This window comes from Variovorax sp. PDC80, assembly GCF_900115375.1.
In the GTDB taxonomy this organism is placed as follows: domain Bacteria; phylum Pseudomonadota; class Gammaproteobacteria; order Burkholderiales; family Burkholderiaceae_C; genus Variovorax.
Window position 1 is genome coordinate 339,364 of sequence record NZ_FOWG01000006.1, and the last position, 57,245, is coordinate 396,608.

The following is a 57,245-nucleotide window of genomic DNA, read 5'->3' on the forward strand; positions in this document are numbered from 1 at the left end:
GTGTCCAGGCCCTGCGCATCGACGGGCACCGGCAGCAGCGCGGCCCCCGTGGCCTCGAAGCAGCGCCGCGCCATCAGGTAGCCGGGGTTCTCGAACACGAAGGCATCGGCCGGATCGAGCAGCAGCCGCGCGCACAGGTCGATGCCCTGCTGCGAGCCCTGCACCACGACGATCTGCCCGGCATCGCAGACCAGCCCGCGCGCGCGCCGCAGATAGCCCTGCAGCGCGCGTCTCAAGCCTTCGTCGCCTTCGGGCGGCGCGTAGCTCAGGCTGCGCTGCTGGCGCAGCAGCTCGGCCTGGTAGGCGCGCCGCCAGACCAGCGCGGGGAAGTCGCGCGAGGCGACCGCGCCATAGAGGAAGTCGATGCGCGCCGGCTCGCTCGGTGCGGCCGCTGGCGGCGCCATCGCGGCGATGCGGCGGCCGTAGGCCGACAGCGTGGGCGCGGGCCGGGCGCGGCCACGGGGCGACGCGGGGCGCGCCACCGCCGCGGCCGGCGGGCTCGCGATGCGCGCGGCACGGCCCGCGGACGTGAGCAGGTAGCCCTCGGCCGCGAGCTGCTCGTAGACCGCGGTCACCGTGGTGCGCGAGACGCCGAGCTCGGCCGCCAGGGCCCGGGTCGACGGGGCGGGCGCGCCGGTGGGCAGGGTGCCGTCGGCGATCTGGTCGCGCAGCAGCGCGTAGATGCGGCGGCCCGCGCCCTGGCCCGAAGGAAGCGACAACTGGTCCATGCAAAAAGGCTCAAACTGGTTCTTCGCATTGTGCCGGTGCGAGGCGACATTCAGGCACCCCCACGCTTCTCACCCCACGCCCGATGTACATCCCCGCGCACTTTGCCGTCACCGATCCCGCCGCGCTGCAGCGCGTCATCCGCGAGCATCCGCTCGGCATGCTGGTCACGCACGGCCCCGCGGGGCTGGACGCCGATCACCTGCCCTTCGAGTTCGATCCCGAGGTCGGCACGCACGGCCTGCTCTCGGCCCACGTCGCGCGCGCCAACGACGTCTGGCAGCGCTGCCCGAGCGGCACCGAGGTCATGGTGGTCTTCCGCGCCGCGCAGGCCTACATCTCGCCGAGCTGGTATCCGAGCAAGCACGAGCAGCACCGCCAGGTGCCGACCTGGAACTACGAGGTGGTGCATGCGCACGGCACGATCACCGTGCGCGACGACGAGCGCTTCGTGCGCGGCATCGTCGCGCGCCTCACGCGCCGCCACGAGGCGGCCGAGCCCCGGCCCTGGAAGATGGGCGACTCGGCGCCCGAATTCATCGACGGGCTGCTGGGCCACATCGTCGGCATCGAGATCGCGCTCACCTCGCTGGTCGGCAAGTCGAAGCTGAGCCAGAACAAGGAAACGCGCGACCGCGCGGGCGCGTCCGAGGCGCTGGCCGCGCGCGGCCATGCCGAGATCGCCGAGCGCATGCGTCCGATCGACTGATCGGACGGTCGCGCGCCGCTATGCGGCGGCGCTCACCGCGGCCCGGCGCTGCCCATGCCGGGGCCGTTGCAGCCCCAGGTGCTCGCGCAAGGTGCTTCCCTCGTACTCGGTGCGCACCAGGCCGCGCCGGCGCAGTTCGGGCAGCACCAGCTCGATGAAGTCCTGCAGGCCGCCCGGGAACCAGGGCGACATGATGTTGAAGCCGTCGGCGCCGCCTTCCTCGAACCACTGCTGCAGCTGGTCGGCGATGCGCTGCGGCGTGCCCACCACCTGCTGGTGGCCACGCGCGCCCGCGATGCGCAGGTAGAGGTCGCGGATGCTGAGGTTCTCGCGCCGCGCGAGGTCGAGCAGCAGGCGCTGCCGGCTCTTGGGGCCGTTGGTCTCGGGCAGCTCGGGCACGGGGCCGTCGACCGGCAGGCCCGAGAAGTCGAAGCCGCCGATCACGTTCGACAGCAGCGAGACGCCGACCACCGGGTGCACCAGGTCCTGCAGCAGCGCGAACTTCTCCTCGGCCTCCTCCTGCGTGCGGCCGACCACCGGGAAGATGCCCGGCATGATCTTGATCGACTCGGGCTCGCGGTCGTAGGCCTGGGCGCGGTCCTTGATGTCGCGGTAGAAGCTCTTCGCCTCGTCGAAGGTCTGGTGCGCGACGAAGATCACCTCGGCCGTGCGCGCCGCGAGGTCGCGGCCGGCCTCCGAGGCACCGGCCTGCACCACCACCGGCCGGCCCTGCGGCGAACGCGAGACGTTGAGCGGCCCGCGCACCGAGAAGTGCTTGCCCTTGTGGTGCAGCACGTGCAGCTTGTCCGCGTGGAAGTACTGGCCGCTGTCCTTGTCGCGCACGAAGCTGTCGTCCTCCCAGCTGTCCCACAGGCCGGTCACCACGTCGTGGAACTCGGCCGCGCGCTCGTAGCGCAGCGCATGCTCGAAGTGCTCGTCGCGGTTGAAGTTCTGCGCCTCGCCGGTGCCGCTCGAGGTCACGAGGTTCCAGCCCGAGCGCCCGCCGCTGATCTGGTCGAGCGAGGCGAACTTGCGCGCCACGTTGAAGGGCTCGTTGAAGCTGGTCGACACGGTGGCGATCAGGCCGATGCGTTCGGTGACCGCGGCCAGCGCCGACAGCAGGGTCAGCGGCTCGAAATGGTCGCTGCGCGCGGTGCGCGAGAGCGAGGCGAGTTCGCTGCTGCGCACGCCCACCGAGTCGGCCAGGAAGACGGCATCGAACTTCGCGGCCTCGGCCAGCTTCGCGAGCTCGACGTAGTGGCGGAAGTTGCTGCCCGCGTTGGCCTGGGCCTGCGGATGGCGCCAGGCGGCGATGTGGTGGCCGGTCTGCATGAGAAAGGCGCCCAGCTTGATCTGGCGGGAGGAAGTGGCCATGGGAACTCGTGGTCGGAGGGTGCGCGCAAAAGTGCGGCGGCAGGTTAAGTCGGTGCCCGCTCGCGCGGAAAGAAGGGATTCGCACTTCCTTAGGCGCGCACTGCATTTGGCAAAAGGCTGCGCGATCACGCAGCCTCGGTTTGCGCATATGCATGCGACTTTTTCTTCGCAGCCGGCTCACGCCCCGGCCGCCACAATTCCCGCTCCATGCCCGAGCCTTCGCACGCACCCTCCGCCCAACGACCGACGGTGCGCAAGCGCCTCGGCTTCTTCAGCCGGCTGCTCGACGACGCCCCCGCGGCCGAGCGCTATCGCCTGGTGGCCGCGCAGATCGCGCACGCCGAGGCCTTCGGCTTCGACTCGGACTGGGTCGCGCAGCACCACTTCCACGAACACGAGGGCGGGCTGCCGTCGCCCTTCGTCTTCCTGGCCCACGTGGCCGCGCGCACGCGTCGCATCCGCCTGGGCACCGGCATCGTGACCCTGCCGCTCGAGAACGCGCTGCGCGTGGCCGAGGACGCCATCGTGCTGGACCTGCTCGCGGGCGGCCGGCTCGAGCTCGGCGTGGGCACGGGCGGTACGCCCGAGGCCTTCGCCGCCTTCGGCCTCGATGCGGCCGAGCGTCCGGCCCTGTTCGCGCGGCAGCTCGCAGCCGTGCGCGCGGCCTGGGCCGGCCGGCCGCTCGCGGGCGGCGACACGCTGTACCCCGCGGGCGCGCAACTGCTGGGCCGGATCTGGCAGGCGACCTTCTCCGTGAGCGGTGGCACGCGCGCGGGCCAGGCCGGCGACGGCCTGATGCTCTCGCGCACCCAGCCGCGCACGCTGGAAGCACCCGATGCGACGCTGGCCGAGTTGCAGGACCCGATCGTCGATGCCTACCTGGCCGCGCTGCCTGCCGGCGCCACGCCACGCATCGTGGGATCGCGCAGCGTCTTCGTGGCCGACACGCGCGCCGAGGCGCTGCGCCTGGCCGAGATCGGCCTGCGCCGCTCGGCCGCGCGCTTCGCGGCCTCGGGCGGTGGTGGTCTCGCCGACCGCGCGGGTCCCGAGGCCCCGCTCGAACGACTGATCGCGGCCTACGACGTGCACGTGGGCACGCCCGAGGACGTGATCGCCTCGCTTGCGGCCGACAGCACGCTCGCGCGCGTCACCGACCTCGTGTGCCAGGTGCACTCGGTCGATCCGCCGCATGCGGCGATCCTGCGCTCGATCGAGCTCGTCGCCACCGAGGTCGCGCCGGCGCTAGGCTGGCAGCGCGACACGGCTGCCGCATCCACCGACATTCCTTCCCTCCAGACCTCATGACCGCCATCACCCCTCCCGTCGCCGACGTGATCGACCAGCTGGTCGGCATCGCGCCCGGCGATCCGCTCGACCGGCTGCGCGCGCAGCGCGAACAGGCGCGCCTCAACGCGCAGCAGAGTTATCTCGCGCTGTTCGCGCCGACGCCGCCCGTGCCCGAGGACTTCGACATCGCGGACCGCTTCGCCGTCGCGGCCTTCGTGACCGCGCTGCACGAACAGCCCGAGGTCGCTCGCTTCTATGCGCAGCACCTCGCCGCGCAGCGCGCCCGCGCGGGCCTGGCCGAGGCGATCGCGGACGAAGCGAAACGCGCCGCCGCCAAGGGCCCGTACGGCCGCTATCCCGCCGGCCCGCTGAGCGCCGAGGACACGGCCGGCCCCTCGTATGCGGTCGCTGATGCGAACCGCGAAGCGCTGGGCCCGCGCCTCTCGGCCGCGCTCGTGCATGCACAGTTGCTGGTGTTCCATCCGCGCGATGCCAGCCCCACCGCGCTGCAGGCCTTGCTCGATGCCGGCTGGTCGTCCACCGGCATCGTGACCCTGTCGCAGCTCGTGGCCTTCCTCGCGTTCCAGGTCCGCGTCGTCGCGGGCCTGCGCACGCTGGCGCGCCATCCCATCACTTCCGTCGACTGAACGCCATGGCCACCGAATCGACCCTGAGCTATCCGGACAACGCGCACCCCACGCGCTTCACGCAGGCGCAGCTCGAATGGCTGCCCTGGCTCGAGCCGCTGCCCGAAGCCGAACTGACCGAGCGCCACTTCGCGGGCCTGGTGGATGCCTCGCGCGCCAAGTCGCCGTACTTCAGGCTGCTCGCGCGCGATCCCGACATCCTCGGCGCGCGCACGCGCACCGACAAGGACATCTTCTACAACCCCGAGGCCGGCCTGCCGCGCGCCGAGCGCGAACTGGCCGCGGCCGCGGCCTCGCGCCACAACGGCTGCATCTACTGCGCCTCGGTGCATGCGCGCTTCGCCACGCATTTCTCGCAGCGTTCGGACGATGTGCAGCGGCTGCTCGACGAAGGCACGGCGGCTACGCTCGGCGAGCGCTGGGACGCGATCGTCGCGGCCTCGGTGGCGCTGTCGTCCACGCCTTCGAGCTTCGGCACGGAACACATCGAGGCATTGCGCGCGCAGGGCCTGGACGATCTCGCGATCGCCGACGTGATCCACGGCGCGGCCTTCTTCAACTGGGCGAACCGGTTGATGCTCTCGCTGGGCGAGCCGCAACAACCCTGAACGCCGACAGCTCGATCGTTCAGCCGTCGTCGTCGGGCGGCGCCTCCGCGCTCGCGCGCGCGATCGCCTCGCGCGCCATGCCGGGCGCGAAGGCATCGATGAAGGCATGGATGTAGCCGCGCAGGTGCCCGCCGCGGCGCACCGCGAGCTGGGTGCGGTTCTCGCCGAACAGATGGCCGGCTTCCAGCGCGCGCAGGCGCCGGTCGCGCACCGCGTCGTAGGCCAGGTCGGCGACGATGCCCACGCCCACACCCAGTTCCACGTAGGTCTTGATCACGTCCGCATCCATCGCGGCCAGCACGATGTCGGGCGAGAGGCCATGGCGCGCGAAGGCCTCGTCGATGCGCGAGCGGCCCGTGAGGCCGCTGTCGTAGGTGATGAGCGGATGGCGCGCGAGCTTCTCGATGGTGAGCGGCGCCTCGGTCAGCAGCGGATGGCCCGCGGGCGCCACCACCAGGTGCGTCCAGCAGCGACAGGAGATGGCCGCGAGCTGCGGATGGTTCTGCGGCAACTCGGTGGCGATGCCCACGTCGACCTCGCCGTCGAGCAGCATCTGCGCGATCTGGCGCGGCGTGCCCTGGTGCAGGTGCAGCCGCACGCCGGGAAAGCGCAGCCGGAACTCCTGCACCGCGGCCGGCAGCGCATAGCGCGCCTGCGAATGCGTGGCCGCGATCGACAGCAGGCCTTCCTCGCGCGCCAGGAAATCCTGGCCGGCCTGGCGCAGGTTCAGGCTGTCGTCGAGCACGCGCTCGATGATCGGCAGCAGGTGGTCGCCGGGCGAGGTGAGGCCCGTGAGCCGCTTGCCCGAGCGCTTGAACAGCAGGATGCCGAGCTCGTTCTCGAGGTCGCGGATCTGCCGGCTCACGCCGGACTGCGAGGCCTCGAGCACCACGGCGGCTTCGCTGAGGTTGAAGCCGCAGCGCACGGTCTCGCGCACGGATCGCAGTTGCTGGAAGTTCATGGCGACGGGAAGAGGCTTTGTCTCTGGCGGGGGCATGCGCCTTCCGGGCGCGCACTCGGTGGGAGTGCCCGCAGGCTATCGCGCGGGCGGGCCGTGCGGCAAAGAACAAAAACGGATCAGCGTATGCGGATTACGTGCTTCGCGAAGGCCGCGCTCTCTTGAAGAATGAGGGCTCTTGCCTTCGAGGGTGAGTGTCTCCTGGTCGCTACGGCGATGCAGTTTCAACGGGCCCCTCGGGGCCCGTTTTTTTTTCGCGGCATCCGCCGCGCCACTCCTGTCGATCACCTCATGAGCAACGCCCCCTCCACGCCCCTCGCACCGAACGACCCGCGCGACCGCTTCGCCCACGAGGCGCTGCGCCTGCTCGGCCCCGCGCCCGCCAACTGGGTGCCGCGCCACGATGGCATCGACCACGACGTGCTCGTCGTCGGCGGCGGCCAGAGCGGTGCCGCGCTCTCGTTCGCGCTGCGCCGCGCGGGCATCGCCGAAGTCAGCGTGATCGATGCCGCGCCCGACGCGCAGCGCGCCGGCGTGTGGCTCACGCGCGCGCGCATGCACAAGCTGCGCACGCTCAAGAACCTGGTCGGCCCCGAAGGCTCGGTGAGCGCGCTGGGCTTCCAGGCCTGGTACGAATCGCGCCACGGCCTCGAAGCCTATGCGGCGCTCGACCGCATCCCGCGCACCGACTGGGCGGCCTACCTCGACTGGTTTCGCCACATCACCGCCACCGGGGTGCGTTACGGCACGCGGCTGGTCGGCTTCGAGGCGGCCGGGCAGGGCGCGGTGCCGCACTTCCGCGTGCGGCTCGAGATCGACGGCCAGGAGCGCATCGAGACCGCGCGCAAGCTGGTCTTCGCCAACGGCGTGGCCGGCAGCGGCGCGCCCTTCGTGCCCGAACTGCTCGCGAACGCGGTGGCAAACGGCCTCGCAGCCCATACCGGCCATGCGATCGATTTCGCGGCGCTCGAAGGCAAGCGCGTGGCCGTGATCGGCGCGGCGGCCTCGGCCTTCGACGCGGCCGCGGTGGCGCTCGAGCATGGCGCGGCCGCCGTCCATCTGTTCGCGCGCCGCGACCATCTCGCGGCCACGCCGGTGGCGCGCGTGCGTGGCTATCCGGGCCTGTACGACAACTACTTCGCGCTGCCCGATGCCACGCGCTGGCACCATGCGGCGCGCTACCGGCGCCTGGGCACCACGCCGCCGCCCGACTCGGTGCAGCGCGTGCTGGCATTTCCCAACTTCCATCTGCACCTGGGCGCGCCGTGGCGCGGCGTCACGCAGAACGGCAACCAGCTCGTGGCCCATGTGCACGACGAGCATTTCCACTTCGACTTCGCGATCGCCGGCACCGGCTACAGCCACGAGTTGAGCGAGCGCCCCGAGCTGGCCGGCATCGCCGAGCTGGTGCTGCGCTGGCGCGACCGCTTCGAGGCGCCCGCGCACGAGCGCGACGACGAGCTCGCGGCCGCGCCCTACCTAGGCACGGGCCTCGAGCTGGTCGAGAAGACGGCGGGCACGGCGCCGTGGCTGCGCGACATCCACGTCTACAACCCGGGCGGCTTCGCGAGCACCGGCCTGCCGCTGGGCGACGTGCCCGGCATGCGCGGCTACGTGCCGGCCATCGTGCGCCGCATCAGCGAGGACCTGGTGCTGGCCGACCTGCCGCTGCACGAGGCACGCACGCGCGCCGAGGTGGCGCCGGACTTCGGGCCCGAGCTCTATGAGGGCGCGCTGTGGCAGGGGGAGGCGCGGCTGCAGGCGGCCTGAACGGATGACGGCGGGATCTCAGCGCAGCGAGATCCCCGCCGTCTGAATGGTCTTCGCATAACGGATGCGCTCCGCCGCCAGCGTGCGCCCCAGATCGGCCGGCGAGCCGCCGGTCACCTTGAAGCCCATGTCCTCGAGCTTGGCGCGCGTCTCGGGCGACGCGATCACGGCCTGGATGTCGCGGTTGATCTTCGCGACCACGGCCGGCGGCGTGCCGGCCGGCGCGAAATAGCCCTGCCAGCTCTCGACCGCGAAGCCCGGCAGCCCCGCCTCGGCCATGGTCGGCACCTCGGGCAGGGCGCCCGAGCGGTAGTCGGTGGTGACCGCGAGCGCGCGCAGCTTGCCGGCGCGCACATGGTCGGTCACGGCGGCCAGCGTGATCAGCGTGGCGTCGACATGGCCCGCGAGCACGTCGAGCGTGGCCGGACCGCCGCCCGAGTAGGGGATGTAGTTGAACTGCGCGCCGGTCTCCTGGCCGATCATCTCGTGCGCCACGTGGGCGATGCCGCCGTTGCCCGGCAGCCCCAGGCTGATCGAGTGCGGCCGTGCCTTGGCGCGCGCGAGGTAGGCGCGGAAGTCGCCGATGCCGGTCTTCGGATTGACCACCAGGATCTGCGGATTGACCACCGCCTTGATCACCGGCGTGAAGGCCTTCTGGCCGTCGTAGGGCAGGCGGTCGAACAGGATGCCGTTGAGCGTCAGGCCCTCGCCCTGCTGCAGCAGCGTGTAGCCGTCGGCCGGCGACTTGGCCACGCGCGCGGCGCCGATGGTGCCGCTGGCACCGCCGAGGTTCTCGACCACCACCGACTGGCCCCAGCGCTCGGTCAGGCGCTCGGCGATCAGGCGCGTGAGCTTGTCGGCGCTGCCGCCGGCGGCTACGGGCACCACGATGTGGACCGGCTTCGAGGGGAAACCGGCCGCCTCGTCGGTGGCCGCCTGGGCGGAAACGGCAAGAGCGGCGAGCAGGACGGGCGCGGCCAGCGTGGCGCGCAGCAGGGCGTGGCGCGCGCCGCGGGTCGGGAAGGGCAGGGAGGTCATTGGGTGTCTTGTTCGAGGATGCGCCGACCGTAGGCGCGGGCGCGCGCGTCCAACGAAGCAAACCGGATATGCGTAGAAGAAAAACTTCGTTCGGCCGGCCCGGCCCGCCGCATACCCTGCCCACACCGCGGCCCCGAGCCGTGCTTCCGCTTTCCCCGCCTTCCCCGCCTTCCCCTCGAAAGTCCCCCATGAGCCTCTCCGAACTCCCCGTCGAAACGGCGGGCAACGACCTCGCGAGCGAGCGCGCGCGCGCCATCGACGCCTTTCTCGCGCAGGCGCGCAGCCTGCTGGCCGCCGGCCCCGGCGAGGGCCATGCCCAGCTGCAGCCCGTGGCCGATGCGCTGATCGCCCTGGGCCGGCGCGCCGACCTGTTCCCGGCCGCCCATTTCCCCATCGATGCCGAGCGCCCCGCGCAGGTCTACCGGCTGGCCGAGGACGCCGATGGCGGCTTCGCGCTGTATCTCTCGGCGGGCCTGGCCGGCAAGGCCCAGCCGCCGCACGACCACACGACCTGGGCGATCATCGCGGGCGTCGAGGGCAACGAGCGCAACGTGCTCTACCGCCGCGAGAAGACCGCCGATCCCGCGCGCGACGACCTCGTGCAGACGCGCGTGGTCGACGTGGCCGCGGGCAGCGCGGTGGTGCTGACGCCGACCGACGTCCACACCATCGAGCTGGTCGACGGCCTCGACGGCCGGCACCTGCACTTCTACGGCCGCGCGCTCGAGCGGCTCGAGCATCGCGTGGTGTTCGAAGGAACGACCGGCGGCAGCTACCGCCAGTTCGGGCCGCCGCGCAACGTCCGCCATCCGGCGATCGCGCCGGCGGCGCTCAAGGCCGCGCTGTCCGACGGCGAGGAGATCGCGCTGCTCGACGTGCGCGAGACCGGCGTCTTCGTGCGCAGCCACATCCTGCTGGCCGCCTCGGCGCCGCTGTGGCGGCTGGAGCTCTTGATCGACCGCCTGGTGCCGCGCCGCGACACCCGCATTGTGCTGACCGACGCCGACGAGTCGCTGGCCCACCAGGCCGCGGGCAAGCTGGTGCGCCTGGGCTGGCGCAACGTGTCGGTGCTGGCCGGCGGCACCGCGGGCTGGGCCGCGGCGGGCTACGAACTCTTCAGCGGCAGCAACGTGCCGAGCAAGGCCTTCGGCGAGGTCATCGAGCACCGCAAGCACACGCCGTGGATCTCGGTCGACGAGCTGCACCAGCGCGTGGAACGCGGCGACGACATCGTGGTGGTCGACAGCCGCACGCCCGAGGAGTTCGCCGACTTCAGCCTGCCGTTCGCGCACAGCCTGCCGGGCGCCGAGCTGGTCTACCGCATCCATGAATTCGCGCCGCGTCCCGAGACGCTGGTGGTGGTGAACTGCGCCGGCCGCACGCGCAGCATCGTCGGCGCGCAGACGCTGATCGACGCGGGCATTCCGAACCCCGTGGTCTCGCTCAAGGACGGCACCATGGCCTGGCTGCTGGCCGGGCGCACGCTGTCGCACGGCCGCAGCGCGCCGTTGCCCGAGCCCGAGGCCGCGGGCCTCGAACAGGCACGCACGCGCGCCGAGGACGTGGCCCGGCGCGCCGGCGTGCGCCGCATCGACGCCGAGGGGCTGGCGCGGCTCGAGGCCGAGGCCGGCGAACGCTCGCTCTACCGCTTCGACGTGCGCACGCGCCAGGAGTACGAGGCCGGCCATCTCGAGGGCTGGCGCTGGGCGCCCGGCGGCCAGCTGGTGCAGGCCACCGACGAGTACGTGGGCGTGCGCCGCGCGCGCATCGTGCTGGCCGACTGGGACGGCGTGCGCGCGCTGACCACCGCGGCCTGGCTCGCGCAGCTCGGCGGGCACGAGGTCTTCGTGCATGCGCCGGCGCCGCTGCCTGTGCTGGTGCTCGGCCCCGAGCCCGTGAAGCTGCTGCCGCTGCATGCGCGCGCGCCGCGCATCGCCGTGCGAGAACTCGCATCGGCGCTGGACGCCGGCAGCGTCGCGGTGTTCGACATCGAGCGCCGCGCGGCCTACGAGCGCCGCCATGTCGCGGGCGCGCGCTTCGCGGTGCCCGACCGGCTCGAGGAATTCATCGCCGGCCTGCCCGCCGCGCAGCGCGTGGTTCTGGTCTCGTCCGACGGCGTGCTGGCCGGCGCGGTCGCGGCCGAACTCATCGCACGGCTGGCCCGCGACGGCAGCGCGCGCGAGGTGCTCGCGCTCGCGGGCGGCACCCAGGCCTGGGTCGCGGCCGGCCTGCCCACCGGCCAGGGCGGCGAGGGCGTGCTGACCGGCGACGACGACCACTGGTACAGCCCCTACGCGCATGCCGACCTGGCGGCGCGCAATGCCGGCTTCCAGCAGTACCTGGACTGGGAGATCGGCCTCGTGGCCCAGCTCGAGCGCGAAGGCGACGTGGGCATCCGGCTGGTCGCGCCCGCCACGGCCGACGCGGCGGTGGCGTCATGAACCTGCGAAGCGCCGGCCGAACCCTGGTGCGCACGGCCTGGCAGGCCGTGCCGACCGTGATCGGCGTCATCCTGCTGAACTTCGTGCTGATGCAGCTGATCCCGGGCGACGCCGCCGACGTGGTGGCGGCCGAATCGGGCTCGGCCACGGCCGAGAGCATGGCGCAGCTGCGCGCCCACTTCGGCCTCGACCTGCCGGTGCTGCAGCAGCTCGGCAGCTACCTCTACAACCTCTCGCACGGCAGCCTCGGCGTTTCGCCACGCTACAACATGCCGGTGGTGGCGCTGATCGGCGCGCGGCTGGGCAACACGCTGCTCTTGATGCTCACCGCGCTGGGCTTCGCGCTCGCCATCGGCATCGCGCTGGGCACCATCATGGCCACGCGCGTGGGCCGCTGGCAGGACCGCACGCTCTCGGTGCTGGCGCTGCTGCTGTATTCCACGCCGGGCTTCTGGCTCGGGCTGATGGCGATCGTGCTGTTCTCGGTGCACCTGGGCTGGCTGCCCACGGGCGGCAGCGAGACCATCGGCGCGGGCTACACCGGGCTGAAGCACGCGGTCGACGTGGCGCGCCACCTGGTGCTGCCCGCGCTCGCGCTCGCGGGCTTCTACATCGCCATCTTCTCGCGGCTCACGCGCGCGGCCATGCTCGAGGTGTCGCGCCAGGACTTCGTGCGCACCGCCGAGGCCAAGGGCCTGCATCCGTGGACCGTCACCATGCGCCACGTGCTGCGCAACGCGCTGATCCCGGTCACCACAGTAGCCGGCATGCACCTGGGCACCCTGCTCGGCGGCGCGGTGGTGGTCGAGACCGTCTTCAGCTGGCCCGGCCTCGGCCGGCTCGCCTTCGACTCGGTGGCCGGACGCGACTACACGGTGCTGCTCGGCGTGCTGCTGATGTCCTCGCTGCTGGTGATCGTGGCCAACATGCTGGTCGACCTGCTGCACGCGCTGCTCGACCCGCGCATCCAGGTGCGCTGAGTTCCGCGCGCGCACCGCTTCACGCTCTTCTCGTTCTCACCGATGTCCACTCCCTTCCTGCTCGACTCCAACCTCGCGCAAGCGCCCGCACCGGCAACGGCGCCCCGCCGCGCGGAGCCGCCCGCGCCGCCGACACCCGCCGCTGCCATTGCCGCCGTGGCCGCCGTCGACGCACGCCCGGTCTCGGCGCGCCGCGCCGCGCTGCGCGCCTTCGTGCGCAACCCCTCCGCCGTGGCGGGCGTGGTGCTGCTGCTGGCCATGCTGGTGCTGGCCCTGCTCGCGCCGCTGCTCTATCCGGGCGATCCGCTCGACATGGTCGCGCAGCCGCTGTTGTGGCCGGGCCAGGACGCGGCCTATCCGCTGGGCAGCGATTCGCTCGGGCGCGACGTCGCCGCCGGCATCGCGCACGGCGCGCGCATCTCGCTCGCGGTGGGCGTGGTCGCGGCCGTGCTGAGCCTCGCGATCGGCATCCTCGTGGGCGCCACCGCGGGCTACTTCGGCGGCCGGGTCGACGACGTGCTGGTGCGCATCACCGAGCTGTTCCAGACCATGCCCTCGTTCCTGTTCGTGATCGTGGTGGTGGCGATCGGCCAGCCCTCGGTGCCGGTGATCGTGTTCGCCATCGGCCTGGCCTCCTGGCCCGTGATCGCGCGGCTGGTGCGCGCCGAGTTCCGCGCGCTGCGCGAGACCGAGTTCGTGCTCGCGGCGCGCAGCCAGGGCTTCGGCCATGCGCGCATCATCTTCCAGGAGATGCTGCCGAACGCGCTGCCGCCGGTCATCGTCACCACCTCGGTGCTGGTGGCCAGCGCGATCCTGATCGAGTCGGCGCTGTCCTTCCTCGGCATGGGCGACCCCAATGCGGTGTCGTGGGGCAGCATGATCGGCCAGGGCCGCGAGCTGCTGCGCACCGCCTGGTACCTCACAGCGCTGCCGGGCGCCGCCATCGTCTTCACCGTGCTCGCGCTCAACCTCGTGGGCGACGGCCTCAACGATGCCTTCAACCCGCGTTTGAGAGGCCGTTGAGATGACGCTCGAACCAGTGACGATCGCGCCGCCGCTGCTGGACGTGCGCGGCCTCGATGTCTTCTTCCACGGCTCGAACGGCCCGATCCAGGCCGTGCGCGGGCTGGACCTGACCTTGCAGCGCGGCGAGACGCTGGCGCTGGTCGGCGAGTCGGGCTGCGGCAAGTCGACCACCGCGCTGGCGCTGCTGCGCCTGCTCGCGCCCGGCACCGCGCTGCGCGGCAGCATCCATTTCGACGGACGCGACATCCTCGCGCTGTCGCCGGCCGCGTTGCGCGAGGTGCGCGGGCGCGAGATCGCGATGATCTTCCAGGAGCCGATGACCTCGCTGAACCCGGTGCACACCATCGGCGCGCAGATCGAGGAGACGCTGCGCCGCCACGAGAAGCTCTCGGCCGCCGCGGCGCGCCGGCGCGCCATCGAGCTGCTCGACCTGGTGCGCATCCCCGAGCCGCAACGGCGCATCGACGACCATCCGCACAACCTCTCGGGCGGCCAGCGCCAGCGCGTGATGATCGCGATGGCCGTGGCCTGCAAGCCGCGCCTGCTGGTGGCCGACGAGCCCACCACCGCGCTCGACGTGACCATCCAGGCGCAGATCCTCGAGCTGCTCGACGGCCTGCGCCGCGAGCTCGACATGGCGCTGCTGCTGATCACCCACGACCTGGGCCTGGTGGCCCAGTGGGCCGACCGCGTGGCCGTGATGTACGGCGGCGAGAAGGTCGAGGAGGCGCCGACCTCGAAGCTCTTCGCCGCCCCGTCGCATGCCTACACCCGCGGCCTGCTCGGCGCCTCGCTGCATGCCGGCAGCGCGCTGCATTACGCGGATGCGCGCCTGCCCGAGATCCAGACCCGGCTCGATCCCGCCACCGGCGTGCGCGACTTCGCGCTGCACGTGCCGCAGCCGAACACGAAGGTGCGTGCCTTGCCCGTGCGCGCCGCGGCCGGCGAGCCGCTGCTGTCGGTGCAGGACCTGCGCACCGACTACCCGACGCGCGGCGGCGGCGTGCTGCATGCCGTCGACGGTGTGTCCTTCGACATCCGCGCCGGCGAGACCGTGGGCCTGGTCGGCGAATCGGGCTGCGGCAAGTCCACGCTCTCGCGCACGCTGTTGCGGCTGGTGGACCCGGCGGGCGGGCGCATCGTGTTCGACGGTACCGACATCGCTTCACTCTCCGAGAAGGCGCTCAAGCCCTGGCGGCGGCGCGTGCAGATGGTGTTCCAGGATCCCTATGCGTCGCTGAACCCGCGGCGCAGCGTGTTCGACATCCTCGAGTCGGTGCTCAAGGTGCACGGCGTGGACGACCGCGCCGAGCGGCGCAACCGCATCGCCGCCATCCTCGAGCGCGTGGGCCTGCCGGCCGACGCGGCGCGGCGCTTTCCCAACGAGTTCTCGGGCGGGCAGCGCCAGCGCATCGGCATCGCGCGCGCGCTCGTGCTGCGGCCGTCGCTGGTGGTGCTCGACGAGCCGGTGTCGGCGCTCGACGTGTCGGTGCAGGCGCAGATCCTGAACCTGCTGGTGGAGCTGAAGGAGGACTTCGGGCTCTCCTACCTGTTCATCTCGCACGATCTGTCGGTGGTGCGGTATATCGCGGATCGGGTGATGGTGATGAACAAGGGGAAGATCGTGGAGACGGGGGGGTATCAGGATATTTGGGATCGGCCGCAGCATGCTTATACGCGGAGCTTGATTGCGGCGGTGCCTGGGGCTGAGCAGAGGAAGGCGGCCTGAGGTTGCTCCGAAAACGCCGGCGGGGACACGCCGTCGGCGTTAGTCCCAATTTGGGACTAAAATCGCGTCATGCGAGTCATCGCCCAGAAAATGCTGGTCGACTTCTACCGGCAGGACGCCCATCAGGACTGTGCCGGCCCGGCGCGGGCCTGGTACGCGATGGCCTGCGCCGCGCAGTGGACGCAGCCCGCCGATGTCGTGGCCGCCATGCCGAAAGTCAGCATCCTCAAGGACGGCCGTGCCGTGTTCAACCTCGGGGGCAACAAGTACCGGCTCGTCGTCTGGATCAACTACGACTACGCAACGATCTACACCCGGTTCATCGGCACGCACGCGCAGTACGACCAGATCGACGCGAACACCATTTGAAGGAAGGAGCCCGTCATGGAAATTCAACCCGTCAAGAACGAAAGCAGCTACCGCGCCGCGCTCGCGGCGATTGAAGGCCTGATGATGGCCAAGCGGGACACGCCCGAAGGCGACCGCCTCGATGTGCTCGTGACGCTGGTTCAGGCCTACGAAGCGAAGCATCACCCGATCGATCCCCCCGATCCGATCGAGGCGATCAAGTTCCGCATGGATCAGTCGGGCATGGGCGTGAAGGATCTCGTTCCCTTTATCGGGCCGCTGAATCGCGTGTACGAGGTGTTGGCGCGCAAGCGCCCGTTGACGTTGCACATGATCCGGCGCTTGAACAAGGGGATGGGGATTCCGGCCGATGTGTTGATTGGGTTGGCCGAGGAAGAAGCATTGGCAGATTGATGTGCGCGTGGGGCCGGCTCTTCGGTTTTATGTGTTCTTCTCTTTGGTGAGGCTGTTGGCCGGGTCTCGCCCCGGCGGGCGAGTCACTTTCTCTTGTCTCGCCAAGAGAAAGTAACCAAAGAGAAGGCGACCCCGCTGTCTGTGTCCCTCCGCTTCGCTACGGGCAACCTGCGGTGCTCGGAGAAAGCGGGGGTCCGCAGAACTCGCTGCGCTGCGCTCCGCTCAGACAGCTGCGGCCCTTATCCCGCTTTCTCCTGCGCTCCTCGGCACAGCCAGAGGGGACTAGGGTCAACGCGCCGTGGCGCGTCCTTGTGTGGTGAGTGCGCATGCATAGGCCTCGGATCTTTCACTGAGGCCGAGCGAAGCGACGGCCCGTTGGGTCTGCTGGGCCGAGCATCGCGATGGCCCGACCCACCCCCTCTGGCTGCGCCGAGGAGCGCAGCGTTTCGCGGATAAGGGCTCGCAGCTGTTTGAGCGAAGCGAGTTCTGCGAGACCCCGCGAAACGCGAGCACCGCAGGTTGCCCCGGAGCGCAGCGGAGGGGTCGCAGACAGTGGGGTCGCCTTTCTTTGCTTACTTTCTTTGGCGAGACAAAGAAAGTGAGCCGCCCGCCGGGGCGGGACCCGGCCGACAGCCTCACCAAAGAACAAAACCCCAAAACAAAAGAAGCCTACTTCTTGGCCTCGTCAACGTAGACATCCGCCAGATTCGACTCCACCCCATCCGCAGTCAACGAATGGTCATGCACCCGCTGATTGGCAATGGTGATGAACACAGGCTGATAGAGATTCAAATCCGGCACATCCCGCGCCACCGTATCCTGAAACTCCTTGAACAGCTTCAACCGCCGCGCAGGATCGTTCTCCACCGCGGCATCCTCGAGCAACTTGTCCACCACAGGACTCTGATAGTGCGTGCCATTCGAGAACGGCACACCCTTGATGAAGTTCTTCGACCAGTACAACCGCTGCACCCCCACGGTCGGGTCGAACAGGTTGCTCGCCCCGTTGTGCGTGAACGCGAAATCGCGGTCCGTGTAGATGCGCTTGATGAAGGCGCTCGGATCCTGTGCCCGCACCGTCACCGCGATGCCGATGCGTGCCAGGGTCGAACGCAGGTAGTCGGCCAGGCGCGGGCCATCGGCGCCGATGGGGTTGAAGTCCAGCGGCACGCTGAAGCGCACGCCGCCGGCCTTGCGCGGATAGCCGGCCTCGTCGAGCAGGGCGTTGGCCTTCTTGAGGTCGAAGGCATAGGGCGAGGGCGCGGGATCGTGGAAGGCCTTGAGGCCGGGCGCGATCGGTGAATAGCTGACCTGGCCGTAGCCGTAGTTCACCACCTTCACGATCACGCCGCGGTCGACGGCATGGGCCACGGCCTGGCGCACCTTCTCGTTCCTGAAGTACTCGTTGTCGAGGTTGAACTCGAGCCGGGTCACGTTCGACGAGTAGCTGTTGCCCTTGGTCTCGAAGCGCAGCGCGGGCACCTTCTTGAGCCGCTCGAGATCGGCCAGCGGCACCGGCGTGCGGTAGCCGAGGTCGACGGTGCCGGTCTCGAAGGCCACGGCGGCTGCCGCCGGGTCGGTCACGAAGCGCACGATCAGCTGGTCGATGAAGGGCTTGGGCTTGTCCCAGTACTCGGGATTGCGCTCGTACACGATGTGGCTGCCACGCACCCACTCCTTGAACCTGAACGGGCCGGTGCCGATCGGCGCGTTGTTGTTCGGGTTGTTCGCCGGGTCGGTGCCCTCGTAGACGTGCTTGGGCACGATCGGCGTCTCGGTCGCGACCAGCGCGCGGATCAGGTAGGGCGCGGGCTTCGACAGCCGCAGGATCGCGGTGTACTTGTCGGGCGTGTCGATGGCCGTGAGGTTGGCGAAGGTGTTGCGGCCGCGCGGATGGATCTTCTTCAGCAGCTCGATCGAGTAGGCGACGTCGGCCGAGGTGAAGTCCTTGCCGTCGTGCCACTTCACGCCCTGGCGCAGCGTGAAGGTGTAGGTCAGGCCGTCGGGGCTGATGACCCATTTGGTCGCCAGCTGCGGCTGCGGATTGACGTCGTAGTCGTACTTGAGCAGGCCCTCGGTGACCTTGGCGCTGACGCTGAGGATCGGCGTGGCGACATTGCCGATGGTGACGAGCGCGGTGGGCTCGCTGGTCGACAACAGGGTCAGGGTGCCGCTGTGATTGGGCGGCGCGGCCTGCGTGGTGGCGGCGAGGCCGGCGGCGAGCAGCAGCGCGACGGTGGCGCGGCGGAAGTGCGGGGGGCGGAGCAGGGAGGACATGGTGAGAGGAGCGAGAACGGAAAGAAGAAGAGGAAAGAAATCAGGCAACGGCGGCATCGGTCGCGGGCGCCGGCACGGCCGTCACCAGCCCTTCGCGCAGATCGCGCGCGATGGCGGCTTCGGCACGCTGGGCGGCATCGCCGAGGCCACCGCCGCCGGGCGTCTCGACCACCAGCTTGTCGCCGGCCGGAATGAGCTGGCGCCCCTTGGCGCGCAGCGCGCGGCCCGAGGCCAGCCGCAGCCGGCCCGGCGCGCCGTCGCTGCCGCCGAGCGCGCCGCGCGCCGGATGGTCGACGCGGTCGAAGGCGGCGGCGATCAGGAAGGCCGCGTCGGGCTGTGCATGGCGCACCTCGATCACCTGGCCCAGGCCGCCGCGCACGGTGCCGGCACCGCCCGAGTCGACGCGGAACTCCTTGCGCTCGAACAGCAGCGGCGCCTGGGTCTCGAGGATCTCGAGCGAGACATTGCGCACGCCGCTCGGGTAGGCGGTGACCGAGAGGCCGTCCTTGCCGGGCCGCGCGCCGGTGCCGCCGGTGCTGAAGCTGATCACGTTGAAGCGCGGGCCGCGGCGCACCGCCTCGGCATCGGCCGGCGCGGTGCCGGCCAGCACCTCGCCGCCCACGAGCTGCAGGTTCCACAGCGACGACGAACCCTCGGCCGGCACCCGGTCGGGCCGGGCCTGCCGCAGCGCGCCGAACACGGCGTCGGGCAGCAGCTGGCCGATGACGTGGCGCGCGGTCACGGCCGCGGGATGCAGCGCATGCAGGATGCAGCCCTCGGGCGCGGCGACGCGGATCGGCGCCAGCGAGCCCGCGTTGTTGGGCACGTCGGCGCCCACCAGGCAGCGGATGCCGAAGGAGGTGTAGGCGTCGGTGTAGGCCTTGGGCACGTTGATGCCGCGCGCCACGGTGCCCGAGGTGCCGGCGAAGTCCACGTCGATGCCGTCGTCGCCGATGGTCACGGCCACCTGCAGCGTGATCGGCGCGTCGTAGCCGTCGGCCACCAGCGTGTGGTGCCAGGTGCCGCGCGGCCATTCGGCCAGCGCCTCGCGCATGGCCTGCGCCGAGCGCGCGATGACGAAGTCGCCGAGCGCCTCGAGGTCGGCCAGGCCGAACTCGCGCAGCAGGGTGCGCAGCCGCCGGCCGCCGACTTCATTGCAGGCCACGAGCGCGAACAGGTCGCCCTCGACCTGCTCGGGATCGCGCACGTTGGCGCGGATGATGGCGTGCACCGCCGGGTCGACCGTGCCGCGGCGCACGAAGCGCAGGATCGGCAGGAACAGGCCCTCGTGGTAGATCTCCAGCCCGTCGGGACTCGAGCCGATGCCGCCGATGTCGACCACGTGCAGCGTGGAGGCGAACAGCGCGACCGCGCGCCGCGCCGCGCCCTCGCCATGGAACACCGGCGTGACCATGGTCATGTCGAACAGGTGGCCGGTGCCCTTCCACGGGTCGTTGGTGAGGAACACGTCGCCGTCTTCCATGGTCTCGATCGGAAAGCGGCGCAGGAAGTGCTTGACCGACTCGGCCATCGAGTTGACGTGGCCCGGCGTGCCGGTCACGGCCTGCGCGATCATGCGGCCGTCGGGCAGGAACACGCCGGCCGAGAGGTCGCCGGCCTCGCGCGTGGAGGTGCCGAAGGCGGTGCGGATCAGCGTCTGGGCCTGCTCCTCGACCACCGAGAGCAGGCGGTTCCAGGCGAGCTGGTGGCGGATCAGTTGGCGGCCGGCGGGGGCCGCGGGCTTGGGTGTGGAACTCATGCGTGGTGGTCCGAAAGTTCGGAGGCAAAGGAAGAAGAGGAGGAAAGAGGAGCGGCCGCCGCGTGGCTGATCAGCCCGGCTTCGAGGTCGCGCGCGATCAGCGCCGGATCGCGCTCCGAGGGATCGCCGAGGCCGGCACCGCCGGGCGTCTCGACCACCAGCACCTCGCCGGCCGGCACGAGCTGGCGCCCCTTGCCGCGCAGGGTCGTGCCCGCATGCTTGAGCCGTGCGGTGCCTGGCGCGCCATCGCCGCCGCCGAGCGCGCCGCGCGCCGGAAAGCGCACGCGGTCCCAGGTGGCCGACAGCACCATCGGGTCGCCGTCGGCGTTCTCGACCTCGATCACCTGGCCCAGCCCGCCGCGCGACGTGCCCGCGCCGCCCGAATCGGGCCGGTACTCCTTGCGCCGGAACAGCAGCGGCGCCTGGGTCTCGAGGATCTCGAGCGAGACGTTGCGCACGCCGCTCGGGTAGGCGGTGGCCGAGAGGCCGTCCTTGCCGGGCCTTGCGCCGGTGCCGCCGGTGCTGAAGCTCACGATGTTGAAGCGCCGCGCGCGCCGCAGCGCGTCGTTGGGCCCGCCCTCGATCGGCTGGCCGCCGTACAGGCGGATGTTCCACAGCGACGACGCGCCCTCGGCCGGCACGCGGTCGGGCCGGGCCTGGCGCAGCGCGCCGAACACCAGGTCGGGCAGCATCTGGCCGATGGCCGCGCGCGTGGCAACGGCCGCCGGCGGCAGCGCATGGACGATCGAGCCCTCGGGCGCGACCACGCGGATCGGCGCCAGCGAGCCCGAGTTGTTGGGCACGTCCGCGCCGATCAGGCAGCGGATGCCGAAGGAGGTGTAGGCATCGGTGTAGGCCTTGGGCACGTTGATGCCGCGCGCCACCGTGCCCGAGGTGCCCGCGAAGTCGACCAGGATGCCGTCATCGGAGATCGTGACCGCCGCATGCAGCTCGACCGGCGTGTCGTAGCCGTCCACGGTCATGTGGTTGCGCCAGGTGCCGCGCGGCCAGTCGGCCAGCGCGGCGCGCATGGCCTGGGCCGAGCGCTCGATCACGTAGTCGCCTTGCGCCCGCAGGTCGTCCAGGCCGAACTCGCGCAGCAGCCGCTGCAGCCGCGTCGCGCCCACCGCGTTGCAGGCCACCAGCGCATGCAGGTCGCCCTCGACCTGCTCGGGCTCGCGCACGTTGGCGCGCACGATGGCCAGCACCGACTCGTCGAGCACGCCGTCGCGCGCGAAGCGCAGCGGCGGCAGGAACAGGCCCTCGTGGTAGATCTCGAGCGCATCGGGGCCGGCATTCACGCCGCCGATGTCGACCACGTGCACGGTCGAGGCGAACAGCGCCACCAGCCGGCCGCCGTGGAACACCGGCGTGACCATCACCACGTCGAACAGGTGGCCCGTGCCCTTCCACGGATCGTTGGTGACGAACACGTCGCCGTCGCGCATGGTGGGGGCCGGAAAGGCGCGCAGGAAATGCAGCACCGAGTCGGCCATCGAGTTGACGTGGCCCGGCGTGCCGGTCACGGCCTGCGCCACCATGCGGCCGTCGGGCAGGAACACGCCGGCCGACAGGTCGCCGGCCTCGCGCGTCGGCGTGCCGAAGGCGGTGCGGATCAGCGCCTGCGCCTGTTCCTCGACCACGGCGAGCAGGCGGCTCCACACGAGCTGCTGGCGCAGCGCCTGGCGTCCCTTGGCTGCGCTGGCGGTGCTGGCAGCACTCATGCCGCCACCGCCGCCGCGTGCGCTTCCTCCTCGTGCCGCACAACCGTGGTGTCGTCGAGCACCAGCGCGCCGAGCCGGCTCACGCGCGCCTCGAAGCCCGCGATCAGCTGCGTGGTGGTCTCGTCCTCGACGACCAGCGCCGGGCCCTCGATCCACAGGCCCGGCCGCAGCGCGGCGCGCTCGTACACCGGCACCGCCTGCCAGCGGCCGGTCTCGGCGTCGTAGAGCTCGCGCGTGGCCAAAGCCGTGGCGCGGCCCTCGTCGGCCACGAGCCCGTCGGCCTCGGGCGCGGCACGGCCGCCGGCTTCCACCGCGACCGACCAGCTCACGGCCTCGGCCGCGATGTGCGGCAGGCTGCGGCCGTAGAGCGCGGCATAGCGCGCCTCGAAGCGCTGGTGCAGCGCGGCGCTGGCGGCCGCGTCGAACGCGCCCTCGGGCAGCTCGACCGGGATCTCGTGGCCCTGGCCCGCGTAGCGCATGAACACCACGCGCTGGCGCACCAGCGGCGCGCCGGGCGCGGCGCGCAGCACCACGTCGTCGGCGGTGGCGGTGAGCTCGTCGAGCAGCCGGCCCACGGCCGCATGGTCGATGCGGTCGAGCCGCTGGTGCAGGCTGCGCACCGTCTGGTAGGCCACCGGTGCCCAGAGGAAGCCCAGCGCCGAGCCCACGCCGGCCGAGTTCGGGATCACCAGCCGCGCGATGCCGAGCTTGCGCGCCAGCAGCGCCGCATGCAGCGGCGCCGCGCCGCCGAAGGCGATCAGCGTGCTCTCCTCGGCCACCTTGCCGAGTTCCGAGGCATGCACGCGCGCCGCGTTGGCCATGTTCTCGGTCACGATCTCGACCACCGCCTGCGCGGCCGCCTCGACCTCGAGCCCGGTCTGCGCGGCCACGCCCTGCAGCAGCGCGGCGCGCGCGCGCTGCGGATCGAGCCGCACCTTGCCGACCGCGAAGCGCGCCGGGTCGATCGCGCCGAGCGCGGCATGCGCGTCGGTCACGGTCGGCTGCTCGCCGCCCAGGCCGTAGGCGGCCGGGCCGGGCGAGGAGCCCGCGCTGTCGGGGCCGACCTGCACCACGCCCAGGTGGTTGACGCGCGCGATCGAGCCGCCACCGGCGCCGATCTCCACCATCTCGATCACCGGGATGCGGATCGGCAGGCCCGAGCCCTTGAGGTGCCGGTGCACGCGGCCGAATTCGAAGCTGCGGCTCAGCTGCGGCTGGTAGTCGTCGATGAAGCAGATCTTGGCCGTGGTGCCGCCCATGTCGAACGAGAGCGCGCGCGTGGCGCCGATCTGCTCGGCCACCTGGCGCGCGAGCACCGCGCCGCCCGCGGGGCCCGATTCGACCAGCCGCACCGGCTCGTCGATGCCGGCCTGCAGCGTGGTGATGGCGCCGCCCGAGGTCATGAGGAAGGGCTCGGCCCTCAAGCCGCGTTCGCGCGCGCCTTCCTGCAGCCGGCGCAGGTAGCCGGCCACCTGCGGCTGCACGTAGGCATTGGCGCTGACGGTCGAGAGCCGCTCGTATTCGCGGATCTCGGGGCAGACGTCGGAGGCCAGCGATACCCAGAGTTGCGGCGCATGCTCGCGCAGCAGTTCGCGCACGCGGCGCTCGTGGACGGGGTTCGCATAGCCGTGCAGGAAGCACACGGCCACGCTCTCGATGCCGTCGGCCACGAGCTGGCGCGCGAGCACGGCCACCTGCGCCTCGTCGAGCGGCGTGACCACGCGGCCGGCCGCGTCGGTGCGCTCGACCACGCCATGGCGCCAGTGGCGCGGCACCAGCGGCGCCGGCTTGTCGAGGAACACGTCGTACTGCGCGAAGCGGTCCTCCAGCCCGATCTCGACCAGGTCGCGGAAGCCGTGCGTGGTCAGCAGTGCCGTGGGTGCGCCCTTGCGCTCGATCAGCGCGTTGGTGGCCAGCGTGGTGCCGAGGATCAGCAGGTCGACGTCGGCCCAGGCCGCGCCGGCGTGCTGCAGCACTTCCGCCACGCCGTCGAACACGGCCTGCTCGGGTGCGGCCGGCGTGGTGAGCACTTTCACGGTGTGCTTGCGCTCGCCGCGCAGCAGCACGATGTCGGTGAAGGTGCCGCCGACGTCGACCGCCACGCGCACGCGGGGGTCGATGACGGGGACGGTGGGGGAGGAGGAGTGCGTGGACATGGCGGCGGTACGGGAAAAACGGGAGAGGAAGGAAAGACTCAGAGCAGGTGCGCGCCTGCGCTCAATTCACGAAACGGCGCCGCGGCGGGGGCCGGCGCGGGTGCGGGAGCGGTTGCTGTCGGCGTCGCCTTCGCGAAGGCCCGCGCCAGGTCGGCCACCAGGTCGCCCGGATCCTCGAGACCGACATGCAGCCGCACCACCGGCGCATTGCCCTGCCATTGGCGGTGCTCGCGCAGCCGCTCGGGCTGGGCCGCGAGTGCCAGGCTCTCGTAGCCGCCCCACGAGGCGCCGATGCCGAACAGCGTGAGCGCGTCGACGAATGCATCGGCCTCGGCGGCGGTGGCATCGCGGAACGCGAAGGACACCAGGCCGCTCGCGCCGCTGAAGTCGCGCCGCCACAGCGCATGGCCCGGGTCTTCCGGCAGCGCCGGGTAATACACGCGGCCCACCTGCGCCTGCTGCTGCAGGAAGCGCGCGACCTCGGTGGCATTGCGCTGGTGCTGCGCCAGCCGCACCGGCAGCGTGCGCAGGCCGCGCAGCGCCAGGTAGGCGTCGTCGGCGCCGATGGTCAGGCCCAGCGCCTCGTGCGCGCTCAGCAGCTTCGCGGCCAGCGCGGGGCTGTCGACCACCACGATGCCCTGCATCAGGTCGGAGTGGCCCGAGATGTACTTGGTGGCGGCCTGGATCGAGATGTTGGCGCCGAGCGCGAGCGGCTTGTAGAACCAGCCGCCGCTCCAGGTGTTGTCGGTGGCCACGGTCACGCCGCGCTCGCGCGCGATCTTGCTGAGCGCGGGCAGGTCGAGCACCTCGTAGAGCAGCGAGGTCGGCGACTCGAGGTACAGCAGCCGCGTGTTCGGCCGCAGCAGGCTCGCCAGGTCGTCGTGCGCGGGCGAGAAGTACTCGACCGTGATGTTCAGCCGCTTGAGCAGGGTGCTGTCGACGCGCCGCAGCGGCGCATACACGCCATCGGCCACCAGCGCATGGTCGCCGGGCGACAGCAACGCGAGCAGCACCAGCGTGATCGCCGACAGGCCCGAGGGCGTGAGGAAGGCGCGGTGCCCGCCCTCGAGCGCGGTCACCGCGTCCTCGAGCGCGCGGTGCGTGTCGAGGCCATGGCGGCCGTAGGAGGCCACGCGTTCGCCCGCGGCGCGGCGGTGGTGATGGTCGGCATGAGCCGCGGTGTTCTCGAAGCGCACGGTGCTCGTGCGCACCACGGGCACGTTGACCGGGCCCGAGCCGGCGCGCAGCTGCGGCGCGCCCGCATGCAGCAGCCGCGTCGCGTCGTTCAAGCCGTTGACAGCGCTCATGCGACCGCCTTGCTCGGCTGCAGCTGCGTCGCGTTGTAGTTCACGATCGCGCCGGTCTCGAGGTTCACGCCGATGCGACGCGACAGCGTCTCGAGCGGCTGGCCGTAGAGATGGAAATGCAGCGTCGGCCGGTCGCCGATCACGTGGATGCTGTGCAGGTCCTCGGGCAGGAAGGCGATCGAGGTGCCGGGCTGCACCGTGACCTCGCGTTCGAGTTCGAGCCGCGCCTGCGCGGGGTCGCTGCCGTCGTCGGTGCGCCGGTAGACGCGGTTCTCCTCCTGGCCCTCGACCGCCACGATGGTGGCCCAGGTCGTGTGGTTGTGCGGGATCGAGGTCTTGCCGGGATTGATCGAGTTCAGGTAGAGCGCCACGTCGTCGTCGCCATCCCCGGGGTTGAGGCGGTAGCGCGTGGAGGCGCCCACGCCTTCGCTCGCGGCCGGCGGCGGGAAATCCTCGCGCGTGAACAGGGCAGCGTTGGTCGCGAGCTTCTCGAGCCGCGCCGTGATGCGCGCGAGCACCGCGCGGTCGAGTGCCTGGGCGGCGGCGATGGCGCGGATGTCGGCCAGGGCCTGGTCGACGGCGATGCGGCGCTGTGCCGCGATGGCGGTCGTGTCGTTCTGGGAAGTGGTCATGGGGAGCCTCGGTGGGTCAGAGGGCGAAGCGCAGCCGGTCGAAGGGCGGCGTTTCGGGGAAGGGGGCGGGGCGGCGCGCGGGCACGCTGTCGCCCGACGGGTCGCGCGCGCCGTCACCGAGCGCGCGATGCAGGAACGCGCGTGTGCGGTCGCTCGCGGGCGCGCGGAAGATGCGCGCGGGCGGGCCGTGCTCGACGATCACGCCGGCCTCGGTGAAGTAGACGGTGTCGCTGATCTCCTCGGCGAAGCGCATCTCGTGCGTCACCAGCACGCAGGTCAGGCCTTCGCGCACCAGGTCGCGGATCACGGTCAGCACCTCGCCCACGGTCTCGGGGTCGAGCGCCGAGGTCACCTCGTCGAACAGCATCAGCTCGGGCCGCATCGCGAGCGCGCGCGCGATCGCCACGCGCTGCTGCTGACCGCCCGAGAGCTCGCCCGGATAGGCCGCGGCCTTGTGCGAGAGCCGCACCTTGTCGAGCAGCTCGCGCGCCTCGCGCTCGGCGGCGGCGCGCTCGCGGCCGGCCACGCGCGTGGGGGCGATCACCAGGTTCTCGAGCACCGTGAGGTGCGGGAACAGGTTGTACTGCTGGAACACGAAGCCCACGCGCTTGCGCAGCGCGATGAACTCGGCCTCGGCGCGCAGCGCGTCCACGCGCGTGTCGCCGACACGGATCTCGCCGCGCTGCGGTCGCAGCAACCCGGTGATGCAGCGCAGGATGGTCGACTTGCCCGAGCCCGAGGGCCCGATGATCGACACCGCCTGGCCGCGCTGCACCTCGAGCGAGATGCCGCGCAGCACCGCGTTGGCGCCGAAGGCGAGCTCCACGTCGCGCAGGGCGACCAGGGGCGTGTTGGAGAGGGGGGGTGCGGTCTCAGTGGCGGGCATGGCGGCGTTCCAGCGCGCGTGTGGCGCGGGCGATCGGGTAGCAGTAGGCGAAGAACACGGCGAGCAGCGTGAAATAGACCAGCACCGTGAAGTCGGTGCGCGCCACCGTGTTGCTCGCGACCTGGGCCGCGTCGACCACGTCGTGCGCGCCGACCAGCGAGGACAGCGCCGTGCTCATCGTGATGCTCGCGTAGAGGTTCATCCAAGGCGGCAGCATGCGGCGCAGGCACTGCGGCAGCACGATCAGCCGGAAGATCTCGCCGCGCCGGAAGGCCAGCGACTGCGCGGCCTCCCATTGCGCGCTCGGGATCGATTGGATCGCGCCGCGGAAGATCTCGGCCACCACCGCGCTCGTGGGCAGCGCGAGGCCCAGCACCACCTTGAGCCAGTCGGGGAAGGGCACGGTCCAGGCCGCCAGCCGCAGCTCGAACGGAAACACGTAGGTGGTGAAATAGATCAGCACCAGCACCGGCGCGTTGCGGAAGAACTGCACGTACCAGCGCGTGGCCCCGCGCACCGGCGCGAACGGCGAGAACGACAGCGCGCCCACCAGCAGCCCTACGGCGGTGCCGATCGCCATCGCGAGCACGCTGATCTGGATGTTGGTGAGCAAGCCCAGCAGCAGCGTGGGCGACCATTGCCACAGGTGGCGCAGCGCGACGGGCGTGGTGCCGGTGGCGGTCCAGGCCGCGACCAGCAGCAGCACGGCGGCCAGCGCGGCGAGCCAGGGATGGCGGCGCGGATCGAGGTGCGCGATGAAGCCTGCGCCGGCCTCGGCGCCGAGTGCGGAAGCGGCCGGGGCCGCGGCGATCTCACTGGCCATAGCCGGGCATCCGCCAGCGCGCCTCGAGCCAGCGCCCGGCCAGGCTCACGAGCCAGGTCAGCAGGCCGAAGTACAGCAGGATCAACAGCAGCAGCTCGAGCACGTTGTCGCGCTGCGTCCAGATCATGATCGACTCGTAGGTCACGTCGCCCACGGCGATGGCCGAGGCCACCGCGGTCATCTTGACCAGGTCGACCAGGTTGTTGACCAGCGAGGGCAGCGCGAAGCGCAGCGCCAGCGGCAGCTCGACGCGCCACAGCAGCTGGCGCTGCGAGAAGCCCAGCGAGCGCGCGGCCTCGAGCGTGACGCGCGGCACCGCCTCGATGCCCGCGCGCAGCGCCTCGGCATGGAACACGCCCTTGTGCAGCGCCACCACGATCACCACCCAGACGAAGGGCGTCAGCGGATTGCCGCCGAGGCCCTGCAGCTGCTGCGTGATCAGCATGTTGAGCACGAGGAAGGCGCAATAGAGCTGCACCAGCGTCGGCGTGTTGCGCGTGACCTCCACGAAGGCGCGCGCCGGCAGCGCGACCCAGCGCCGCGGCGAGGTCAGCGCGGCCGCGATCGCCACGCCGGCCGCGAGGCTGCAGGGCACGGTCAGCACGCAGAGCTCGAAGGTGACGAGCAGGCCGCGCAGGAAGGCCTGGCGCTCGCCCGCGTCGAGCACGAAGGCGTAGTTGAGGCCCAGGGGCTTGAGCGCGGCCACGGCCTGCGCGAGCAGTCCGGCGTCGTTCATGGCTGGCGCGCCGACGATGGCGTGTCGGTGGAGGAGCGTGGCTTCATGGCGCGAACGGAAAGGGCAGGGCGCGGCGCCGGTTCAGGGGCGCCGCTCACGGCGAACGGAAGGTTGCGATGCGGCCGGGCCGAACGGGGCCGTGGCCGTTGGTTCAGGGCGCGGCGCGCAGCTTGGCCTGCAGCTCGGGCAGCAGCGGCTGCGGCGGCTCGATGCCGTTGCGCTTCTCGGTCTCGATCAGCCAGCCGCTGCGGTGCCATTGCTTCACCACCTTGTCGACGGCGGCGATGGTGTCGGCCTCGCCCTTGCGGGCCCAGACCACCGAGGGCGCGGGCAGGATCTCGTCGCGGATCGGCGCCGCGTAGGCGGCCCATTCGGGATTGCTGCGCAGCAGCGGCTGGATCAGCGTGGCGTCGTGCACGGCGGCCACGCAGTTGCCGCCGCGCAGCGCCAGCAGCGATTCCTGCGCGGTCTTGAAGCCGCGCACCTGGGCGCCGTACTGTTCCTGCAGCGGCTTCACGAAGCTGCTGCCCTGCGAGGCGCACACGGTCTTGCCGCGCAGGTCTTCCCACTTGGCGATGCCGCTGGTCTTGAGCACGGCGGCCGTGCCGCCCACGCGGTAGAACGGCGTCGGCGCATAGCCGAGGATCTCGCCGCGGTCGGCGTTGTATTCCATCGAGGCGATCAGCAGGTCGACCTTGCCCGACTGCAGGAACTGCACCCGGTTGGCCGGCTGCACCTGCACCAGCTCGACTTCGGCGCCGAGCTGCTTGGCGAGGTCGCGCGCGAGGTCGGGGTTCCAGCCCACGAGCTGCTGCGTGGCCGGGTCGATCGAGCCGAAGGGCCCGCCGTTGACCACCACGCCGATCGCGACCTTGCCGCGCTGCTTGATGCGGTCGAGCGTCGCGTCGGCATGGGCCGCGCCGGCCAGGCCGAGCAGGGTGGCGAGCGCCGCGGCGGCGAATCGGGAGGAAGAGGGGTAGAAACGCGAACGCGGACGGGAAGTCATCGAATGAAAGGGACGAAGCAGGGCAGGCGGCGATCTTCCGAGGCCGCGCCTGCCGTCGCAACGAAGGCCTTCAACTATCGATATGCGCTTTTCCGTGCAAGCCTCGGGTCGCTTCGCCGTGCGGCCGGAACACGGCCAGCTCGTCGCTCGCGCATTGCGCGATCAGGCCCAGCTCCCAGTCGAGGTAGCGGCGCGCCGCCTCGAGATTGCCGTCGTGCCGGTCGTGCACGAAGAACAGGTAGTCGATGGCCTCGGCATCGGTGGGCGACGCGGGCGTGGCCTCCACGCCGTGGCCCGCGGCCGGGAGCGCCTCGTGCGTGGTCCAGGTCGGCGCGGGCCAGCCGGCATCGCGCAGGTCGGCGGCGGCGAGCCGCGCCACCAGCGCGTCGGGCGCGATCAGCAGCAGCGGGCGGCGCGTGTCGCCGCCGGTGGCGGTGCGCGCATCGGCCAGCAGGCGCGGGCGGATCGACCAGCACGCGCCGCGCACATGGGCCTGGCGGTAGGCCGGCGACGCGCGCAGGTCGAGCAGCACCGTGCCTTCGGGCAGCGCGGCCAGCTGCCCGGCCGAAGCCGAAGCGGGCACCGGGCCCAGCGCCGGCGCCGCGCCCTCGGGCACGCGCAGCCCGCTCGCGAGGCCGCCCTCGACCAGCGCGGCCTCCAGGCCCAGCCGGCGCAGCCACAGCGCGATGACCGGCGCGCGCACGCCATCGTCGTCGAGCACCAGCACGCGCGCATGGCGCACGCCGATCTGCAGGTCGGTGGCCTGCAGCAACTGGCCGCCCGGCGCATGGCGCGCGCCGGGCAGGCTGCCGGCCGCGAATTCCTCGGCCGTGCGCACGTCGAACACGAAGGCGGTGCGGCTGGCGTCGTCGAGCCAGGCCTGTGCCGCGGCCCGCGACAGCACCGGCACGCCGAAACGCCGCGCGGCGGCCTCGGCACTCGCGCGCGCGGCTTCGCGCTGCGCCGCATCGGGCGCGGCCGGCAGCGCGCGGCGGCTGCCGCGTTCGAGCTCGAGGCCGGCCAGCGCCCAGCCCTGGGTGCCGTTCTCGAGCGCGAACACCGGGTTGGGCACGCCGAGGTCGCGCAGGATCTGTGCGCCGACGATGCTGCGGGTGCGGCCCGCGCAGTGCACCACGATCGGCGTGCGCTCGTCGCTCACCTGGGTGCGCCAGCGCAGCGCCAGTTCGCCGTTGGGAACGGGAATGGCGCCGGGCAGCGTCATCTTGCGGTGTTCCTCGAGCGTGCGTCCATCGAGCAGCACGAAGGGCTCGGCCTCGCGCTGCCAGCGCGCCAGCGTGGGCGCGTCGATGTGCGGCACCTCGAAGGCATGCTCCGCGACCTCGCCAAAGGTCTTCGAAGGCAGATTCACGCCCTTGAACAGCGTGCGGCCCGCGCCTTCCCAGGCCGGCGCGCCGCCGGCCAGCACCGAGACGCCGGACCAGCCGAGCGCGGCCAGCCGAACCGCCGCGCGCCGGGCCAGCGCATCGCCGTCGATGCCGTCGTCGAACAGCACGGTGCGGGTCGCGCGGCGCGGCACCAGCCGCGCCACCTCGGGCTCGAGCCGGCTGTAGGCCGCATGCACCGCGAAGAAGGGATGGCCCTCGCCGTACTGGCCGTGCTCGCGGATGTCGAGCAGCGCGAGCTCGTCGCCGTCGCGCAGCCAGCGCTGCAGGGTGGCGGCATCGATGGCGGGCACGCGTTCGAGGGAGGAGTAGAAGGAGGGCGCCGCGCCGGTGGCGGGCGCCGCGAGATCGGCGAGTGAGGACATGGGATGGGGACGGTGAAAACCGGCGGCACCTTAGCGGCCGCCGCCGCGCGCGGCTACGAAGCCTTCCGCATAAGCACATGCGGTTCAGGCCGCGAGCGACTCGGCCACGAAGTCCTCGATGCGCCGTGGTGGCCGGCCCAGCACGCGTTCCACCGTGTCGGTGACGGTGGCCGCCTCGCCGGCACCGATCAGCGCGGCGAACTGCGCATGCACCTGCGCGATGTAGGGCGAGGGCGCCTGCGCCTGGCGCGCCGCCAGCGCCTGCGGCGACAGTGGCTCGGCCACCACCGGCCGGCCGCTGAGGCCGGCGGCGATGCGCGCGAGCTCGCCATGGTCCACGGCGCGCGCGCCGGTCAGCACCCAGGGGCCGGGCGGCGCGTCGTCCGCGTCGTTCAGCAGCGCCTCGACCGCCACGTCGGCGATGTCGCGCGCATCGATGGAGGCCACGCGCGGCAGGCCCGGCGGCGCATGCAGCACATCGCCCGCGGCCAGTTCGGCCGCCAGCCGCGCCAGCACCACCTGCGTCCAGGCATTGGGGCGCAGCACGCGGTGCGCGATGCCCGTGGTGGCCAGCGCGGCCTCGATGCGCGCATGCGCGTCGCCCGACAGCGAACGGCCCGGCGGCTCGATGGTCCAGTGCGAGCCCGAGAGCTTGACGATGCGGCGCACGCCGGCCTCGGCCGCGGCCTCGATGGCGGCGATCTGCTGCGCGGCCAGCTCGGGCACGATCGGCGACAGCAGGAACAGATGCGAGACGCCCTCGAAGGCGCGCCGCAACGAGGCCCGGTCCTCGAGGTTGCCCACCGCCACCTCGAAGGGTGCGCGCTCGTGCCGGCTCTGGTCGGCCAGCGCGGCGGCATTCGCCACCTGCCGCGTGAAGGCGCGCACCACCGCGCCGCGCTCGCGCAGCCGCGGCACCAGCAGGCGGCCGAGTCGGCCGGTGGCACCGGTCACAAGGATGCGCGGCGCCGGGTTGGCGTTGGCGGCGCTCATGCGGCGGCAAGCACCGCGGCTTCGGGCGCTGCCGCCTTGCCGGCACGCAACGCACGCAAGGGCTCGGCATCGACCCACTCGCCGAGGTCGAAGTCGCCCGGCAGGAAGCCCCACTGCAGCAGGAAGTCCTTGAAATGCCCGATCGCATCGACCAGCGGCGCGTCGAGCCCGATGCCCAGGTGCCGGTGCACCTCGGGCCCGTTCGAGGCCAGCACCGCCTCCTCGCTGGTGGCGATCTCGCGCGCCACGAAGCGTACCGTCTCGTCGGGATGGTCCTCGGCCCAGCGGCCGGCGCGCTCCACCACCTCGAGCAGGCGCAGCACCAGGTCGGGCCGCCGCTCGGACAGCGCCGCATCGACCGTCAGCACGCGCGGCGTGCCGTTGTTGATGCGGATCTTCGGATCGGGATGGCTGCCGAACTCGGACACCACCTGGGCGCCGATCAGGTTCGCGACCACCAGGCCTTCCGCTCCCTTGACGAAGATCGCGTCGACCTCGCCGCGCACCAGCGCCTCGACTTCGCGGAAATAGGGATGGCGTCGGCGCAGCCCGAACAGGCTGGGCTCGCCTTGCGCGAGGATCACCGACTCCTCGATCGGCAGCTGCACCAGCGTGAGGTCCTCGGTCGTGAGGCCGACCAGCGACAGCGCCGACACCACGCCCTTGAGCGCGGTGGCGCGATGGAAGTCGATCAGGTCGTTGACGCGGCGCGGCACCGCGAAGCGCCGGCCCGCGAGCTGCTCGATCGACGCGATGCCGCGCCCCGGCAGGGTCACGATGGCCTGGAACTCGTCGGTCCAGGTGATCGCCACCAGCCGCGTCGCGCGGCCGTTGGCGCGGGCCCAGATCGGCGGGATGTTGCCGCCCTGGCGGAAGGACCAGGCCAGGTGGTGGTCGAAGTGGCTCTCGCGGATGCTGCGGTCCTTCGAGTCGATGATCGATTCGATCGCGATGCCTTCCTCGGCGAAGGTCTGGGCCAGCCAGCCCTGGCGCGCGGCGATGCCCAGCGGCGAGGGCACGGGGCAGCGGGTGTACCAGAGCACGTCGGGGCGGTCGGTGGTGGCGGTGGTCATGGAGAGGTTTCCTTTCACTGTCGATCAGGTGCCGATCCACGCACCGGCCAGGTTGCCGGCGATGCCGTCGGCGCTGACCGTGTGGCCGCGCACGCGGCGATCGGCGATGGTGTAGTTGTCCAGCGCGAGCAGCGTGATGTCGGGCAGGTCGCGCACGATGTGGCGCTGGAACTCGGCGAAGGCCTGGCGCCGGCGCGCCTCGTCGGTCTCGATGGCGGCTGCCTCGAGCAGCCGGTCGACCTCGGGGTTGTTGTAGCCCGAGCCGTTGGAGAACGGCAGGCCCTTCTTGAAGTTCTTCGACCAGTACAGGCGCTGGATGCCCACGGTGGGGTCGAAGGTGTTGCTCATCACGCTCACGTGCAGGTCGAAGGCGCGGTCGGCATAGATGCGGCGCACGTAGGTCGCGAAGTCGGTCGCGTTGATCGTGACCTCGATGCCGATGCGTCCCAGGCTCTGCTTCAGGTACTCGGCGGTGCGCTGGCCGCCCTCGTTGGGAATGGGCGTCAGCGCGAGCTTGAGCCGCAGGTTGGGGCCGGCCTTGCCGCGCGTCAGGCCCGCCGCGTCGAGCAAGGCCTCGGCCTGCTTCGGATCGTGCGGCAGCACCGGCAGGTCGGGCACGTAGAACTTCGCGAGCGCCGGATGCACCGGCCCCGGGATCAGCCGGCCCTGGCCGTACCACACGGTCTTCTGCACCACCTGGCGGTTGATGGCATGCGCGATCGCCTGGCGCACGCGCAGGTCCTGCAGCGCGGGGTTCTCGAGGTTGAACTCCACGCGCGAGACGTTGTTGATGTACTGGTAGCCGTTCGGCTCGAACACCAGGTTCGGCCTGGCGCGCAGCCGCTCCACGTCGCCCAGCGGCACCGGCGTGCCCGGGCTCAGGTGCACCTCGCCCTTCTCGATCGCGGCCGCGCGCGCGGCCGCGTCGGGGATGAAGCGCACGATCAGCCGGTCGACGTAGGGCTTGGGGCTGTCCCAGTAGTCGGGGTTGCGCTCGTAGCTCACGTGGCTGCCGCGCACCCATTCCTTGAAGACGAAGGGGCCGGTCCCCACGGGCGCGTTGTTGGCCGGGTTGGCGTCGGCCTTGCCGTTCTCGTAGAGGTGCTTCGGCACGATCGGCGACTCGGCCGCCGACAGCGCGGTGATCAGGTAGGGCACCGGCTTCGACAGCACCAGGATCGCGGTGTGCGCATCGGGCGTGCGCACCTCCGACACGCTCGAGAAGGTGGCGCGCCCGCGCGGGTGGTATTGCTTGAGCAGGCCGATCGAATGCGCGACGTCGGCCGAGGTGAAGGGCCGGCCGTCGTGCCACTTCACGCCGCGGCGCAGGGTGAAGCTGTACTGCAGCCCGTCGGCGCTCACGCTCCAGGCGGTCGCGAGCTGCGGCTGCGGCGAGAGGTCGAAGCCGTAGCTCAGCAGGCCCTCGGTGGTCTTGGCCGAGATCAGCACCGAGGCGCCGGCCGAATGCGCGATGGTGGTGAGCGTGGGCGGCTCGGGATCGATCAGCACGGTCAGCGTGCCGCCGCGCACCGGCGTGCCCGCGTCGCGGCCCTGCGCGAGCGCGGACACCGCCGCGAACGGCGAGGCCAGGCCCGCGAGCCCGAGTCCCGCGCCGGCCTGCAGCCAGGCGCGGCGCTCCATGTTCCAGTCCTGCATGCTCATCCCTTGAGGTGAAGATCGGCGAAGTTGCCCGACAGGCCCTCGGCGCCGACCGTGTGTCCGCCGATGCGGCGATTGGCCACCGTGACCTGCGCCACCGCCACCAGCCCGATGGTCGGCAGCTCGCGCGCGATCACGCGCTGGAACTCGGCGTAGAGCGCGCGCCGCTTCGCGGCATCGTTCTCCACCGCCGCGGCCTCGAGCAGCCGGTCGACCTCGGGGTTGTCGTAGTGCGCGCCGTTGGAGAAGGGCACGCCCGGGCGGAAGTTCTTCGACCAGTAGAAGCGCTGGATGCCCACCGCGGGATCGAACATCTGGCTCATGCCCTGGTTGTTGAAGTCGAAGTCGCGGTCGGTGTAGACGCGCTTGATGTAGGCGCCGAACTCCTGCGTGCGCACCGTCACGTCGATGCCCACGCGCGCGAGCGCCTGGCGGATGTACTGGCCCACGCGGTTGCCGCCGCCGTCGAACACGTCGTGGCTCACGCGAAAGCGCACGCCGTCGGCGCCGCGTGCAAAGCCGGCCTCGTCGAGCAGCGCCTCGGCGCGCTTGCGGTCGAAGCCCGGCACGCCCGCCGCGGGCTCGTAGAAGGCACGCAGCACCGGCGAGATCGGGCCCGGCGCGGCCAGGCCGTAGCCGTACCACACGGTCTTGAGGATCACCTCGCGATCGATCGCATGCGCCACCGCCTGGCGCACCTTGGCGTGACGGAAGTAGGGGTTGTCGAGGTTGAACTCGATGCGCGTGGTCGAGTTGTTGAAGTACTCGTTGCCGCGCGTGTCCAGGCTCAGGTGCGGCAGCGCCTTGAGCCGGTCGAGGTCGGGGATCGGCACCGGTGTCGCGCCGGCCAGGTCGACCGTGCCGCTCTCGAGCGCGGCCGCGGCCGCCGCGGGGTCGGGCACGAAGCGCACCACCAGCCTGTCGATGTAGGGCTTGCCGGCATCCCAGTAGTCGGGGTTGCGCTCGTAGATCAGGTGGCTGCCGCGCTGCCATTCCTTGAACACGAAGGGCCCGGTGCCGATCGGCGCGTTGTTGGCCGGATGGCTCGCGAGCTCGCGACCCTCGTAGACATGGCGCGGCACGATCGGCGACTCGGCGGCAGCCAGCGCGGTCAACAGGAAGGGCGCGGGCTTGCTCAGCACCAGCACCGCGGTGTGCGCATCGGGCGTGCGCACCTCGCTCACGCTCGCGAAGGTGGCGCGCCCGCGCGGATGCGACTGCTTGAGCGCGAGGATCGAGAAGGCCACGTCGGCCGAGGTGAAGGGACGGCCGTCGTGCCACTTCACGCCGCGGCGCAGCCTGAAGGTGTATTGCAGGCCATCGGGTTGCACCTCCCAGGCCACGGCGAGCTGCGGGCGCGGGCGCAGCTCGAAGTCGTAGCTCAGCAGGCCCTCGACCGCCTTGGGCGACACCAGGAAGGTGCCGGCCGCGGAGTTGACCAGGCCCACCAGCGTGGGCGGCTCGAGCGCGGTGAGCAGGGTGACGACGCTGCCGGGCTTGTGGCGCGGCGCGGTGTCCGGCTCGGTATGGGGCGCGGCATTGGCCGCGGCGGCCGGCACCGCGGCCAGCGCGAGCGGCAGCCCCGCGAGCCGCCGGTGGAAATGCCGGCGGCTGATCGGAGGCGTCGGTGTCATGCGGCGGGCGCGGTCGGGGCTGCAGGCGTTGCGGGCGCGGCCACGCTGTCCTCGTAGCCCGGCGGCGCGATGAAGCCGCCATAGGCCTCCTCGAGCAGCCGCGCGAAGGCGATGGTGGTGCGGTCCTCGAGGTAGGCGCCGACCGCCTGCGCGCTCACCGGCAGGCCCTCGTCGTCGAGCCCGATCGGGAAGCTGGTGGCCGGCAGGCCCGGCAGCACCGGCAGGCCGGCCCAGGCGAACAGGTCGAGGAAGCGCACCTCGCGCGTGCCGTCCTCGAAGGCCACGGGATAGGTGCGCGCATCCTTGGGCTCGTCGTGGTTGTGGCGGAAGGCCGGCAGCGGCGCCACCGGCGTCACCACCACGTCGAACTGCGCGAAGAAGCGTTCCCACTGGTGGCGCAGCGCCACGCGCGCCTCGTGGTCCTGCAGCCACTGGCTGTGGCGCAGCGTGGAGGCGCGCAGCCAGGCCGCGTCGGCGCTGTCGTCCTCGGGCGAGAGTGCCTCGAGCCGCTGCTGCGCGGCCTCGCTGAGCGCCGGCGGCGTGGCCAGCGACGAGCCCAGCAGGCTGCGGTAGACGCGGTGCGAGCGCACCAGGTCGGGCAGCAGACCCGGCGGCAGGTCGGCCGGCCGGCTCACCTGCACGCCCTGCGTGCGAAGCCGGTCGACCACGCGCTCGCTCACCTGGCGCTCGTGCACGCTGCGCTCGCTGCCGGGCCACTGGTCGATCACCAGCACGCGGAAATCGGACAGCCGCGCATGGCGCGCCGGCGGCAGGGTCGCCTTCCAGCCCTTGGCCAGCAGCGGATCGCGATTGATCAGCAGGCCGAGCGCGAGCTCGAGATCGGACGCCGTGCGCGCGAGCGGCCCGGCCACCACCAAGTCGCGCTCGGCATGGCGGCCCGAGGGCACGCCGGTGCCGCGCAGCGCGACCAGGCCCGCGGTCGGCTTGTGGCCGTACACGCCGTTGAAGTGCGCGGGAATGCGGATCGAGCCGCCGATGTCGGTGCCGATCTCCAGCGCCACGTAGCCAGCGGCCAGCGCCGCGGCCGAGCCGCCCGAGGAGCCGCCCGGCGTGCGCGCCGGGTCCCAGGGGTTGTTGCTGATGCCGTAGACCGCGTTGTAGCTCTGCAGGTCGGCCAGGCCCAGCGGCACGTTGCTCTTGCCGACGATCACCGCGCCGGCCTCGCGCAGCGCGGCCACGGCGAGCGAGTCCTCGCGCGCCACGTTGTCGGCGAAGGCCGGGTTGCCGCTGCTCGTGACCAGGCCCGCCACGTCGAAGGATTCCTTCACCGTGACCGGCACGCCCAGCAGTGGCCGGCGCTCGCCGCGCGCGAGCGCCGCGTCGGCCTCGCGTGCCGCGGCGCGGGCGCGCTCGTCGTCGCGCACGGGCACCGCGTTGAGCGCGCCGTCGAAGCGGTCGATGCGCGCGAGCAGGTGCTCGAGCAGCGCTACCGCGCTGACGCGGCCCTCGGCCAGTGCGCGGGCCTGTTCGCCGGCGCTCGCGAAGCTCAGTGCATGGAGTTGGTCGTTCGTGATGTCCTGGAGGCTCATGGCGGTCCGTCCGTCTGTCTTATTTGCGGGGTTCGATCCAGGCATCGGCGAAGTCGCCGGCCGTGAGATCGATGCTGTTGTTGAGTTCGTGCACGCGGGTGCTGTAGACCTGCAGCGCCGAATGCACCGTGACCAGCGGCACCACCGGCAGCTCGCGGCCCACGATCTGCTGGATCTGGCGGAACTGGGTGGCGCGCTTCGCGCCGTCGAGTTCGACCGCGGCCTGGCGGAACAGCTCGTCGACCTGCGGGTTGTCGTAGTGCGAGGCATTGATCCAGATCAGCGGATTGCGCACCCCGTCGCCCCAGTAGATGCGCTGCACGCCCACCGTCGGGTCGAACAGCCGGCCCAGGCCGTTGAGGTTGATGTCGAAGTCGCGCGTGCTGTAGACGCGCTTGAGGAAGGTGGGCAGGTCGCCGTCGACGATCTCGACCTTGACGCCGATGCGCGAGAAGGCCGCGCGCAGGTAGTCGCTGGTGCGCTTGAATTCCGCGCCCGGGATGTAGCTCAGCCGCAGCGAGAAGCGCGTGCCGCCCGCGCCGCGCGGCTGGCCGGCCTCGTCGAGCAGGCGGTTGGCCGCGGTCACGTCGAAGGGATAGCGGAAGGTGCTGTCGTCGTAGTAGTCGGCCAGCACGCGCGGGATCGGCGAGTTCACCACCTCCACGCGCTTGTAGTAGATGGTGTCGCGGATGAAGTTGCGGTCGATCGCCTGCGCGATCGCATGCCGCACCTTCGGGTTCGCGAGCACCGGGTTCTCGAGGTTGAACTCGAGGAACGAGGCGTTGTTGAGGAAGGCGTCGTAGGTGGCGTCGACCTTGAGCTTCGGGTTCTTCTCGAGCCGTTCGAGGTCGGCCAGGCCCACGCCGAGCGCCGCGTCGACCTCGCCGGTCTCGACCGCGGTGGAGATCGCGGCCGGATCGCGCACGAACTTCACGATCACGCGGTCGAGGTGCGGATAGCCCTTGCGCCAGTAGTTCGGATTCTTCTTGAGCACCAGGTGGCTGCCGCGCACCCACTGGTCGAACACGAAGGGACCGGTGCCCACGGGCGCCGTGACGTTGGGATTGCCCAGCGGCTCGCCGTCGGCGTAGCGGTGCGAGGGCACGATGGGCAGCTCGGCGGAGGACAGCGACTTCAGCAGGAAGGGCGCGGGCTTCGACAGCACGATCACCGCGGTCAGCGGATCGGGCGCGTCGACGCGTTCCACGTTCGCGAGCGTGATGCGCCCGCGCGGTCCCTGTTTCTTCTGCGTGAGGATCGAATAGCGCACGTCCTCGGCGCCGAAGTCGCGGCCGTCGTGCCACTTCACGCCGGGGCGCAGCTTGAAGGTGTACTTCAGGCCATCGGCGCTGACCTGCCACGACGTGGCGAGCAGCGGCTGCGCGCGGAACTGCGCGTCGTAGCGCAGCAGGCCCTCGGTGATCTTCGCACTGATGTTGCGGTTGTCGGTCTTGGTGTCGAGGAAGGACACCAGCGAGGTCGGCTCCTGCGACACCGCGAGCGTCAGCGTGCCGCCGTCGATGGGTTGGGGGGAGGGTGCGGTGCCCTGCGCGAAGGCGCCCGGGAGCGCGGCGGCCACTGCCGCGGCAAGGGCGACGCGCAGTGCCCATCGATCGAATTTCATTCTCTGACTGGTTAGCGGTTGGGCCGCCGATGGTCTGGGATATCCCCGCGAAATCCAAGCGCGCGCTTAGCATCTTTTCGCGTTTGGAAATGCGCCGTGCTCCACGCGATCCGTGCCCGTTCGCCATTGCAGGAATGCGAGTTTTCTTATGCGGGAAACGGCCATGCTGCGCGCCCATACTGCGTTCATCCTCGACCGCTCGCTGCCCGCACACTCACCGATGAACGCACCCGACCGCGCCGCGCTGGCGCCCGACCTCCAGACCCTGCTCGATCGCCTGCCCGCGCTGGCAGCCGCCATCGCACGAGGCGCTTCGCAGCGCGAACGCGACCGCGTGCTGCCCTTCGAGGCCTTCGCGCTGTTCCGCGCCTCGGGCCTCGGCGCGCTGCGCGTGCCGCCCGAGCGCGGCGGTCCCGGCGGCTCGGTCGAGGACCTGATCGAGGTGGTCGCGACGCTCGCCGCGGCCGACTCCAATGTCGCGCATGCGCTGCGCATCCACTACAACGCGATCGAGCTCTGGACCACCGCGCCACCCGATGCGAACAGCGAGCTGCAGCTGGCGCGCGTGCGCGAGGGCGCGCTGTTCGGCGGCGCCTTCACCGAGCTCGGCACGCCCAAGTCGGGCACCGTGACCACCGCGCTCGAGCGCGACGGCGATCGCCTCGTGCTCAACGGCCGCAAGTACTACGCCACCGGCACCGCCTTCTCGGACTACGCGAGCATCGCGGTGCGCGACCCCGAGGGCCGCGACGTCGCCATCGTCGTGCCCACGCGGCGCGAAGGCCTGCACGTGAAGGATGACTGGGACGGCATGGGCCAAAGGCTGACCGCGAGCGGCAGCCTGGAGTTCGAGGGCCTCGAGGTGCAGGCCGACGAGCTCGTGTACGGCAGCCCCAAGACCCTGCAGCGCCGCCATGCATCGTCGCTGCGCCAGCTCTACCTGGTGGCCGTGGCCGCCGGCATCGTGCGCAACATCTTTGCCGACGCGCTCGACTACGTGCGCCACCATGCGCGGCCGGCCGCGCACAGCTCGGCCGACAGCGCGGCGCAGGACCACTTCACGCAATGGGTGGTCGGCGACCTCGCGACCGCCACGCACGCGGTCGATGCGCTGGTCGCGGACAACGCGCGGCGCCTCGATCGTTCGGCGCAGGCGTTGCGGCACGATGCCGCAAGCGATCGCGAGGACGAGCGCACGCGCCAGCTCGTGCTCGAAGGCGCGCTCGCCACCGCGAAGACCCAGCTCGCGGTGAGCCGCATCGCGCTGCAGGCGGCCGAGCGGCTCTTCGAGGCCGGCGGCGCCTCGGCCACCTCGCGCCGCCACAACTTCGACCGCCACTGGCGCAACCTGCGCACGATCTTCAATCACAACCCGCTGCAGCAGAAGGCACGCGTGATCGGCGACCATCATCTCAACGGGACGACCACGCATCTCGAAGAGGGCAAGGTGTTCTGACAAGGTGTGGGCGTTCAGTCCTCGATCGCCTCGACGCCCGCGCGCCTGAGTTCCTCCAGGCGCTCGCGCATCGCCTGCAGCTGCTCGGGCGCGTGGCCCTGCCAATCCTTCACCTCGCCCGTGATCCGCAGCGGCTGCCGCGTGCGGTAGGACTTCGTCGGGTTGCCGGGGAATTTCTTGTCGGTCAGGTTGGGGTCGTCCTCGATCGGCCCGGTCGGCTCCACCACGTAGATCCGGCCGCGGCCCTCGCCGACGGCCAGCTCGGCGCCCCAGGTCGCGGCCTCGAGCGTGGCGCTCAGGTACACATACGCCGCCTTCCTGCGCTGGCCGTAGTTGGAGCTGTAGCCGGCCTCAATCAGGTCGCCGAGGTTCAGGTCGGCCTTGGTGCCGTGGTAGTAGGGCGGTGGGGTTGGGGTGGCTGACATGTGCGGATGTACCTCCGAGAAAAGTCGAGCCGAAGGAGGTTAGCGGAGTTCCATGCCCACGCTCCTACGCTTTCTCGTGTTCCCCCAAAGCCGTCCACCTTCGCCATTGCGCCTCCCCGCATATCGATATGCGAATTACGGGCGTGCCATTCCCGCCCCTGCTGGCCAGAATCCGCGCCAGCAGAAAGTAATCCTCCAATGCCCCTGTCACACCGACCCGGCGCCATCGCCGGATGGGAGCGCTTCGTCGCACCGACCGAATTCGCCGCCAGCCCGATCTCCCGCGCCTTCGAGCAGCCGGTGCTGCTGGGCCTGTTCCTGCCGATCCAGGCCGGGGGCTGGAGTGCGTCGACCTTGCCGCGCACCACCGACTGGCGCTTCGACTACAACCGCGACCTGGTGCTGCAGGCCGAGCGGCTGGGCTTCGACCTGGTGTTCGCGCTCTCGCAATGGCTGCCCAAGGGCGGCTACGGCGGGGTGTTCAACGGCAACGCGCTCGACTCCTTCATGACGACGGCGGCGCTCACCGCGGTGACGCAGCGCATCCTGCTGATCTCGACCATCCACGTGCTCTACGGGCCGCTGCATCCGCTGCACCTGGCCAAGTACGCGGCCACGCTCGACCACATCTCGGGCGGGCGCTGGGGCATCAACGTGGTGACGGGGCACCGCGCGGTCGAGCACGAGATGTTCGGCTCGCAGCGCATCGAGCACGACCGGCGCTATGAACTCGCGGCCGAGTTCCTCGAAGCGGTGCAGCGGCTGTGGGCCGACACCGAGAACTGGTCGTTCCAGGGCGAGTCGCCATGGAAGCTCGATGGTGCCTTCGTGTCGCCCAAGCCGCGCTTCGGGCGGCCCGTGCTGGTGAACGCGACCGGCTCCGACGCCGGCATCGAGTTCGCGGCGCGCTATTCCGACATCGTCTTCATCACGAGCCCGGCCGGCTCGAGCTTCCCGAGCGCGATCGAGGCGCTGCCCGCGCACACGGCGCGCGTGAAGCAGGCCGCGCGCGACGTGGGCCGCGAGGTGCGCACGCTGCTCAATCCCATGGTCATCAGCCGCGCGACCGAGAAGGAGACCTGGGCCTACCACGATGCGATCGTGGCGCATGCCGACGGCGATCCGCAGGCCAGCTTCAACCGCTTCGACAGCGACGCCCATGCGTGGCGCGGACGGGTCGGCAACGACGCCGCCAAGCGGCGTGCCATCGGCGGCAACATCGAGGTGATCGGCACGCCCGAGCAGGTGGTCGAGCAGTTCGTGCAGCTCAAGCGCGCGGGCGTCGACGGCCTGCAGTTGAGCTTCTACGACTTCAAGCCCGATCTCGAATTCTTCGGCGATCGCATCCTGCCGCTGATGAAGCAGGCCGGACTGCGCTTCTGATTCCGGCGCGTCACGCGCGCCGCCTCTTCCTTCCTCTCTTCTTCCTTCTCCCATGAGCACCATCGACTACCGGCCGCTCGGCCGCAGCGGCATCCTCGTCTCGCCGCTGACCCTCGGCACCATGATGTTCGGCGGCCAGACCGACCGCGCGACCTCGCAACGCATCGCCGACCGCGCGCGCGAGCAGGGCGTGAACTTCATCGACACCGCCAATGCCTACAACCAGGGCCAGTCGGAGACGGTGGTCGGCGAACTGATCGCGCCGCACCGGCAGCACTGGGTGCTGGCGACCAAGTTCGCCAATGCCGATCCCGACATCGAAGGACCGAACAACCGCAGCACCGGCCGCCACGGCATCGTGCGCTCGGTCGAGGCCAGCCTGAAGCGCCTGGGCACCGACCACATCGACCTGCTGTACCTGCACCGCGAGGACCGCAAGACGCCGGTGGAAGAAACCGTGCGTGCGCTCGGCGACCTGATCCGCGCGGGCAAGCTGCGCAGCTACGGCCTGTCGAACCACAGCGCCTGGAAGATCGCCGAGTTCGCGCGCACGGCCGATGCGCTCAACGTCGACCGGCCGGTGGCGACGCAGCCGCTCTACAACCTCGCGAACCGCCAGATCGAGGCCGAGCACCTGCCCGCGGCCGAGTACTACGGGCTCGGCGTGGTGTCGTACAGCCCGCTCGCGCGCGGCGTGCTCACGGCCAAGTACCGGCCCGGCGAAGCGCCGCCGCCCGGCACGCGCGCGGGCCGTGACGACAAGCGCATCCTGCAGACCGAATGGCGCCCCGAGTCGCTGGAGATCGCGCAGCGCGTGAAGGAACACGTGGAAGGCCGCGGCATCACGCCGGGCCAGTTCGCGCTGGCCTGGGTGCTCAACAACCGGCTCGTGACCTCGGCCATCGCCGGGCCGCGCACGCTCGAACAGTGGGAAGACTACGTGCCCGCGCTGCAGTACCGCTTCACCGACGCGGACGAGACGCTGGTCGATGGCCTCGTGACCACCGGCCATTCGTCGCGCCCGGGCTTCAACGATCCCAGCCACCCGTTCTTCGGCCGCAAGCCGCGGCATCGCGCGGCGCCATGAGCGCGCTGGCCGCATCGATCGAGGTTCGGGCGGATCTGCCGCGGACCGCGCGCCGCGTCGAGCCGGCGCAGCGGCTGCGCTCCGACGCCGAGGTGCTCGAAGCCGCGCGGCGCGTGGCCAGCTCGCTGGCCGAAGGCGCGGCCGCGCGCGACAGCCAGCGCCTGCTGCCCCAGCGCGAACTCGACCAGGTCTCGGGCGCCGGCCTGTGGGCCATGAACCTGCCGCGCGCCCATGGTGGCGCGGCCGTTTCGTACGCCACCGTGGCGCGGGTGTTCGCGATCCTGTCGGCGGCCGATGCCTCGATCGGCCAGGTCCAGCAGAACCACAACAGCGCCGTGTTCTGGCTCTCGACCATCGGCAGCGAGGCGCAGAAGGCCTTCTTCCTCGGCGAGATCCTGCGCGGCTGCCGCTTCGGCAACGCCAACGTCGATGCGCCGCGCGACGGCGCCGTGCAGCCGCTGCGGATCGAGCGCACGCCCCGAGGCTGGCTGCTGCGCGGCGAGAAGATCTACGCCACCGGCGCGCTGTTCGCGCACTACGTGTCGGCCATCGGCCTGAACGCGGCCGGCGAGAAGACGGTGGCGATCATTCCGGCGGGCACGCCGGGCCTGAGCATCGAGGACGACTGGCAGAGCTTCGGCCAGCGCACCACCGCGAGCGGCCGCGTGCATCTCGACGACGTGCTGCTGCCCGATCTCTGCGTGCTGCCGATCCACCGCGCGTACAGCGAGCAGCCGATGGGCGCGGTCTCGCAGATCAGCCACGTGGGCATCGACCTCGGCATCGCCCAGGCCGCGCTCGACGACACGGTGCGCTTCCTGCGCGAACACGCATCGATCGCGCAGCCGGCCGGCGCGCCGCGCGCGATCGTCGATGCGCTGGTGATCGCGCAGGTCGGCGAGATCCAGATCCGCCTGCACGCCGCCGAGGCGATGACGCAGCGCGCGGGCCTCGCGCTCGACGAGGCCATCGCCCGGCCCGACCGCGAGCGTCGCGCCGCGGCCTCGCTCGCGGTGGCCGAGGCCAAGGTGCTTACCTCGGAGATCGCGCTGCATGCCTCGAGCAAGCTGTTCGAGCTCTGCGGCACGCGTTCCGCGCAGGCGCCGCATGCCTTCGACCGCCACTGGCGCAACGCGCGCGTGCACACGCTGCACGACCCGGTGCGCCACAAGTTCACCGTGGTCGGCGATCACCTGCTCAACGGCATCCTGCCCGAGAGCGCAGGTGCGCTGTGACCCTGGCCCCCTTTCGCTAAATCCACCCACGCCATGCTGACCCGCCGCCAATTCACCCTCGCCGCGGGCGCCGCCTCGCTGGTCGCCGCCCCTTCCGCCTGGAGCGCCGCCACCGGCCTCAAGGGATCGACTTTGACGCTGGGCTATCAGAAGACCGGCATTCCGCTGGTGGCGCGGCAGCTCAAGGTGTTCGAGAAGCGCTTCGAGCCGCTGGGCATCCGCATCGAATGGGCCGAGTTCACCTCGGGCCTCAACCTGCTGCAGGCCATGGACACCGGCGACGTCGCCTTCGGCAATGCGGGCAACGTGGGCTGCATCTTCCTGCAGGCCTCGGGCGGGCGCGTGGCCTATGTCGCGGCGCAGCCTTCGACGCCGCGCTCCGAAGGCATTCTCGTGAAGGAGGATTCGCCGATCCGAAGCATCGCCGACCTGCGGGGCCGTCGCATCGGCTATGCCAAGGGATCGAGCTCGCACAACCTGGTGGCGGCCGCGCTCGAGCGCCAGGGCCTGGACATCAAGGCTGTGACCAGCATCGGCCTGGGCGCGGCCGATGCGGCCTTCGCCTTCGATGGCGGCGACATCGATGCGTGGGCCATCTGGGACCCGTACTTCACCATCGCGCGCCGCCGCAACAAGACCCGCGTGATCGCCTGGCAGGGCGACGTGCTCGAGGACAGCGCCTCGTTCCTGCTCGCCAACACCGGCTTCGCCAAGGCCTGGCCCGCCCATGTGAAGGCGCTGATCGAGGGTTCGGCCGAGGCCGGCCGCTGGGCCAGGGCCAACCCCGCCGAGGTCGCGAAGTCGGTCGCGGCCGCCACCGGCATGCCGCTGGACGTGGTGACCGAGGTCAACGCCAATGCGGGCTTCGACGTGGTGCCGCTGTCGAACGCGATCCTCGCTTCGCAGCAGCGCACGGCCGACCGGCTGTTCAGGCTCGGCGTGCTGCCGAAATCGGTCGCGGTGCGCGAGGCGGTCTGGGACGACGCGGATCGCGGCTGAGCTTCGCCGAGCAGGCGTACAGGATCGCGCGTCGATGAAACCGTTGAATTGCCAGAATATTAATTAAAAGCACGGCAATTCAGATCAATTGCGACTGATTCCATGGCCTTTCTAAAAGGCATGTGAATTGCTTCTCCGCGCGGTCCGCAATGGCGAGATGCGCACACCACCAGAGACAGGCGTCGCTCGGCGACGCATCGACAGAACCGCATGCGCGAATCGGACACCACTCGGAGCGAGTCGTGTCTCGATCGCGGATCGCTCCCATCATCGAAACAATGTCTGGGAGAAGATCAATGAATGGACAGCGTTGCATGCGCTTGTTGAAAGCCTGCGCGGTGCTTCTGGGATTCGCGCTCGCGAGCGGATGCGGAGGAGGAAGCGATGGCGGTGGGGGATCCCTGGCCCTGGTTCCACCCGTGCCCACGACCCCCGTCACCGGCGGAACGGCCGACCCGGCGCCGACGATTCCGGTGACGACCCCGCCCGAGCCGGAAGATCCTTCCGTCGTCACGCGCTTCACCGCGACCGTGCCCTTCGGAGAGAAGGGCGGCTACCTGTCCTCCGAACAGGTCGTCTATGGCTTCGGCACCACGGCCGTTTCCGATGCGCGCTACAAGGACGTGATCTACACGGTGCCGCTGCAGGGCACGGTGCGCTATCCGACAGGGCCGGCCAGCGTGCAAGGCACATCGAAGGTCCAGCCCTCGGCCAGCGGCGGCCATCCGGTGGTGGTGTTCCTGCACGGCATGCATGATTCCTCCGATCTCAACAATGCCAAGGGCTACGACTACCTGCAGAAGAGCTTGGCCGAGAACGGCTATGTCGCCGTCTCCATCGACGCGGGAAAGATCAACGGGCTCAACGGCAATGCCTCGGATGCCGGTGCGCTGGCGCGCGGGCAGTTGCTGATGACCACGCTCGACCTGCTGCGAGAAGGTAACGAGAGCGGCGTCTTCAACGGCGTCGCGCTGCCGGGGCTGAAGGGAAAGATGGACCTCGAGCGCGTGGGCCTGATCGGGCATTCGCGCGGCGCCGAAGCGGTGGCCTATGCGGTGGAACTCAACCGGCAGCGCGTGGGCATCAGCTACCAGAACATCGAGGCGACACGCGCCCTGCGTTTGGCGGCCCTGCCGCTGCAGGCCGCGCAGGAGGCGGCGCAGAAACGGGTCGACGAGGCCCTCACAGCCTCGACCGACGCGGCCGTGCAGTTGTTGCTGGCGAAACTCCAGCTCAAGGCCGCGCAGGACCGGTCACCGCCCGCGCCGTCGTCGGAGATCGATGCCCTGGCCCAGGAGGTGGAGCGGCTGCAGCGCGAGGCGCTCGATGCCAAGGCCAGGCTCGACGCCGAGCAGTTGGCCCTCGAGAAGGCGGATGCCGCGCTCAGGAACATGAACACGGTGCTGCGACGCATCAACGCGAACAGCGAGCAGTGGCTGCAGCAGATCGCATCCGAGGAGGAGCTGCGCCGCTCCGGGGTGGTGCTGCCCTCGGCCACCGGGCTGCCGCATCGCATCCGCGCGGTGTTTTCGCTGGCGGCGATCAACAAGAAGCAGCTGTCGCGCGTCACGCATGTGCCGTTCATGACCTTGCTGCCGAGCTGCGACGGCGACGTCTACACGCTCGAAGGCGGGCAGATCTTCGACGACAGCCGCTACACCGCCGAGGACGACAGCGCGCCCAAGTACCAGGTCCTCGTGCGGGGCGCCAACCACAACTTCTACAACGACTACTGGTCCAAGACCGACGATTCGCAGATCCGGGCGCCGCTCTACTGCAAGGCCGCGGAGGCTGAAACCTTGCGCCTGAGCCGCGAGGACCAGCGGCGTAATGGCCAGTTCCTGATGGAATCGTTCATGCGCTACTTCGTCGGCGACGAGTTCCAGTTCGCGCCCTACTGGAAGGGACAGGCGCCGATCCCGGCCGCGGGCTGCCCGGTGGGCGAAAACAGCTGCGACGAGCGCGCCGTGCTGACGATCCACCAACCGGCCGCGCAACGCAAGTTGCTGCAGAACTTCCGCAGCGCCGATGCCAGCGCGAAGAATCCGAGCGGCCTGTCGACCGCCTACGAGAAGTTCAGCCAGGCCGTGCAATGCCGTTTCCTGGCGCTCAAATCCGATCGCGATGCGGCATGCAACGATCCCGTGAGTCAGCTCGTCGTCGATCGGCTGTTCAAGGAAGGTGCGCTGTACGACTTCAGCTATGACGCGAAGACGCTGCTGACCTGGTCGATCACGGACCAGGCCCAGCTGCAATGGACCGCGGCCGGTGCCGCGATGACGATCCACACCGGCCACCTCTCCACCAAGGGTTTCGACACACTGAGCCTGCGCGTCGCCGTGGTGGCACCGATCGGACAGGAGGTCGAGATCGCGCTGACCGACACGCAGGATCGCAAGGCGGCGATCAAGGGCAGCGACTTCAGCGACGCGCTCTACGGCATCGCGCGCAAGCCCGATGGCGCGATCCCGCTGGTCGACGCGCCCGAGGATGCGATCTACGGCGACACCGGCACCACCCGGCCGCTGCTGAACATGGTGGCGGTTCCGCTGAAGGCCTTCGCGCTGCATGGCGTGGACCTCGCGCACATCAAGCAGGTGACGCTGCGGTTCCCGAAGGCCTCGGGCAGCGTGGCGGTGACCGACGTGCTGTTGCAGCGCATGAACTGAGGATCAAGCCCGCCGCTTGCTCGCAAATCACATAAGCAAGCGCCGATTCATCGCTTGGGAGCGCGCCAACGCGCCGCTAACCTGCGCAGCGCCGGACGTTCCTGCGAGGACAGGGCGATCCGGCGTTTTTCATTTCTGACGATGAGGGAATTCCAACCATGACGTTTTCGTTTCAGCGCGCCTTCTCGGTGATGGTGCTATCGGTGGCCGGTCTGGGCGCGATGTCCGCGCAGGCGCAGGAGACGCTGCGCGTGGCGGCCTCGCCGGTGCCGCATGCCGAGATCCTCGAATTCATCCGCCCGCAGCTCAAGGCACAGGGCGTGGACCTCGAGGTCAAGGTGTTCAACGACTACGTGCAGCCCAACCTCGCGGTCGGCGACAAGCAGCTCGACGCGAACTTCTTCCAGAACCGGCCCTACCTCGAGTCCTTCAACAAGGACCGCAAGACCGACATCGTCGAGGTGCCGAACAGCGACGTGCACATCGAGCCCTTCGGCGCCTATTCGCAGAAGATCAAGAAGGCGGCCGACCTGCGCGAGGGCGCGGTGGTGGCCATCCCCAACGATCCGTCGAATTCGGGCCGCGCGCTCGCGTTGCTGGCCAGGCAGGGCCTGCTCAAGCTCAAGGACCCCAGCAACATCAAGTCGACGGCGCGCGACATCGTCTCGAATCCGAAGAAGCTGGTGATCCGCGAGATCGAATCGGCGCAGCTGCCGCGCGCGCTGCCCGACGTGGACCTCGCGCTGATCAACACCAACTACGCGCTCGAGGCCAAGCTCGATCCGGGCCGCGACGCGCTGTTCATCGAGGACGGTCGCAACTCGCCCTACGCGAACTTCATCGCGGCGCGCAAGGACAACCTGCAGTCGCCGGCCATCGCCAAGCTGGTGAAGGCGCTGCACACGCCCGAGGTGCGCAAGTTCATCCAGGACAAGTACAAGGGCGCGGTCATTCCGGCGTTCTGAGCGAGCTTCGTTGGCCACACGCATCCGAACATGACATCTCCCTCTCGCAACAAGAACATCGGCCCGCTGCGTCGCCGCGCGCTGGCCGGCGCCGCCGCGCTCTCGGCCCTCGCGCTGCTGGCCGCGCCCGCCGCCTGGGCCCAGCCCCGGCAGGGCGGCACGCTGAACTGGCTGGTCAATCCCGTGCCGGCTTCGATCGTCCCGCTGACGACCACGGCCGGCGGCAATGCCGAGATCGGCCCGAAGATCGTCGAAGGCCTCTTGACCTACGACTACGAGCTCAAGCCCAAGCCGCTGCTGGCCACGGCCTGGTCGCTGAGCGCGGACGGCCTGCAATACACCTTCACCTTGCGCAAGGGCGTGAAGTGGCACGACGGCAAGGACTTCACGTCGGCCGACGTGGCCTTCTCGATCCTCACGCTCAAGCAGGTGCATCCGCGCGGCCGCGGCACCTTCGCCAACGTGGTGGAAGTGCGCACGCCCGATCCCTACACGGCCGTGGTGGTGCTGAGCAAGCCCGCGCCCTTCCTGCTGACGGCCCTGGCCGCGACCGAATCGCCGATCGTGCCCAAGCACCTGTACGAAGGCACGGACATCGCGGCGAGCAAGTACAACAGCCAGCCGATCGGCACCGGTCCCTTCGTGTTCAAGGAGTGGGTGCAGGGCAGCCACATCATCCTCGAGCGCAACCCGAACTACTGGGACAAGCCCAAGCCCTACCTCGACCGCGTGGTGGTGCGCTTCGTGCTCGATGCCGCCGCGCGCGCCGCGGCGCTCGAGTCGGGCGCGGCCGACCTGGCCAACGGCACCGGCGGCATCCCGCTGTCGGACGTGGAACGCTTCCGCAAGCTGCCCGGCGTGGAGATCGACACGCGCATCTCGCCGTACCTCGGCAGCCACCAGCAGATCTACTTCAACCTCGACACGCCGGCGCTGCAGAAGGTGGAGGTGCGGCGCGCGATCGCACAGGCGATCGACGTGAATGCCTTCGCCAAGACGGTCTGGTACGGCCTGGGCACGCCCTCGGCCTCGCCGATCGGCAAGGGGATCTCGCGCTACCACGATGCGAGCATCCAGCCCTATCCCTACGACCCGAAGGCGGCCGAGGCCGCGCTCGACGCGGCCGGCTTCAAGCGCGGCGCGGGCGGCACGCGGCTCAAGCTGCGCGTGCTCTACAACCCGTTCCAGGAACGGCGCGCGGCCGACTTCGTGCGCCAGTCGCTGGGCCGCATCGGCATCGACGCCGCGGTCGAGAGCTACGACTTCGCGACCTACGTGACCAAGGCCTACACCGAGCGCGCCTTCGACATCACGCTCGAGAGCCTCACCAACCTGTTCGATCCCACGGTGGGCGTGCAGCGCGTGTTCTGGTCGAAGAACTTCAAGGTCGGGCTGCCGTTCTCGAACGCGGCGCACTACGTCAATCCCGAGGTCGACCGGCTGCTGGAAGCGGCGGCGGTGGAAGTGGACGAGACCAAGAGGCGCCAGCTGTTCGTCGACTTCCAGCAGATCGTGCACCGCGATGTGCCTTCGATCGAGCTGGGTGCGAATCCGGCGATCACGGTGCTGGCGAAGAAGGTGCGTGATTACGGGCCGACGGGCGAGCACATTCGCGGGAGCTTCGCGGATCTGTACTTCCAGCCCTGAAGCCGCGCCCGGCCGGCCGCTCAGGCGGCCGCCGGAAAGCGCGGCACCGCCGCGGCCAGCTCGGCGGTGTAGGGATGCCGCGGGCGCTCGAACAGCGCCTGCGGCGCACCCTCATCGACGATGCGCCCCGCGCGCATCACCAGCACGCGCTCGCACAGCAGCCGCACCACGCCGAGGTCGTGCGAGATGAACAGGATCGCGAGGCCGAGCTCGCGGCGCAGCCCCGCCAGCAGCGCGAGCAGGCCGGCCTGCACCGAGACGTCGAGCGCCGCGGTGGGCTCGTCGAGGATCAGCAGTTCGGGCGCGGGCGCCAGCGCGCGCGCGATGCCCACGCGTGCGGCCTGGCCGCCCGAGAGCTGGTGCGGCCGGCGCGCCAGCAGCTCGTCGCCGAGCTGCACGCGCCGCGCGGTCTGCAGCACGCGTTCGCGCAGCGCTGCGCCGTCGAGCGCCGCGAGCCGGCGCAGCGGATCGGCGATCGCGTCGAAGGCGCTGCGGCGCGGGTCCAGGCTTTCGTAGGGATCCTGGAACACCATCTGGATGCGATGGCGCCAGGGCGCCTCGGCGGCCTGGCCGGCACGCACGCTGGCGAGGTCGATGCCGTCGAACAGCAGCCGGCCCGACAGCGGATCGGCCAGCCGCGCCAGCACGGATGCCAGGGTCGACTTGCCGCAGCCCGATTCGCCGATGAGGCCCAGCGCCTCGCCGCGCGCCAGCGCGAAGCTCACGCCGTCCACGGCCGGCAGCCAGCGGCGGCGATGCACCAGACCGCCCCAGGCCGGCACCGCGGGCAGCGCATGGCGCGCGTGCAGGTCCTCGACGCGCAGCAGCGCTTGCGAATCGCCCATGGGATCAGCGCAGCCCGATGCGTTGCGCGGCCAGCGCCTCGACCAGCCGGTGGCGGCCGCGCAATTGCGCGGGATCGCGCAGCCGTGCCAGCGAATGGTCGCTCCAGCGCACCGCCGGCATGCCCTGCGAGGCATAGAAGGACTGCATGGTCGCGTCGTAGTGCTTCACATGGCCGACGGTGTCGCTGGCCGCATGGCGTTCGTGAGAGAGCACCGCGCGCTGCGGCAACCGCGGCTTGACGGCCGCGGGCCGCGCCGGATCGGGCCAACCGATGCACAGGCCGACTACAGCGAACACGCCGGGTGGTAGGCCCAGTTCGGCGGCCACCTCCTCGGGTCGGTTGCGGATCGCGCCGAGGTAGACGGTGCCCAGCCCCAGCGATTCGGCCGCGGTCACGGCGTTCTGCGCGGCCAGCGCGGCATCGATCACGGCCATCAGCGAGGTGTCGAGGAAGTCGGCGCCCTCGATCGGCACCGCAGCGTCGTCGGCCAGGGTGCGCAGGCGTGCGACGTCGGCCAGCCACACCAGCAGCAGCGGCGCCTCGCGCACCTGGGCCTGCCGGCCCGCGTACTCGGCGATGCGGGCCTTGCGTTCGGGGTCTTCCACGGCCACCACGCTCCAGGTCTGCAGGTTCGACGAGCTGGGCGCCGACTGCGCCGCGGCGATCAGCCATTCGAGCGTGCCCGGCGGCAGCGCGCGCTCGGCATCGAAGGCGCGCACCGAGCGGTGGGCCAGCAGGGTTTCGAGCACGGGGTTGGCCGGTGGCGGTGCGGACCGCGGCGGCTCGCCGCCGTAGCGGCTGCGAAAGAGCGAGGCCAGGGTGTCGGACGTGGGCTGTGTCATGCGGGGACTGCTTCGGGTGTCGGGTTGACGGGATGTTCGGCGCCGGGCCGCGCGGCCGGTGCCAGCGGCAGCCAGCAATGCACGCGGTGCGCGGTGCCATGCCGCTGCGCCAACGGCGGTTGCATCCGGCAGCGCGCCTCGGCCTGCGGGCAGCGCTCGGCGAAGCGGCAGGCCGGCAGGTCGGCGCGCGCGAGATCGGGCAGCCGGCCATCGACGCCGCGCAACGCGTCGAGCGTGTGCGCCGATTGCGGCGTGGCGCGCAGCAGCTGGCGCGTGTAGGGATGGGCTGCGCCCTCGCGCAGGTGCCGCGAGGGCAGGGTCTCGACCACCTGGCCCGCATGCATCACGGCGATGCGGTCGCAGCGCTGCGCGGCCAGCGCGAGGTCGTGGGTGATCAGCAGGGTCGCCAGCCCGCGCTCGCGCGCGAGGCCGGCCAGCAGGTCGAGCACCCGCGCCTGCGTGATCACGTCGAGGCCGGTGGTCGGCTCGTCGGCGATCAGCAGCTCGGGCTCGCCGGCCAGTGCCAGCGCGATCATCGCGCGCTGGCACTGGCCGCCCGAGAGCTGGTGCGCATAGGCGCGCAGCCGGCGCTCGGGCTCGGGCAGGCCCACGCGCTCGATCCATTCGAGCGCGGCCTGGCGCGCGGCGCGCGCCGACAGGCCGCGGTGCAGCCGCAGCACCTGCTGCAACTGGTCTCCGATGGTGCGCAGCGGATGCAGCGCGCGGCGCGGACTCTGGAACACGAAGCCGATGCGCCGGCCACGCAGCGCATCCCAGGCCGCGCGCGCCGGACGGCCGCTGCCGTCGAGCAGGTCGAGCCCCTGGAAGCGCAGCCGCCGCGCGGCCGCGTCGGCCTGCGCATCGAGCAGGCCCGCGAGCGCCAGCGCGGTCATCGACTTGCCCGATCCGCTCTCGCCGACCAGGCCCAGGGTTTCGCCGGCCGCGAGCTCGAGGCTCACGCGGTCGAGCACGTGCACCGCGCCCTGCGCGCCGTGGAAGCGCAGGCTCAGCGCATCGACCTCGAGCAGCGGCGTGCTCATGGGCCGCTCCGGTCGGCGGCGCCGCGTGGATCGAGCCGGTCGCGCAGCGCGTCGCCCAGCAGCGTGAAGCAGCCCACGGCCATGAACAGCGCCAGGCCCGGGAAGCCCGCGAGCCACCACTGGCCGGTGATGATGTAGGGCGCGCCCTCGCTCACCAGCACGCCCCATTCGGGCGTCGGCGGCTTCACGCCGAGGCCGATGAACGACAGGCCCGCGCCATTGAGCAGCGCCCAGCCCAGGTTGATCGAGCCCTGCACCGCGAGCATGGGCAGCACGTGCGGCAGCAGCACGCCGAACAGCAGCCGCGCCGGGCCCTGCCCGCCGAGCCGCGCGGCCAGCACGTAGCCGGCGCCGCGCCGCACGCCGACCTCGCTGCGCGCGAGCCGGATGTAGAAGGGCAGGTTGATCAGCGCCGTCGCATAGACGATGTTGATCACCGTGTTGCCCCAGGCCGCGACCAGCGCCATCGCCACCACGAACAGCGGGAAGGCCATCAGCACGTCGACCAGCCGGCCGACCCAGCGGTCGAGCCGGCCGCCGACGAAGCCGCACAGCGCACCGATGGCGCTGCCCGCCGCCAGCGACAGCAGCACCGCGCCCGCCGCCATCGAGAGATCGAGCCGCGTGGCCACCAGCACGCGCGAGAACAGGTCGCGGCCCAGCGCATCGGTGCCGAACCAGTGCAGCGCGCTCGGCGGCTGCAGCCGCGCGGGCACGTCGGTGGCCAGCGGATCGAAGGGCGCGAGCGCGGGGCCGGCGATGGCGGCGAGCAACAGCAGCGCGAGCAGCAGCAGGCCCAGCGCCTCGTTGCCGCGCGGGCGCCAGCGCGGCCGCGCATCTGCCTCGAACTTGCCTGGCACCGCGCTCATGCCGCGCTCCCCACGCGCGGATCGATGCGCTCGTGCAGCAGGTCGATCGCGAAATTGACCAGCACGAACATCAGCGCGACCAGCAGCACGAAGCCCTGCAGCGGCGCATGGTCGGCCGCCATCAGCGCATCGAGCGCATAGCTGCCGATGCCGGGCCAGGCGAACACCTTCTCGATCACCACGTTGGCGCTCAGCATGTACGAGAACACCATGCCGGCACTGGTGACCACCGGCAGCAGCGCCAGGTGCAGCGCGCCGGCCAGCACGGCGCGCGGCGGAAGGCCGAGCGCGCGCGCGGTGCGCACGGGGTCGCTGCGCAGCACGCCCAGCAGCGACGCGCGCGTGAGCCGCGCCACCGGCGCCAGCGAGAAGGCCGCCATCGCCACGCTCGGCAGCAGCAGCCGACCGGCCGCGGAAGCGAAGGCATCCCAGCGCAGCGCGAGGGCGGCATCGACCAGCATGAAGCCGCTGCGCACCGGCGGCGGCTCGATCATCGCGTCGATGCGGCCCGTGGGCTCGGGCGCCCAGCCCAGCAGGAAATAGAAGACGTAGACCAGCAGCAACGCGATCACGAAGCTCGGCACGCAGCTGCCGCCCACGGTGAGCACGGTGCAGGCGCGGTCCCACAGCGAGCGCGGGCGCAGCGCGGCTGCCGTCCCCAGCGGCAGCGCCACCAGCAGCGTGAGCACGAAGGCCGCGACGGTGAGTTCGAGCGAGGCCGGCAGGCGCTGCCACAGGTCGGTCAGCACCGGCTGCCCCGTCGTGTGCGACTGGCCCCAGTCGCCGTGCGCCAGCGCCTGCAGGTAGTGCCACAGCTGCGTGGGCAGCGGCAGGTCCAGGCCCATGCGCGCGCGGATCTGCGCGATCTCCTCCGGGCCGGCATTCGGCCCCGAGGCGAGGAAGGCCGCGGGGTCGCCCGGCAGCACGTGCGTGAGCACGAAGGTGAAGACGGCCGTGCCCGCGAGCACCGGCACGGTGGCCCCGAGCCTGGAGACGACGCGCCGCGCGAAGCTCATTGGAACACCTTCGTGCTTCGCACTGCGGTGCGAGCTTGCTTGGGGCGGCCCGGCGCTGCGCTCATGAACGCGTCAACGGCCGGAAGTCCACCTGGCCATGGATGTAGTAGGTGAAGCCCTGCAGGTCGGGCTGCAGCGCCGCCTCGAAGGTGGGCAGCCACAGCGGCACCAGCGGCACCTGCTCGAAGGCGATCTCGATCGCGCGCTGGATCGCGCGGTCGTATTTCGCGCGGTCGGTCTCCCAGCGCGCCTGCTCGAGCAGCCTGGCGAGCTCGTCGTTCTTGAACGAGCCGAAGTTCCAGCGCCAGTCGCCCTGGAAGAAGATGCGGAAGAAGTAGTCGGGGTCGTTGAACCAGGCCGAGGAGCTGTCGATGAAGAAGGGCAGCTTCTTCTCGGTCTGTAGCGTGCCCCACTGGGCGCTGGGCACCTTCTCGATGCTCAGGGCGATGCCGATCTTCGCCAGCGCTTCCTGGATCAGCAGCGCCGCGGGCTCGGCCAGCGTGGCGTCGCCGACGTTGTAGCTGAAGCTGGTCTTGAAGCCCTGCGGATGGCCGGCCTGCGCCAGCAGCTCCTTCGCCTTGAGCAACTGGGTGTCGTAGGGATAGGGCTGCGGAAAGCGGCTGCTCGCGGGCTTGCCGGGCCTGGCGCCGTACAGCGCCTCGCCGCGGCCCAGGTTGGCGCCGCGCAGCAGGGTGGTGTAGGGCAGGGCGTAGGCGATGGCCTGGCGCACGCGCACGTCGTCGAAGGGCTTGGCCTGGGTGTTGAAGGCGACGAAGCGGAAGCTGGTCGTGACCGGCACCGACACCACCTTGGCACGCGTGGTGTCGGTCAGCGCATCGAGGTCCTTGGGCGGCAGCTGCAGCGCCACGTCGGCGTCGCCCCTGAGCAAGGCGGCCACGCGGTTGGAGGCCGAGGGCACGACCTGGAACACGGCGCGGCGCAATTGCGGCGCGCTGCCACCCTTCCAGCCGTCGAAGCGGGTGTAGACCACCTGCTGGCCCGGCGTGAAGCTCTCGATGCGGAAGGCGCCGCCGCCGGCCTCGTGCGCCTTGACCCATTCGGTGGCCCAGGGATCGGCCGCGGTGGCATGCGACTTCGCGAGC

47 protein-coding genes (2 of these 47 only partly in view) are annotated in these 57,245 nt (G+C 71.1%); 19 read left to right on the forward strand and 28 right to left on the reverse strand.

The features are described from left to right. Positions 1-728, reverse strand: the 5' end (the start) of a protein-coding gene (locus BM109_RS19480) for a MocR-like pyridoxine biosynthesis transcription factor PdxR (protein WP_093345749.1). Its footprint begins 742 nt before the window's first position; the window shows 728 of its 1,470 coding nt (coding positions 1-728); the start codon lies at positions 726-728; the stop codon falls past the left edge of the window. 83 nt (positions 729-811) lie between these two features. On the opposite strand from BM109_RS19480, the gene BM109_RS19485 reads away from it, so the two are divergent. Then, positions 812-1,435 (forward strand): FMN-binding negative transcriptional regulator, encoded by a 624-nt coding sequence (locus BM109_RS19485; protein ID WP_093345752.1) that lies wholly within the window; start codon positions 812-814, stop codon positions 1,433-1,435. 18 nt (positions 1,436-1,453) lie between these two features. Here the strand turns inward: BM109_RS19485 and BM109_RS19490 are convergent, their stop codons facing one another. Beyond that, entirely contained in the window at positions 1,454-2,809 is a 1,356-nt protein-coding gene (locus tag BM109_RS19490; protein ID WP_093345755.1) for an LLM class flavin-dependent oxidoreductase, read from the reverse strand. A gap of 207 nt (positions 2,810-3,016) precedes the next feature. Between BM109_RS19490 and BM109_RS19495 the strand changes: the two genes are divergently transcribed. The 3 genes from BM109_RS19495 to BM109_RS19505 are packed head-to-tail and all read left to right on the forward strand — an operon-like array spanning position 3,017 to position 5,351. Next, complete coding sequence (locus BM109_RS19495) at positions 3,017-4,114, forward strand: putative FMN-dependent luciferase-like monooxygenase (protein WP_093345757.1); 1,098 nt, start codon at positions 3,017-3,019, stop codon at positions 4,112-4,114. Further along, positions 4,111-4,743, forward strand: a complete 633-nt coding sequence (locus BM109_RS19500) for a CMD domain protein (protein ID WP_093345759.1) — start codon at positions 4,111-4,113, stop codon at positions 4,741-4,743. Before BM109_RS19495 ends, BM109_RS19500 begins: the two co-directional genes overlap by 4 nt. Before the next feature lie 5 nt (positions 4,744-4,748). After that, on the forward strand, positions 4,749-5,351 hold the full coding sequence (locus tag BM109_RS19505; protein ID WP_177239392.1) for an alkylhydroperoxidase domain protein: 603 nt from the start codon (positions 4,749-4,751) through the stop codon (positions 5,349-5,351). A gap of 19 nt (positions 5,352-5,370) precedes the next feature. Here the strand turns inward: BM109_RS19505 and BM109_RS19510 are convergent, their stop codons facing one another. After that, positions 5,371-6,312, reverse strand: a complete 942-nt coding sequence (locus BM109_RS19510; RefSeq protein WP_093345762.1) for a CysB family HTH-type transcriptional regulator — start codon at positions 6,310-6,312, stop codon at positions 5,371-5,373. Between the two features lie 288 nt (positions 6,313-6,600). Here BM109_RS19510 and BM109_RS19515 point away from each other — a divergent pair, with 288 nt between their 5' ends. Beyond that, the gene (locus BM109_RS19515) at positions 6,601-8,079 is read left to right on the forward strand and encodes a SidA/IucD/PvdA family monooxygenase (RefSeq protein WP_093345764.1); all 1,479 of its coding nucleotides are present in this window, start codon (positions 6,601-6,603) and stop codon (positions 8,077-8,079) included. A gap of 18 nt (positions 8,080-8,097) precedes the next feature. On the opposite strand, the gene BM109_RS19520 is transcribed toward BM109_RS19515, so the two are convergent. Continuing rightward, positions 8,098-9,117: a tripartite tricarboxylate transporter substrate binding protein gene (locus BM109_RS19520; RefSeq protein ID WP_093345766.1), complete on the reverse strand. Its 1,020-nt coding sequence runs from the start codon at positions 9,115-9,117 to the stop codon at positions 8,098-8,100. A 188-nt stretch (positions 9,118-9,305) separates the two neighbouring features. Between BM109_RS19520 and BM109_RS19525 the strand changes: the two genes are divergently transcribed. From BM109_RS19525 to BM109_RS19550, 6 genes are all read left to right on the forward strand, one after another. Then, positions 9,306-11,558: a rhodanese-like domain-containing protein gene (locus tag BM109_RS19525; protein WP_093345768.1), complete on the forward strand. Its 2,253-nt coding sequence runs from the start codon at positions 9,306-9,308 to the stop codon at positions 11,556-11,558. Then, positions 11,555-12,538, forward strand: coding sequence for an ABC transporter permease (locus BM109_RS19530; protein WP_093345771.1), 984 nt, complete (start codon positions 11,555-11,557; stop codon positions 12,536-12,538). Before BM109_RS19525 ends, BM109_RS19530 begins: the two co-directional genes overlap by 4 nt. A 42-nt stretch (positions 12,539-12,580) precedes the next feature. Continuing rightward, entirely contained in the window at positions 12,581-13,561 is a 981-nt protein-coding gene (locus tag BM109_RS19535; protein WP_256222665.1) for an ABC transporter permease, read from the forward strand. Position 13,562: 1 nt separating this feature from the next. Then, the gene (locus tag BM109_RS19540; RefSeq protein WP_093345773.1) at positions 13,563-15,293 is read left to right on the forward strand and encodes an ABC transporter ATP-binding protein; all 1,731 of its coding nucleotides are present in this window, start codon (positions 13,563-13,565) and stop codon (positions 15,291-15,293) included. Between the two features lie 69 nt (positions 15,294-15,362). Next, the gene (locus tag BM109_RS19545) at positions 15,363-15,662 is read left to right on the forward strand and encodes a type II toxin-antitoxin system HigB family toxin (protein ID WP_093345776.1); all 300 of its coding nucleotides are present in this window, start codon (positions 15,363-15,365) and stop codon (positions 15,660-15,662) included. Between the two features lie 15 nt (positions 15,663-15,677). Beyond that, positions 15,678-16,055: a helix-turn-helix domain-containing protein gene (locus BM109_RS19550; RefSeq protein WP_093345779.1), complete on the forward strand. Its 378-nt coding sequence runs from the start codon at positions 15,678-15,680 to the stop codon at positions 16,053-16,055. Positions 16,056-16,724: 669 nt separating this feature from the next. Here BM109_RS19550 and BM109_RS19560 read toward each other — a convergent pair. From BM109_RS19560 to BM109_RS19640, 17 genes are all read right to left on the reverse strand, one after another. Next, on the reverse strand, positions 16,725-18,332 hold the full coding sequence (locus tag BM109_RS19560) for an ABC transporter substrate-binding protein (RefSeq protein ID WP_093345781.1): 1,608 nt from the start codon (positions 18,330-18,332) through the stop codon (positions 16,725-16,727). A 40-nt stretch (positions 18,333-18,372) separates the two neighbouring features. Beyond that, a complete protein-coding gene (locus BM109_RS19565) occupies positions 18,373-20,091 on the reverse strand; it encodes a hydantoinase B/oxoprolinase family protein (RefSeq protein WP_093345783.1) in 1,719 nt (572 codons plus the stop codon). Beyond that, complete coding sequence (locus tag BM109_RS19570; RefSeq protein WP_093345785.1) at positions 20,088-21,815, reverse strand: hydantoinase B/oxoprolinase family protein; 1,728 nt, start codon at positions 21,813-21,815, stop codon at positions 20,088-20,090. The genes BM109_RS19565 and BM109_RS19570 overlap by 4 nt, the downstream gene beginning before the upstream one ends. Next, complete coding sequence (locus BM109_RS19575) at positions 21,812-23,971, reverse strand: hydantoinase/oxoprolinase family protein (RefSeq protein ID WP_093345788.1); 2,160 nt, start codon at positions 23,969-23,971, stop codon at positions 21,812-21,814. Before BM109_RS19575 ends, BM109_RS19570 begins: the two co-directional genes overlap by 4 nt. Before the next feature lie 38 nt (positions 23,972-24,009). Next, on the reverse strand, positions 24,010-25,278 hold the full coding sequence (gene metC / locus BM109_RS19580; RefSeq protein WP_093345790.1) for a cystathionine beta-lyase: 1,269 nt from the start codon (positions 25,276-25,278) through the stop codon (positions 24,010-24,012). Continuing rightward, positions 25,275-25,910, reverse strand: coding sequence for a cysteine dioxygenase family protein (locus BM109_RS19585; protein WP_093345793.1), 636 nt, complete (start codon positions 25,908-25,910; stop codon positions 25,275-25,277). Before BM109_RS19585 ends, metC begins: the two co-directional genes overlap by 4 nt. A 16-nt stretch (positions 25,911-25,926) precedes the next feature. Beyond that, positions 25,927-26,796 carry an amino acid ABC transporter ATP-binding protein gene (locus tag BM109_RS19590; RefSeq protein WP_093345795.1) on the reverse strand — a complete coding sequence of 290 codons (870 nt, stop codon included), beginning with the start codon at positions 26,794-26,796 and terminating at the stop codon, positions 25,927-25,929. Continuing rightward, positions 26,783-27,619, reverse strand: a complete 837-nt coding sequence (locus tag BM109_RS19595; RefSeq protein ID WP_093345798.1) for an amino acid ABC transporter permease — start codon at positions 27,617-27,619, stop codon at positions 26,783-26,785. The genes BM109_RS19590 and BM109_RS19595 overlap by 14 nt, the downstream gene beginning before the upstream one ends. After that, positions 27,609-28,355, reverse strand: a complete 747-nt coding sequence (locus tag BM109_RS19600) for an amino acid ABC transporter permease (RefSeq protein WP_093345802.1) — start codon at positions 28,353-28,355, stop codon at positions 27,609-27,611. The genes BM109_RS19595 and BM109_RS19600 overlap by 11 nt, the downstream gene beginning before the upstream one ends. Before the next feature lie 151 nt (positions 28,356-28,506). Then, entirely contained in the window at positions 28,507-29,361 is an 855-nt protein-coding gene (locus BM109_RS19605) for a transporter substrate-binding domain-containing protein (protein WP_093345804.1), read from the reverse strand. A gap of 70 nt (positions 29,362-29,431) precedes the next feature. Continuing rightward, positions 29,432-31,129, reverse strand: coding sequence for a rhodanese-like domain-containing protein (locus BM109_RS19610; RefSeq protein WP_093345807.1), 1,698 nt, complete (start codon positions 31,127-31,129; stop codon positions 29,432-29,434). A gap of 84 nt (positions 31,130-31,213) precedes the next feature. Then, complete coding sequence (locus BM109_RS19615) at positions 31,214-32,122, reverse strand: NAD(P)H-binding protein (RefSeq protein ID WP_093345809.1); 909 nt, start codon at positions 32,120-32,122, stop codon at positions 31,214-31,216. Further along, positions 32,119-33,195: an ABC transporter substrate-binding protein gene (locus tag BM109_RS19620; RefSeq protein WP_093345812.1), complete on the reverse strand. Its 1,077-nt coding sequence runs from the start codon at positions 33,193-33,195 to the stop codon at positions 32,119-32,121. The genes BM109_RS19615 and BM109_RS19620 overlap by 4 nt, the downstream gene beginning before the upstream one ends. Positions 33,196-33,219: 24 nt before the next feature. Then, positions 33,220-34,851 (reverse strand): ABC transporter substrate-binding protein, encoded by a 1,632-nt coding sequence (locus tag BM109_RS19625; RefSeq protein ID WP_093345816.1) that lies wholly within the window; start codon positions 34,849-34,851, stop codon positions 33,220-33,222. A gap of 2 nt (positions 34,852-34,853) precedes the next feature. Beyond that, entirely contained in the window at positions 34,854-36,488 is a 1,635-nt protein-coding gene (locus BM109_RS19630) for an ABC transporter substrate-binding protein (RefSeq protein ID WP_093345818.1), read from the reverse strand. Then, a complete protein-coding gene (locus tag BM109_RS19635; RefSeq protein WP_093345821.1) occupies positions 36,485-38,038 on the reverse strand; it encodes an amidase in 1,554 nt (517 codons plus the stop codon). The genes BM109_RS19630 and BM109_RS19635 overlap by 4 nt, the downstream gene beginning before the upstream one ends. A gap of 19 nt (positions 38,039-38,057) precedes the next feature. Continuing rightward, the gene (locus BM109_RS19640; protein WP_093345824.1) at positions 38,058-39,662 is read right to left on the reverse strand and encodes an ABC transporter substrate-binding protein; all 1,605 of its coding nucleotides are present in this window, start codon (positions 39,660-39,662) and stop codon (positions 38,058-38,060) included. Between the two features lie 220 nt (positions 39,663-39,882). Between BM109_RS19640 and BM109_RS19645 the strand changes: the two genes are divergently transcribed. Next, a complete protein-coding gene (locus tag BM109_RS19645) occupies positions 39,883-41,118 on the forward strand; it encodes an acyl-CoA dehydrogenase family protein (RefSeq protein ID WP_093345826.1) in 1,236 nt (411 codons plus the stop codon). A gap of 14 nt (positions 41,119-41,132) precedes the next feature. Here BM109_RS19645 and arr read toward each other — a convergent pair whose 3' ends face one another. Next, complete coding sequence (gene arr / locus BM109_RS19650) at positions 41,133-41,543, reverse strand: NAD(+)--rifampin ADP-ribosyltransferase (RefSeq protein ID WP_093345829.1); 411 nt, start codon at positions 41,541-41,543, stop codon at positions 41,133-41,135. Between the two features lie 198 nt (positions 41,544-41,741). Between arr and BM109_RS19655 the strand changes: the two genes are divergently transcribed. The 7 genes from BM109_RS19655 (at position 41,742) to BM109_RS19685 (ending at position 51,528) form a co-directional block, all read left to right on the forward strand. After that, positions 41,742-42,926: an LLM class flavin-dependent oxidoreductase gene (locus BM109_RS19655; protein WP_093345831.1), complete on the forward strand. Its 1,185-nt coding sequence runs from the start codon at positions 41,742-41,744 to the stop codon at positions 42,924-42,926. Positions 42,927-42,987: 61 nt separating this feature from the next. Beyond that, complete coding sequence (locus BM109_RS19660; protein ID WP_093346183.1) at positions 42,988-44,013, forward strand: aldo/keto reductase; 1,026 nt, start codon at positions 42,988-42,990, stop codon at positions 44,011-44,013. Then, the gene (locus BM109_RS19665; RefSeq protein ID WP_093345834.1) at positions 44,010-45,248 is read left to right on the forward strand and encodes an SfnB family sulfur acquisition oxidoreductase; all 1,239 of its coding nucleotides are present in this window, start codon (positions 44,010-44,012) and stop codon (positions 45,246-45,248) included. The genes BM109_RS19660 and BM109_RS19665 overlap by 4 nt, the downstream gene beginning before the upstream one ends. Before the next feature lie 33 nt (positions 45,249-45,281). After that, positions 45,282-46,247 (forward strand): aliphatic sulfonate ABC transporter substrate-binding protein, encoded by a 966-nt coding sequence (locus BM109_RS19670; protein ID WP_093345836.1) that lies wholly within the window; start codon positions 45,282-45,284, stop codon positions 46,245-46,247. A gap of 419 nt (positions 46,248-46,666) precedes the next feature. Next, on the forward strand, positions 46,667-48,916 hold the full coding sequence (locus BM109_RS19675; protein ID WP_093345839.1) for an alpha/beta hydrolase: 2,250 nt from the start codon (positions 46,667-46,669) through the stop codon (positions 48,914-48,916). A gap of 158 nt (positions 48,917-49,074) precedes the next feature. Then, positions 49,075-49,881 (forward strand): MetQ/NlpA family ABC transporter substrate-binding protein, encoded by an 807-nt coding sequence (locus BM109_RS19680; protein WP_093345841.1) that lies wholly within the window; start codon positions 49,075-49,077, stop codon positions 49,879-49,881. A gap of 30 nt (positions 49,882-49,911) precedes the next feature. Then, on the forward strand, positions 49,912-51,528 hold the full coding sequence (locus BM109_RS19685) for an ABC transporter substrate-binding protein (RefSeq protein ID WP_256222666.1): 1,617 nt from the start codon (positions 49,912-49,914) through the stop codon (positions 51,526-51,528). Between the two features lie 20 nt (positions 51,529-51,548). On the opposite strand, the gene BM109_RS19690 is transcribed toward BM109_RS19685, so the two are convergent. The 6 genes from BM109_RS19690 to BM109_RS19715 all read right to left on the reverse strand — a co-directional run. Next, positions 51,549-52,373: an ABC transporter ATP-binding protein gene (locus tag BM109_RS19690; RefSeq protein ID WP_093345843.1), complete on the reverse strand. Its 825-nt coding sequence runs from the start codon at positions 52,371-52,373 to the stop codon at positions 51,549-51,551. Between the two features lie 4 nt (positions 52,374-52,377). Beyond that, positions 52,378-53,217 carry an NADPH-dependent oxidoreductase gene (locus BM109_RS19695; protein ID WP_093345846.1) on the reverse strand — a complete coding sequence of 280 codons (840 nt, stop codon included), beginning with the start codon at positions 53,215-53,217 and terminating at the stop codon, positions 52,378-52,380. Further along, positions 53,214-54,257, reverse strand: a complete 1,044-nt coding sequence (locus BM109_RS19700) for an ABC transporter ATP-binding protein (protein WP_093345848.1) — start codon at positions 54,255-54,257, stop codon at positions 53,214-53,216. Before BM109_RS19700 ends, BM109_RS19695 begins: the two co-directional genes overlap by 4 nt. Continuing rightward, positions 54,254-55,126, reverse strand: a complete 873-nt coding sequence (locus BM109_RS19705) for an ABC transporter permease (protein ID WP_093345851.1) — start codon at positions 55,124-55,126, stop codon at positions 54,254-54,256. The genes BM109_RS19700 and BM109_RS19705 overlap by 4 nt, the downstream gene beginning before the upstream one ends. Further along, positions 55,123-56,142: an ABC transporter permease gene (locus BM109_RS19710; RefSeq protein WP_093345853.1), complete on the reverse strand. Its 1,020-nt coding sequence runs from the start codon at positions 56,140-56,142 to the stop codon at positions 55,123-55,125. Before BM109_RS19710 ends, BM109_RS19705 begins: the two co-directional genes overlap by 4 nt. 61 nt (positions 56,143-56,203) lie before the next feature. Continuing rightward, positions 56,204-57,245: the 3' portion of an ABC transporter substrate-binding protein gene (locus BM109_RS19715; protein WP_093345856.1), read on the reverse strand. It continues 569 nt past the right edge of the window; only the last 1,042 of its 1,611 coding nucleotides appear in the window; the start codon falls outside the window, past its right edge — the gene reads right to left on this strand; its stop codon occupies positions 56,204-56,206.

Coding starts and splice junctions, on each gene's coding strand:
- BM109_RS19605 (WP_093345804.1), bottom strand. CDS start 29,361: ATGACTTCCCGTCCGCGTTCGCGTTTCTACCCCTCTTCCTCCCGATTC.
- BM109_RS19570 (WP_093345785.1), bottom strand. CDS start 21,815: ATGAGTGCTGCCAGCACCGCCAGCGCAGCCAAGGGACGCCAGGCGCTG.
- BM109_RS19640 (WP_093345824.1), bottom strand. CDS start 39,662: ATGAAATTCGATCGATGGGCACTGCGCGTCGCCCTTGCCGCGGCAGTG.
- BM109_RS19685 (WP_256222666.1), top strand. CDS start 49,912: ATGACATCTCCCTCTCGCAACAAGAACATCGGCCCGCTGCGTCGCCGC.
- BM109_RS19515 (WP_093345764.1), top strand. CDS start 6,601: ATGAGCAACGCCCCCTCCACGCCCCTCGCACCGAACGACCCGCGCGAC.
- BM109_RS19655 (WP_093345831.1), top strand. CDS start 41,742: ATGCCCCTGTCACACCGACCCGGCGCCATCGCCGGATGGGAGCGCTTC.
- BM109_RS19520 (WP_093345766.1), bottom strand. CDS start 9,117: ATGACCTCCCTGCCCTTCCCGACCCGCGGCGCGCGCCACGCCCTGCTG.
- BM109_RS19595 (WP_093345798.1), bottom strand. CDS start 27,619: ATGGCCAGTGAGATCGCCGCGGCCCCGGCCGCTTCCGCACTCGGCGCC.
- BM109_RS19690 (WP_093345843.1), bottom strand. CDS start 52,373: ATGGGCGATTCGCAAGCGCTGCTGCGCGTCGAGGACCTGCACGCGCGC.
- BM109_RS19490 (WP_093345755.1), bottom strand. CDS start 2,809: ATGGCCACTTCCTCCCGCCAGATCAAGCTGGGCGCCTTTCTCATGCAG.
- arr (WP_093345829.1), bottom strand. CDS start 41,543: ATGTCAGCCACCCCAACCCCACCGCCCTACTACCACGGCACCAAGGCC.
- BM109_RS19530 (WP_093345771.1), top strand. CDS start 11,555: ATGAACCTGCGAAGCGCCGGCCGAACCCTGGTGCGCACGGCCTGGCAG.
- BM109_RS19505 (WP_177239392.1), top strand. CDS start 4,749: ATGGCCACCGAATCGACCCTGAGCTATCCGGACAACGCGCACCCCACG.
- BM109_RS19495 (WP_093345757.1), top strand. CDS start 3,017: ATGCCCGAGCCTTCGCACGCACCCTCCGCCCAACGACCGACGGTGCGC.
- BM109_RS19705 (WP_093345851.1), bottom strand. CDS start 55,126: ATGAGCGCGGTGCCAGGCAAGTTCGAGGCAGATGCGCGGCCGCGCTGG.
- BM109_RS19710 (WP_093345853.1), bottom strand. CDS start 56,142: ATGAGCTTCGCGCGGCGCGTCGTCTCCAGGCTCGGGGCCACCGTGCCG.
- BM109_RS19615 (WP_093345809.1), bottom strand. CDS start 32,122: ATGAGCGCCGCCAACGCCAACCCGGCGCCGCGCATCCTTGTGACCGGT.
- BM109_RS19545 (WP_093345776.1), top strand. CDS start 15,363: ATGCGAGTCATCGCCCAGAAAATGCTGGTCGACTTCTACCGGCAGGAC.
- BM109_RS19700 (WP_093345848.1), bottom strand. CDS start 54,257: ATGAGCACGCCGCTGCTCGAGGTCGATGCGCTGAGCCTGCGCTTCCAC.
- BM109_RS19540 (WP_093345773.1), top strand. CDS start 13,563: ATGACGCTCGAACCAGTGACGATCGCGCCGCCGCTGCTGGACGTGCGC.
- BM109_RS19670 (WP_093345836.1), top strand. CDS start 45,282: ATGCTGACCCGCCGCCAATTCACCCTCGCCGCGGGCGCCGCCTCGCTG.
- BM109_RS19525 (WP_093345768.1), top strand. CDS start 9,306: ATGAGCCTCTCCGAACTCCCCGTCGAAACGGCGGGCAACGACCTCGCG.
- BM109_RS19500 (WP_093345759.1), top strand. CDS start 4,111: ATGACCGCCATCACCCCTCCCGTCGCCGACGTGATCGACCAGCTGGTC.
- BM109_RS19680 (WP_093345841.1), top strand. CDS start 49,075: ATGACGTTTTCGTTTCAGCGCGCCTTCTCGGTGATGGTGCTATCGGTG.
- BM109_RS19590 (WP_093345795.1), bottom strand. CDS start 26,796: ATGCCCGCCACTGAGACCGCACCCCCCCTCTCCAACACGCCCCTGGTC.
- BM109_RS19485 (WP_093345752.1), top strand. CDS start 812: ATGTACATCCCCGCGCACTTTGCCGTCACCGATCCCGCCGCGCTGCAG.
- BM109_RS19635 (WP_093345821.1), bottom strand. CDS start 38,038: ATGAGCCTCCAGGACATCACGAACGACCAACTCCATGCACTGAGCTTC.
- BM109_RS19510 (WP_093345762.1), bottom strand. CDS start 6,312: ATGAACTTCCAGCAACTGCGATCCGTGCGCGAGACCGTGCGCTGCGGC.
- BM109_RS19585 (WP_093345793.1), bottom strand. CDS start 25,910: ATGACCACTTCCCAGAACGACACGACCGCCATCGCGGCACAGCGCCGC.
- BM109_RS19565 (WP_093345783.1), bottom strand. CDS start 20,091: ATGAGTTCCACACCCAAGCCCGCGGCCCCCGCCGGCCGCCAACTGATC.
- BM109_RS19610 (WP_093345807.1), bottom strand. CDS start 31,129: ATGTCCTCACTCGCCGATCTCGCGGCGCCCGCCACCGGCGCGGCGCCC.
- BM109_RS19550 (WP_093345779.1), top strand. CDS start 15,678: ATGGAAATTCAACCCGTCAAGAACGAAAGCAGCTACCGCGCCGCGCTC.
- BM109_RS19665 (WP_093345834.1), top strand. CDS start 44,010: ATGAGCGCGCTGGCCGCATCGATCGAGGTTCGGGCGGATCTGCCGCGG.
- BM109_RS19600 (WP_093345802.1), bottom strand. CDS start 28,355: ATGAACGACGCCGGACTGCTCGCGCAGGCCGTGGCCGCGCTCAAGCCC.
- BM109_RS19620 (WP_093345812.1), bottom strand. CDS start 33,195: ATGACCACCGCCACCACCGACCGCCCCGACGTGCTCTGGTACACCCGC.
- BM109_RS19625 (WP_093345816.1), bottom strand. CDS start 34,851: ATGCAGGACTGGAACATGGAGCGCCGCGCCTGGCTGCAGGCCGGCGCG.
- BM109_RS19630 (WP_093345818.1), bottom strand. CDS start 36,488: ATGACACCGACGCCTCCGATCAGCCGCCGGCATTTCCACCGGCGGCTC.
- BM109_RS19535 (WP_256222665.1), top strand. CDS start 12,581: ATGTCCACTCCCTTCCTGCTCGACTCCAACCTCGCGCAAGCGCCCGCA.
- metC (WP_093345790.1), bottom strand. CDS start 25,278: ATGAGCGCTGTCAACGGCTTGAACGACGCGACGCGGCTGCTGCATGCG.
- BM109_RS19560 (WP_093345781.1), bottom strand. CDS start 18,332: ATGTCCTCCCTGCTCCGCCCCCCGCACTTCCGCCGCGCCACCGTCGCG.
- BM109_RS19695 (WP_093345846.1), bottom strand. CDS start 53,217: ATGACACAGCCCACGTCCGACACCCTGGCCTCGCTCTTTCGCAGCCGC.
- BM109_RS19575 (WP_093345788.1), bottom strand. CDS start 23,971: ATGTCCACGCACTCCTCCTCCCCCACCGTCCCCGTCATCGACCCCCGC.
- BM109_RS19645 (WP_093345826.1), top strand. CDS start 39,883: ATGAACGCACCCGACCGCGCCGCGCTGGCGCCCGACCTCCAGACCCTG.